This is a genomic window from Belliella filtrata (assembly GCF_022549775.1).
In the GTDB taxonomy this organism is placed as follows: domain Bacteria; phylum Bacteroidota; class Bacteroidia; order Cytophagales; family Cyclobacteriaceae; genus Belliella; species Belliella filtrata.
Window position 1 is genome coordinate 1 of record NZ_JAKZGP010000027.1, and the last position, 57,671, is coordinate 57,671.

Genomic DNA, 57,671 nt, shown 5'->3' on the forward strand with positions numbered 1-57,671 from the left:
TAGATGGAGGGATGGCAGCAAGGATGGCAAATACAGGTTCTGAAACAGGAAGCCTTGCAGGTATACTAAGTAAAAGGGATAGCAATAATGATGCTCCTCCTGCATACTTGAATTACCTTTTCTTTGATACTGAAATGAACTACAAGTATGGTGGGTTTGTCCAGATGTCTCAAGAAGCTCGGGAAGATGGTACAATGAAAAGTCATGAAAGATTATCTCAAGAAGTAGTGGCAGATGAGCCTGGGTATTACTATATTTACTTATCCAACGATTCTAATACTGGATCGGAAGCGTTCTTTGATGATTTCACCATTATGACTTCGGAGTCATATATAGTGCAGCAGATAGATTATTATCCATATGGACTGATTGCCAGAAACAATATAAGAACTGGTGATAAAACAACCAAGGAGTTATTTCAAGGCAAGACTTATGAAGAACTTACAGGTTGGTATGATTTTCATGCACGGCAGTATGATGCGGCACTAGGAAGGTGGTTTGGAGTGGATCCTAAAGCTGAAGTAATGCCTTACAATTCTCCATTGACGGCAATGATGAACAATCCCGTTATGTTTACGGACCCTGATGGAGAATGTCCTATTTGTATAGGGATTTTAGTGGGTGCATTAATTGGGGCAGGAAGCTCAGCAGCAGTCTATACATCTACATATTTTGCATCAGGAATGGGTGGAAGTGGTCAATTTTGGAATGGATTCGGTAAAGCTGTAGGGATGGGAGCTGTTACTGGTGCTATTGGAGGAGGTATAGGTGGCGCTTTTGCGAATAGTGCATTTGCTCAAACAGTTGGATTTAGCATGTTGAACAATACAGCCAGTACAGTTGCAGGTAACTTATTATTGGGGAATGAGATATCAATGGGAACAGTAATAGGAGGGGTCGGAGGTGGACTTGCTGGTATGGGACTGCCTCAATTTTCAGGAGTTAAAGGTGGTGCTTTGGCAAATATTGGAGCTGAAATAGGTTATGGTGCAGTAAGGGGAGCCGCCACAGGGGCTGTAACAGGTGGGATCGCTGCTGGAATTGATGGTAAAAATATAGGTAAAGGAATTGGACAAGGAGCTTTTGCAGGAGCTGTTGGAGGGGCAACATTGGGTGCTTTAAATATTGCAGCTATGGGACCTTCATTATATTCTGGTTCAAATGATAAGAATTCACCAGTTTTTAGAAGTGGAGGATTACTTACCCTTCATTTAAGAAAAGGAGAAGGTATCACGATTGGACGTAATCTTATAGTCAAAGAATCGGGTGACATTGTAGAGGATTCTGGTTTAAGGTTCCATGAATACATTCACTTTATGCAACAAAAAAAACTTGGATCAGCTAATTTTTACCATAGAATTTTAAAGGAATATTATCAATCAGGGAAAGGGTCAGGGAAATGGTATCAAACTTATTTTACTCCAGGACACTTAGAAAATCAAGCAATGCAATTTGAGAATCTGTACAAAAATCTTTTCTTACCATTTAGAACAAAATAAGTATGTTAAAGGGATTAATTCTAATCTTTATTTTGGTAATTTCTTCCTCCTGTTCTGTATTCAGATCGGTTAGGTTAGTAAATAAGGAAATGACATCCAGAACTCAAATATATTTTGCTGATCATGGATCTTATTTGTCAATTAAGGCGGATTTGCTAGACTCAAAAATAATATCAAGGTCAAGTAGAGTGAATTTTAAAATTAAGGTTGTTTCTAAAGTTCCAAACACGAAATTCGAATCTGACGAATTGTTTGTTTATGTATATGAAACAAATTCCAAAGGGTATTCTAAAATTCAAATAATTAATAATAGCTTTAATAGTGATTTAATTCTGAAAAGTAGAAAAAGTAAATTCAAAGTTTCAGCGTTAGTCAATCAATCAAATATCATACAAAAAGGTACAATTAAGAAGATTGGACTAAAGTTACCGTCAATAGTTATTGGTGATGAAAATATTGATTTTGGAATAATTGATTTTGACTTAAAGTGAAAGAACAATAATTTATGGTTGGCTCCTTCTATGGATAGATTTATTGTAAAACGCATAAAAATTATTAAGAATATGCTGTAAGGATGAAGGTAGTCAAACATATTTGCTTAGATATATTGGGGTCCTTAATGTGTTCAGCTTATTTAAAAAAAGACACTTGATGAGGATATTATTTGCAGCTATTTTTGTAGTATTAATCTTCATCACAAATAGTTGTGATATTCAAAGAATATTGACTATAAAAAACAGTACAGATGGGACAATCTATTATTCCTTTCAAATAAAAGATGAAAACGGTGAAAATAAAATTGAATCTATAGAATTACCAATTCAAGAAACTGGACAGAATCAAATAAGTTATTTGTTTGGCTTTGGTGATGTTTGGTCTGATAAAAATATATTAAGTTATATAGCAATGTCGTTTAGTTAAGCAAAATAGTAAAAAAAATGTGTAAATTATAGGGGTATATAGGGGGTAACCCTAATTCTGAAATAAAAGAAGATTACAGGCTAAAACTAACTAAACATATTGACAATGAGCTCGACACCGAAGCATTTATTAGCCGTTCAAAAGACGGCCGTAAGGGGGTGTTCTCAAGGGAAAGAAAATTATCACTCAGGAAATTAATATTTTTTATCATGTCATTCAAAACAGCACTTCAACGGGATCTGGACAGGTTTTATAAAGCACTATCCAATGATGATTTCAATATCAGGGAGGTTACCAAGGGTGCATTGAGCCAAGCAAGGGCCAAGTTAAATCCATGGGCATTCAGGCGTTTGAACGAGGTCGCCGTTGCAGGATTTTATTCGGAGGCTTCCTATTATGTCTGGCATGGTATGCGCGTTTTGGCTGTAGACGGCAGTAGGCTGGTGCTTCCCCGGCATGAAACGGTCATTGAGGAATTCGGGGAGCACAGCTTTGGCCCCAAGGCTGATTCGAAACGGTCGATGGCTATGTGCTCGATGCTCTATGATGTGCTCAACCACCTGACCATAGATTCAGAAATAGCCCCATATACTGCAAGTGAGCGGGACTTGCTGATGCTTCACCTTGGGAAGGTGAATAGTGGAGATCTTTTGCTGCTTGATAGGGGTTATCCCTGCTTTTGGCTGTTGTTCCTGCTCAAAGCAAGAGGGATCGAGTTCTGTGTCAGGCTCAAGGACAATTGGTGGCTTGAGGTGAATGAATTCAGAAAAAGTCCTGAGAGGGAAAAAGTGGTAAAATTCAATCTCCCCAAAAAGGACACGGACAAGCTTTCAGGGCATCGGGAAGTATGGGAAAGAGAATTGGAATGCAGACTGATAAAAGTTGAGCTTGACAATGGAGAGATAGAGATACTGTGCACATCACTGCTTGATAGCCAAAAGTATGACGCAGAGGAGTTTGGTGGCCTATACCACCTGCGATGGAACGAGGAAGAAGCCTATAAGCTACTTAAAAGCAGGGTGGAACTTGAGGCATTTTCAGGCAAGACGGCAAAGGCGGTCAAGCAGGATTTCCATGCAAAGGTTTTCCTGATGACCATGTGCGCTGCATACGCACATCCCATAGAAGAGAAAGTCAAAGCAGAATACAAAGCAGATAGGCAGGAAGGAAAACATGGGCAAAAGATCAACAAAACAAACGCCCTGGCAATGATGATGGACATGGCCATACCCATGTTTATAAAGAAGAAGTTCAGCGAAGCCTTGAACGCATTCGATGATTTAGTCTACAAAACTCGGGAAGTTGAAAGACCAGGAAGAAAGCTGCCCAGGCTCAAAAAGCCAAAAAAACCTCATTATATGAATTATAAACCAATTTAATCCTTAACTAAACGACATTGAGTTATATAGATAAATTAGATTACGTCAAAATCATAACACAGTCAGATACATTATTATATTCTGATAAGGAAGACCTCTATAATTTAATAAGATCGAATCGAAACGGTTTTTTAAAAAGTGAAGTTAAAATTGTTATACAATAACAAATACAACTATTGAAGGAAAGTGTGTCTTTTTTTAAGAGGGTGTCCGAAAAGTCGGAACACCCTCGATTAAGCCAAATCTGATTCTCGTCATAAAAAGGAGTGATTTTTTTAAAGACTTACACCTTTCTGAAATCTATATTTCTCCATCAAAAATCACTTAAATAATTTCCCCTCAATACCACCTGATTTTTCAATCATCGTTGTAAACTCCCTTAAAAAAACAACCCACTTCCAAATTACGGTGGGATAAAATCCTGTGAAAGCAATTCAATTTTGACCCATAAACCAAAATTGAATTGCCATGAATGCAACAAATGTAAACACCGGATATGGTGGCAAAGTACCACCTCTTTTTGACCATGTAAGGGAATACTTCTCCCTCAAAGGAATGTCTACAGACGAAGCTGAAATATTCTACTATCACTATGAATCTATGGATTGGGAAAGTGAAAACGGAACCCCTTTCAGCAACTGGAAAACCCTTGCAGATGATTGGATATGGAACCTTTTGAATTAGTCAATCACAAGCCCGATTGCTGCAATCTTTATCAGATCCTTTCAAGGTCATGGATTGCATTTTGGAGCAATCAGCAAGATGTAGGATTGTCGGACGCCAATCCAATCTTGCCCTCAGCTCCGAAGTCGCAGAGGGGGATAAATCCTCCGAAGTCGGATTTATCTCAAAATTAAGAATGTATGAAAAAAAGAGCCGTAGAATACCCAATAAAAAGAACCATCAGGTTTACTGAAAATGAAGATGCAGAACTTGGAAAGCTACTCCAAAAAAGCACCTATTGTCAGACTTTAAGTGAGCTGATCCGTGATATGCTTTTCAAGAAAGATATCACCGTCAATACGTATGACGCAAGCCTGCATGAGGTCAAGTTACAACTTGCAAGGATTAGAAACGAGCTTCAGGCCATAGGTGTCAACATCAACCAAATCACCCGGTATTTCCATACCGCTGTAGATTCGGAAACCCGGTTGGTTTACGCAGAAAAGGTTCTGCCTCATTACAGGAAAGTTGAAGGTAAGATAGAGGAGCTGTTTACCACTCTCTCCCAATTGTCCAAACGATGGTTGCCAAAATAACCACTGGGAAAAATATACGTGGTGCACTGCATTACAACGAAAACAAACTTGCCAAAGGTAATGCAGATTTACTGTTGGCAAATGGATTTATGGATGATAGTGATACACTAAGTCTCCATGACAAACTTGTTCAATTCCGGGAGTTCACAGACAAAAACAAACGCACCAAAACCAATACAGTACATATATCCCTGAACTTCTCTCCGAAAGATGAATTGGACGACGAGAAGCTGAAAAAAATAGCCATGACCTACATGGAAGGAATCGGTTTTGGTGACCAGCCCTACCTAGTCTACCAGCATTTTGATGCAGCACACCCCCACATTCACATTCTCACTACCAATATCAGGGAGGATGGTAAACGCATTGAAACCCACAACCTCGGGAAGAACCAATCCGAACTTACCCGAAAGTCCATCGAGGAAAGGTTCAGGCTGATAAAGGCCGAAGACCAAAAGAAGGAACAGGCGTATATGCTCAGGACTATATCGATGGGTAAACCTCAGTACGGTCAATCAGAAACCAAAGCGGCCATAGCCAATATAGTGACGGAAGTAATGAGGACGTACAAGTTTACTTCATTGGCTGAATTCAATGCTGCTTTACGCCAATTCAATGTAACAGCTTATCGAGGTGAACCAGAGTCACGAATGTATCAGAAAAAGGGCTTGGTCTATTCCATTTCTGATGGAGATGGAAACAGGTTGGGTGTTCCCATCAAGGCAAGCTCGATTCATTCCAGTCCCACATTCCAAAACCTTGAAAAGCGGTTTGGGCAAAACAAGGAACGTAGAAAACAACACAAATCCAGAGCAGTCAAAACCATAGAGAATATACTGACCAAACCTGAAGCAAAAGACTTGGATGGGCTTAAAGAGGCTCTTTCCAAAAAGGGAATCCATGCGGTTTTCAGAACCAACGACCAAGGACGGCGGCTATACGGGGTGACTTTCGTAGACAATGTTACCCGGAGTGTATTTAACGGCAGTGACCTGGGCAAACATCTAAATGCAAATGCTCTTCATCAAAAGTTCAATATTAGGGAAGAGATACCGGTGGATACTTATCCGAAAAATCAAAGCCAAGAAGAAACCGCAACCGAAGAGCTAGCACAGGGTCGCTCATTGGTTGAAGAGATGATTCAGGGATTGTTTGATGAGGTGCCAGGTGAATTCCTCCCAGAAAACAGACCTCGTCGAAAGAAGAAAAAACGTCGCAAATAATCCAAATCAACGATCATGGGAACAGGTGAAAACGAAGAAGCTTTACGTAAGATCATTGACCTTACACGCAAAGTGAGTTTCGGAATACTTGCACTACACTTTTATGTGTACTGCTACAGTGCTTTTGAGATATGGGGATTTACTCATCCTATCTCAGACAGGGTATTGCTGAATCTTCAAAGTACTGGGATTTTCAATCATATTCTGGTCACGAAAATCATGGCTTTGGTCTTGTTGCTGATTTCCCTGCTTGGAGCTGCCGGGAAGAAGGATGAAAAGATACGATTTGCGCATGCTGCTTTTCCATTTTTTTCTGGACTAGTGGTTTTTCCTTTGAGCCATACTTTGCTAAGACTAGATTACGATCAGGAGACTGTTTGTATCATTTATATGACCATCACTATCATTGGATATATCCTTGTCCTTACCGGTGGAGGGTTGATGTCCAGGTTGGTCAAATTGCGCCTCAAGGACGATGTGTTCAATGCGCTCAACGAGACATTTCCTCAGGAAGAAAGGTTACTCGAAAACGAGTACTCTGTCAACCTTCCTGCCCAATATAACCTGAAAGGAAAAATCAGGAGCTCATGGATCAATATCATCAACCCGTTCAGGTCACTGTTGGTTATTGGTACTCCCGGATCAGGGAAATCTTATTTCGTGATTCGCCATGTCATTACACAGCACATAGCCAAAGGTTTTTCCATGTTCATCTACGATTTCAAATACGATGACCTTTCCATCATTGCCTACAACACCCTTCAAAAGTATAAAGATAGGTACACCAAAGATCCTAACTTTTATGTTATCAACTTTGATAAGCTTTCCCATACCCATCGTTGTAATCCACTTGATCCAGAAACCATGATGGATATCACCGATGCAGCCGAATCATCAAGGACAATTATGCTTGGCCTCAATCGAACATGGATAAGGAAGCAAGGAGATTTCTTTGTGGAATCCCCTATTAATTTTCTGACAGCAATAATTTGGTTTTTGAAGAAATTCAAAGGTGGGCAGTATTGTACCCTGCCTCATGTGATTGAATTGATGCAGATTGAATATGATTTGCTTTTTCCTGTATTACGCACAGAGCCTGAAATAGAGGTGCTGATCAACCCATTTGTTATCGCCTATCTAAATGGTGCAACCGATCAACTGGAAGGACAGATTGCTAGTGCCAAGATCGCAATGGCAAGACTGGCATCTCCCCAGATATACTATGTGCTTTCGGGCAACGATTTCACGCTTGATCTTAACAACCCTGATGCGCCCAAGATCATTTGTGTGGGAAATAATCCTCAAAAGCAACAGACTTACGGCGCAGTGCTTTCCCTGTATATTTCAAGAATGATCAAACTGGTAAATCAGAAAGGAAAGCTGAAATCAAGTCTAATCTTTGATGAATATCCCACGATCTATTTCAATGGCATTGACAACCTGATCGCAACTGCCCGAAGCAATAAGGTAGCGACCTGCTTGGGGATACAGGACTTTAGTCAGCTACGGAAAGACTATGGGCGTGAACAGGCGGATGTAGTGACCAACATCGTGGGAAATATTGTTAGTGGGCAGGTAACTGGAGACACGGCCAAGCAGCTTTCGGAACGCTTTGGGAAGATCATGCAGCAAAGAGAAAGCATGTCTATCAATGCCAATGATACCTCCATCAGCCGTTCTTCACAACTGGATTCCGCTATACCTCCTTCAAAAATAGCTGGGTTGAGCTCTGGTGAATTTGTTGGGATGGTGGCTGACAATCCAGACCAAAAGATCCCACATAAAACCTTCCACAATGAAATCATCAATGACCATGAAGCCCTGAAAATGGAGGAACAGGCCTATCAACCTATTCCCCCCGTTGTAGATGTAACAGCTTCTGAAATAGAGTCCAATTACAGGATGGTCAAAAATCAGGTGAAGCACCTAGTTGAAATTGAGATTGAACGGATCTATAATACACCGGAACTGGCTCACCTGATCATCGAAAAAGAAAGCTGATCCCGTCACATTCCGTCAGCTGCATCCATGTACTCTGTGAGTGCGGTTTTCAGGTGATCAAGGAAAACTGTACGGTTCTTCTTCCTTAGCCGTATTTCCTGAAAGGCACGGTAGTATTCTCCCAAATCCTTTTGAAACATTGGCCCAGTGATATTGGCGATATCCTTGATATCCACTTTTCCTTTGTTGAACACCCCCGCAGCCTTCAATGCATAGATAAGTTCAATAAGCCATACTTTTGGCCCCGTCCATACAGGGCCAGTTTTGTTGGATTTCTTTCCCTCTAGGGTATCAAGAGAAATTTGAAGGTATTCCAAAACCTTCTTGAAGGCAATAAATTGACCAACCCTATAACTTCCAGCACAACTGAATTCTGGATCTGCATCGAGGAAGTAAATGTCAGGAAAGGAGAAATCAATCTCTCCATTTCTAAGAAAAAGCTTGTCATCAAGATCAGTTTTTCCGGAAAAATGATACCAATAAAGCTCTTGATGTCGCTCGTAGAAAGCCGATATCTTTTCCATTTCTTTTCTATAACACCCTTTCTTTTGTTTGGGAGGTTTCAGTGGGCAGGAAGACTCTATTCTGAATACCTCAGCGAAATAAATCAATTCCCCCAAAAATTTTGGTTGGACAGACTTGAAGAAAATAATCTCTGACGACTTGTCCTTGAATCCGTGCTCGTTTACATATTCTTTCAGCTTGTATAATGATTCTTGGACTGCTGTAAAAGATTTCCTGCATAGGTCAATTTTCCCTTCTGCTGTCATGCTAATATCCAAAAGCTTTTCATTAGTCCTATTGTATAAATTTTCGCAATATAATTCCATGGCATTTACTTTTTAGGTTAATAATCTACTGATCAATAGCACCTATCTTAAGCCCGGAAAGAAAAGTGCGCAATTTCGATACCTATAAATTAATGATAGAATTTTTAATTAATGACCCTGATTGGAAGCTCTTCAATGATTCGAATGTCCTATTGATTACTTTGTAAAGCTTAATCTTTCTTTTTTCTGAAATTTGCAATAGTAGATTTACTTACTCCCAAGATGTCCATGATTTCCTTGACTTTTAGCGTATTCCCAAGTTCCTGTTCAGGTCCTGAAAGGATGTCATATACTTCTTTGACAGGCTGGGAAAGGAATTCAGCAAACCAGATTACAAGTTTCTCCTGTAAGGCATGATTGACTTTAATGGAGAGATCAAAAAAGGCTGGAGCTTCTTTTATAATCCTAGACTCAAATTGACGGTCAATCTCACAAACCTCTACATCCGAGATTGCTTTCAATATAAAATTTGAAGAAGTGCCAGAGTTAAAGGAGACTGGGTCAAGTGCTACTTCTCCCGGGAAAAATACTAATTTGGTAATTGTTCGACCTTCGGGAAGCTGGATTGAAAATGAAATGTTCCCTTTGAGAATGAAGCGAGCGCAGGTCTCAGCTTGGCCCGCATCCTTAAGAACCGTACCTTTCGGATACTTTTTTAAGTTTAAATAACTTTTTATCTTTTGATATTCATCAATCGATACTTCTGCGAACATGTCCATATTGGACTTAAGTTCTTTTAACCAAGAATCTTCCATTTTTTCATCATCCATGGGTGAAAATACTCACCCTTTTACTATACCCTAACACTTTCAAATACAAACCAAACCGTCTATATATATCAAGAGGTTTGTTCCAATCTCAAAAACCAATTTGATAAAATAAATAAGTTTAAGTACAAAATCAAGAAATTACTTGTTTTAAATAACTTTTGAAGTTAAAAAGTGCAAATTTGTACTTTTTTCACTTGAAATGAAAAAGGTACAAAATGGACTTTGAAAGAAGTGAAGATCCTTCCGAACTTTACTTTATGAAAAGTGAAGAAAAAATTGGAATAAGCTTAGATGGAATTATTACCAGTACATTAGTTCTGCTTTCTAGGGCAATACTTTCATTGATTTTCTTGTACTCGGCATTCTCCAAAGTAATTGATTGGCATGGTACAAGGTCGGCCTTACATAATCAGGTTTTCCCCGGTTGGGTGGCAGAGACACTACTCTTTACTTTACCTGTAGTTGAATTGGCAACAGCAATCCTTTTACTTGGAAGAAGGACTTTCAAACTTGGCTTAGTTGCTTCTGCATCGCTGATGGTTTGCTTTACAATTTACGTGGGTTGGGTGATGTCAGGAGCATTCGGAAGGATTCCGTGCAGCTGTGGAGGGCTTATTTCTACGCTTGGATGGCCGGAACACCTTTTACTGAATTTGGCACTGGTTTTCATCTCTCTCCTTGGGCTTGTGCTAAGCAAGAGGACATCAGTATAAATTAAAATAACCATTGCGGAAGGCGAAGCTAAAAACAGCTGCCCGGCGCCTGAAGCCTAACTATAAAATAGAGAACGGAAATAAAAAAGACGATTCTGTCAGTGTAGTCACCAGGTGGCGACCTGACACCAGCAGGGGGTAAAACCAGCCGTCCCTCTCAAAAGGTCAAAGACTTTGACTGAAACGACCGGAATTACTTTAACAAAACAATCAAAATTATGAAGAATTACATTAAAAATCTATTAAAAGCAAGCTTAGTAATGCTTGCAGTGGTGGCGGCGTTTGCGTTTACAACGCCATTTAATCCACAGGACAGAATCTTTGCATTCGACAGAGATGCAGAGGAATGGGTTGAAATTACAGGATTACAAGTCGGGGTACACTATGATTGTGACCCTGATCCAGAAATTTGTAGTGCCCAATTGGTAAATAATGATCCTTTAATGGGCGAACCAATTCCTGATACAGAGTCCTTTGGTGTCTATTCTCCTTTAGTTCCATAGACTACTAGGATTCAATTAATTTGTAAATATGCTGCCTTGTCCTAAAAGGCAGCATATTTTTTTTATCTTTCATTTTGAATTAGATTATTCACTTCAATTTCAATATCAGGAATTGGAAAAGTAAACCGAGAACTCCCCGCTTCAAGCATGTATTCTTGCCCATTTACGATTCTTTTTAAATCTAATGGTTGATCTGAAATTCTATTCAGTCGTCTAATATCTTGCCATCTCAAGCCTCTCAAAACCAGTCCTTTTCTTCTCTCTTCCAAAATTGTTTTTAAAGCTTCTTGTGAATCCAATGAAACAGTGGGTTCAAAAGTACCCTCTTTCCACCTTGTTAACAACAAGTTGTTCAGGTACTCTAAACCTTCAGCAGTTTTACCATTTCTAACTTTGGATTCAGCCACAATGAAATAGACTTCATCAGTTGCTATTCCACCAAACAACCTATTTTGTCCAGTGTACCAGCCCTTAAATATTCTTTCCCCTGCTGCATTTGTAGTAAAAAACAATTGTCTTCTTAAATCATTCTCTTCATACGAGTTATACAACTCAATATTAATCTTTGCTGTCCTATAAAAACCATAACTCGGCATTGAGCTATGAAAAATAACTTCATCATTGAACCTAGGAAATGGGATTGCTAAACTTGAATTCACATCATTGTAATCCAAAAGGTTATTATAAAGGTCTATACACCTAAGTGCATACTCTTCAGACTTTGCAAAATCCTCCATATTTAAATACAAGCGAGCCAAGAGTGCTAAAACAGCTGGTTGAGAGGGTCTTGATTTATATACAATTTCTTGAGGCAACAAATTAAGCGCTTCCATTAAATCCGCTATTAACATTTCATAAGATGCTTTAAGTGATATTTGGAATGCCTTATCTTCAATATTTGGAGTTGGCTTGATAACTAGACCAATAAGTTCATCAGCATTTAAAGGATCATATTCAGGGGCAAATAATTGGATAAGATTTGTGTATGCCATGGTTCTGTAAAACAAAGCACTCCCTCTAACTGCGTCATGAAGCAACCTATTTGTTTCATTTCTCTCAATGTTCTCTAGTTGGTCTAATACCACATTACTATAAAAAATTTGTTCATACGGATTTTCCCAATCTGGAATCAAAAACCCTTCATATACTTCACTCGCCCATATATAGGCATTTCTTTCTGCGGCATTGTTTAAGCTGTTAAACTCGCCATCAGAAATCCACAATTCATCAGAAGCTATTACTTGAATCCCTGGATTGAGGTTCATGGTTGTAAGTTCATCATCTAATAATGCTTGTAAATCTTCTAATTTATCAGGAATCAAAAGTGACTTCTGTGGCTTCTCATTTAAGAACTCTTCACACCCCTGCATCATTATCAGAGATATTGAAAAGATGAATATTTTAATTTTATTTATTTTCATGACATTTTCATCAATAAGTGATAAATTATTTCTTTTCGAATGATTAAAAATCAACCCTTAATCCAAATGCAATACTCCTCAAAGGTTTCATGGTTCTAAAATCTGGATCTAAAGGGTCGTCTGATGCTTTCCAAAGTATTCCGATATTATTAACATAGCTATAAACTTCAGCACGTTGAAATGGCAGCCGTGGGAATGATTTCTTTTCAAATAAATAAGACAATCTTATGTCCTGTAACCTGATATGATCACCTCTTTCAATCAAGGCTGAAGAGAAATTATACAGATCATCCCGAAGATTATTTGTAGCACTTGGCAAGGAAGGAACATTCGTTACCAATTCATCGCCTGGAGAAAGCCATCTATAGGCGTAGTCTCCATGACCTCCTAATCCAAAATTATTGCCGTACCTGATAGATTCACGTCTATAATAATAGCCTAACCTATAGCTGATATTAAATGAAAGTGAAAAATTGAGCCAATTCAAGTTGTTACGGATAGCCCCAAAGACATTAGGCCTGGCTGTTCCATGGAAAATCAAATCCCCAAATACCGTCTCTCTGTTTATAGCAGCGTAGTCTTGACTGACTTCTCCATCCAAATAACCCATTGGATCTCCTGTGTCAGGGTTCAAACCAGCCCATTGGTAACTAAAAACTGGGAACATTCCATACCCCTCTAAAGGATATACACTTGAGGCTCCAAATTGAAGCATTGTCCGTACAGTATGTTCATCTCCATAGTTTACTATTTTATCTTCGTAATAATTGAAGAGCCAATTGGTCGTCCAAACGACTCTCCTATTCAGGTTGACTGTCTTGATTTCAACATCAACACCGCTTCCCTCAGAGCTTGCTGTATTACCCTTAAAATTTCTCATTCCAGATGATGGAGCCACTGGTGCAAACCCAACCAAATCATATCCGTTCCTTTGGTAGTACTCAATGCTTCCTTCTATACGTCCATCTTTGGTTGAAAAATCAATCCCATAGTTCACCATCTTAGACTTTTCCCACCTTAAATTTGGGTTTGGTGGATTCGTTATATTGGCATAAGGAAGACCCGTAAAGAAGTTGCTTGAAAAAAAAGTAGCTGTAGTTAGGGCTGTCAAAGTCCTATCAGTATTTCCATTGAATCCGTAACTTGTCCGTAATTTTAAGTATGGCAGATTATCTAAATTAAAAAAACTTTCCTCGCTTATGATCCAGCCTAGGCCTGAAGACCACAAAGGCACACCTTTTTGATTAGATTCTACGCCATATAGATTAGACATGTCTTTTCTTGCACTTGCAGTAACTATATATCTATCTTTATAGAAATATGATGCATTAAAAAAATAAGAAACAAACCTGTCTGTAATTCCTGTCTGATTGTCAATATAAGGTATTCTACCTACTGTTGATGGGTTTTGGAATTGCGGAAAGGTATTGATGTAGTCTACAGGTTGTACCGTAGCCAGTTCTTGATTGTATCCATATTGCCTGGTCTGTAAAGTTTTTAATTTGTAATCTTTAGCTTCAAACCCTCCCAATGCAACGACCTGATGGTCTTGACCCCATGATTTATTATAATTTAACTGTGATCTAAAGGTATGGCTACTCGCTAATGAATGTCTAAAATCATAAACTCCACCTACAGGAATCGGACGGTTTATTGATCCATTGTCCAATACTCTTGAAAATCTATTGATCAAGTCCCTACTGAAATAGCTGTCTTGACTATGATGAACAGTTCTTTCTTCTCGATTATCCCAATATTGATATTTGACATCAAACTTTAGCCCTGGTAATAGGCTGTAGCCAGCATCAAGAATGAATCTTTTGTCAGATTGTTCTGCCCTACTATTGATCAGACCACGCTCACCTAATGGAGAGTAAGTCCAATCCAACAATCCAGTCCCTTCAAGCCCTGAAATAAAAGAAGTCCGGTAATCAATAGGTAATGATACAGGTAAACCATCCTCACCTACCAGTTTGGCATAAGGATATAAGGCGTCGAGTGCAGAAAGCCTAATTCTTGTAGGATCTACAGCATCTTCTACATTTGCCCCTTGCGTTAGGTAAAACCCTACGCCAATTGTCAGCTTATCATTCAACATGCTAAAGTTATAATTACCTCCAAGGGTAAACCTATCATCACTATTTCCGATAAGTTGGTTGAGGTTGTTATCATAACTTGCCGAAAGATTGTATCTCATTCCTGCCCCACCACCACTTACATTCGCTGAATGTTGCTGATGTATTGGACTCCTGTAAAAATATTTGTAATCATCACGTATGTCATGACTTTTGAGCCTTTCTAACCCCTCGCTGAGTCCGCTTTCGGTCAACAGACCATCTCTGTTTAAAATCATTAACTCAACAGCTGGGCTTAGAGCATAATTGGCTTGAGATATTTCTCTACTCCTGAAAAACCCATTGTCAAACAACCGTTGCTCTGTATCAATATAGTCGGAGACAGACATCCGGGGTCTATAATAAAAATCAGGTGATTCTCTAAAAATCACATTATTGTTTATAGAAACTTTCATAGGCTGATCAGCACTCCCCTTTTTCATAGAAATGACAATCACGCCATTGCCAGCTCTTGCACCCCAAATAGACGCCGCAGCAGCATCTTTCAATACTGTTATGCTCTCCACATTATTTGGGTTTATGTTTTCCAACGGTCCATCATAAGGGAATCCATCGATTACTACCAATGGATTAGCATTTGCAAATAATGTACTTCTTCCCCTAATACTTATTGGGTCACTTCCTGATCCTGATTGATTGAAAACCAGTCCCGAAGTGACATCTGCCAACCTATCCAAAATATTTGGCCCAACACTTCTTGTGATTAAAGTTTCATCCAAATGGACAAATGATCCTGTAGCCCTTTCCTTTGGAAGTTGCTGATAACCGGTAGACAAAATAGTGACTTCATCCATTCCAAATCCATCTCCTTCCAAATAAACCAATAAAGGTTCTGAAATTGGAACCTGAATGTCAAAACTTGCTTTTTCAAAACCCAAGTAAGTCACTTCTACGTTATACCTTCCATGGGCTAAATTTAATTCAAAACCACCTTTATCATCAGTAATTGCTCCAATTTCTGCTTCAACAATCCAGACAGATGCACCAATTAAGGGTTGATTTTCGGTATTTTCATACACTGAACCAACCAACTTTGCTTGCAAATTTTGACAATAAGCATGCAAGGGTAATAGAAAGATTGCTACTAAGAGCATCATGTATAATTTTATTTTCATATTCATTTAAATTCTGGGTTAAACATTTATTCTATTAAAGTGACGAGGATATTACTCCCGATCTCTTATCACAAGAACTTCTATTTTTGACTCCACTTCTTGGAGATCCAGTCCTTGCTTGTTTAAGGCATCTCTGATTGACTCAACACTACCCAAAGATGCTTCAATAGTCATATCAACTGGGTAATCGGTCTTTGTCAAGTCTATTATTGGAGTATCTAAATGTTGGAGGTATTTACTGTTTAGGTGCCCAACCAGCCAACTTAAATGACTATTCTTAAGCGATGCCCCAAAAAAATCTACTTTAACAGAAGGATCTCCTTCTAATGACTTTGTAAGCATACTTTCATCAATGACCGTAAGTGCAAGACACTTTTGGTTACGAAATTCAAGTTGAGCTTCATATTGAGGGAATAGTGCTTCTAATTGGGCTTTAAAAATACCCCAAACATCATCTTTAATAGTTATCGGTACTTTAAGTTCAAAAGAATATCCATTACCGGATTTTAGCCATGCTAAGTATTCTCTTGAAGTCCCTTCCCACCTCGACAATAATGGTTCTGGATTCGAAGTTTCCAAAATTATTCTATTAGGCATCAAATTCAGCCTGCCTTCGCTGTAAGCAGATTTAAACAGCTTGATTAAAGGAACATTTGAAAAATATATTCGCAAATGATCCTTATTTGGGTCTGGATTTACAGCTTCTTTAATAGAAAGCATGCTTGGCCATCCCTCAACATAACCTGATAATGCAGCATGAAATTGAGTGAATTGACCTTCTGGAAATTGTTCAGAGAAAAACAATGATTCGTTATTGTCAAAAGCTACTATCTTTTCTTGTTTCTGAACTCCCAAATAGGATACACCATCTAAGGCATTGTTAATATTTTCTTCATTCAAATCTTCAATTCCAGTGATGGCCAATACAGTCCCATTTTTATCTATCCATACATAGTGTGGAAGTGTTTGGTGTGGAAAAAGTTCTCTCAGCATATTATCCCCATACACCATAGGCTTCTTGATCTCCTTTAGCTTAGCCATCCGTGAAAAGAGCTTTTCTACTTCTTCCTTGTCTTGATAAGTCACCGGAAGGATCGCTAGTTCATCGCCAAAGGCTTTGTCCAAACTATCGAGCTTCGGAAAACTAGCCACACAGGGAGCACACCATGTCGCCCAAAAGTCAAGGATTAAAAGCTTGCCTTTATAGTCAGAGATTAAGATTTCTCCAGTAGGATGGTTCAAAACATTCTTAAATTTGAGATTGGGAATTTTATCCCCTACTTCAAGAGGTTCAAGTTTCTGCTGTCCGAAAGCATAAACAGACAGCAGCATGGTAATTAGCAATATTATTTGTTTCTTCATTATTTCAGTTGATTAGTCATTAGTTAATTCATTATTAGGTCATGTCCTTTTATGATCAGGATATGTATAAAAGGTCTTGGGTCAGGATTTGGCTCTGTTGTCATTTCTGTCTTCATAGTTACTTTGGGTTATTGGTTGATTTAGTTTTTAGGTGTTTGAATAGCTTGTCCCGAGCATCGGGATTGGAAGGTTGGGGTCATAGATTGGAAGATTTGGAAGTTGTTGTTTTATGGTTATTAGTGCTTAGTTATTAAGTTGTGGTTTGGTGAATACCTTCGAGGTTTTGGAAACCCTCAACTGGAGAGGTAGACTCAAAGGACTCCTCAAGAAGAAAAGGAGGTCGGTGGATTGGTTTGTAAGTGAGTGGAATCGCCACCGACCTGGGAGCTATGGAGAAACTCCCCACTCCACCGTCTTGTAGAATAGTCACCTTATGTGAATCCCATCCTACATGGGTTTATATTCATCGATTAACCTTATGAGGAAAGTTTGACGGGGAGGCCTTATGGGTTGGAAAGTTCAGAGGTTTTAATAGCTTGTCCGCCGTGGCGGATTTGAAAGTTGGGGGTCTGGTAAGATTCATGGGGTTATGAAAATTGAAAGATTAGACAATTGGTTAAAGACGTTAATAATTGTTTGTTAAATCGTTAATTATCAAGCGATAAGTCTTGTTTCTTAAGTCTTGACTCTTGCATCTTATATAAAACCCTAGCACAGTGCGCAGCAATGTGGACCGCTGCCAACCAGTTTAGCATCACTTGTTTTTAGGGTTAGAAATTGAAGACACTGGCCGGGGTTATAACTTTAGATCTTAGATCTAAAATTTTAAATTTAAGATTTGACATAGAGGTATCCTTTGATCATCTTGAGAATGATTGAGGCTTTACTTTTCACATTGTTCCTTGGTCTATGAATCTTTTCTAGAAAAAAGGCATAGCTGTATTTGGCTAGAAAAACTTCCGTTTTTTCCAGCTGGTACGGGAACAGTGAAAAGTTCCTGATGGCTAAGAAATGGGGATCTTTCCGATGGTGCTTCTGCAGTAGCTATGTGATCGGAAAGAGTTTGTGAACAGGCAAATACTGATTCATCAGAATGCTGTATGGAAAGTATACTGATCACTTCCAATAAGAAAATAAAAGAAGTGTCAATAACTAGATTATTCTCAAACTGGGGACTTTATGATGTTTCTTTGAATCTCCTTTAGATGGAAAATCCTTCTGAGCTGATAGGAAGAAAAGCAAGTCTCACCTTCTACCCTATTCACTAGGGTAAGTTGCGAAAATGCAAAAAGGTCTTTGTTTGAAATGCTCGCTCTCATGGTTTGTAAGAATATAAAAACGAGTCTTGAATTGGTCGAAAAAAGAACACTATAGCGTGGGCTTCTACCAACCACATCACAAGGTTCCGACGCCTTCTAAGAATGGTAACGATAGAGCCCAACAGCTATAGTGCATACAAATGTATACAAAATACCTGTATGGGCATTAATCTACCGTCTCGTCTTAGAATCAAATTGTCGGAATTTGTGATCGAGACTCTTGAATTAATACCAACACTAAATAAGCTTAAGTAGCTAACTAGTATATCTTTTCCAAATATATAAAAGTTAGTAGAATAAAAAAACATTTTGATAAATTTTGTCGCGACAATTTAAAGTCAATTTGTCTATGGGACAGATAGACTTAGTAATTGCCAAGCGTGTAAAAAAGAACATAGAATATCTATTGAAGATATCAGATTTGACTTGGGATGCTTTGGCAGAAGGAGCTAAAGTTTCCTCTCCAACATTACGTAGAGTGTTTGACCTAAATACAAATCTCTCAAAAAGTAATAGAAATAAAATTGAAATTTTTTATGGGATCACATTAAACACCATAGATAAAGTTTCCATAAAGTCGATTCCTGAAGGTTTTGAGGATGCTCCATTTAATGATTTCAAAAACAACAATACAGGAAACCGTAGTTTTTTCAAATCTAAAACCAAGTTATCAAAAGCAGCTCATTTTGTTCGTAAGCAAATTCTTAAAGATGATTATTTTAAAGATCCTCATCAGAAAAAAGATATGATTAATAGACTAAAGGCATCAAAAAATTATAAAACAATATATACTGATTCTGCTATGGCTAAGGAAATAGAAAGGTTACACAAAGAAGACAAAGTACTGTTTATAGAAGACACCTTTTCCAATTCTTCTATTTTTAAATACTTTCGAAAGAATTAATGATTTGGGTAACAAAATAATCTTGGAATTTAACAATCCCCACTCAATTTAAAGTTAAGTTCTTCATTCATTCATTTTTTACTTTTTACCTTGATGCAAAAAGTAACCAAAAAAATAATAATTTCGAACGCTCCCCCACTATCACCATCGCCGGCTCGCTCGAAATTCGTTCCTGTCTGCATAAGGCGGCTAAAGTTGAAAATAAAAAGTTTTTTCAGTGAAAAATACCCTGTAGTTGGTATTTTATGTTAAGATCGGAATGGGTATGTTTGGTGATAATTAAGAAATATCAGTAACACTTATGAGTATAGCATGCCATATGGCATACATAGCGTAAGAGTTGCGGAGAGCAAACGTTAGCTGCAAGCTTGAAAACACAAACTGCAAATGATAAAAATATATTTCGATTGGAACGTAATGTCGCAAATAAAAAATGGTGACCATAAAGAGTTAAGAGAAATAATTTTTGATAATGAAAAATTATTCATTCCTTTTTCTACTTCTCATATTGGAGATATATTTTCTAGCTTTAAAGAAACAGACACACAAAGAGATTATATAGAATCAGATTTAAACTTTATTTCCGAGTTAACTAAAGACAAATGTTTAATGAACACAGGAAAAGATGTTGTGCTTGATTTTTACCCACCTAAAGAACTTTTTGAACAAAGAATTGAGGAAAAAGACCTTTTTAACGATATAAGTCTTGATGGATTAATGAAAATTTTCGAACAGGATGACCTCATTAAAAGTATTGGAAAATCGCTTATTAATCTGCTTAAATCAATACCTCTCGAAGAATCATTCAAGCAAGCATTTGAAAATCCAGAAAGTGCTGAACAAATGGACAAAATGTTTCCAGGACTTAAAGAAAATCCGACAATGGAAGGATTTTTTAAGAGTTTTAGTAAAATGAACTTAAACCTTAACGAATCTGACGGATATCAAGAATTAAGAAAAACTGTTCAAGGAGGAATGGGAATTAATAGAGATAAGATTTTTGACTCAGATGACCCATATAAAATAATTGACGGGAAATATAAAAAAATTGGTACTAGCCCAAATCAATTTATAGATAATTCAAAAAATGCACCCGAGTGGTTTAATGAAATCACAAATGAATATCTTTTACTTGATATGCACGGCTATCAAGAAGATAAAGTAAACATAAAAAAAGGAAGAAAAGAAACATTTAGAAATACAACAGAAGATGCATTTCACGCTGCATTTGCTTCTACTTGTAGTTTTTATGTAATAAACGACAATAAATCATATAAGAAAACTAAATTGATTTATGAAAAACTCGGAATTAATACAATAGTTTTTAAACCGTCTGAATTCATAGAATACTATCAAAAATATCTTGATATAAAAGATGCTATTTTAAATTTCAGAATACCATTCGAAATAATCAAAACGGCTGAATTTTATGAAGAAGTAATGGAATCAGCAACTTTAAGAACTTATTACGTTCCATTCTTTTTCTTTGGGTTTTTTAATAAAATTATGGTTCTAATTCCTAATGATGGTAGTGATACAATTTTTCTTTTAAGTCAAAATGGCCCAAGTAATCATAGAATTTACTCAATGGAAATCCAGCATTTACATAAACAATTATGTGAAATACTTGGAGATGATATTGAGAACTTGGGACAGATTAAAGATGAAGAATTTAAAGAAAAAGAATGGGTTGGAAGAAAATGGATATTAGGTGAAATTACTTTCCGATTGACAAGACCAAACGGTCATTTTCAATTATATTTTGACCAGCAAAATTAAATTTATGGGAATTCAAAATGGCAAATACGATGTAGAGTTAATTCGCAGAACAAAAGAATTAATTAAATCATATAAGGGTAAATACAACCTGACACTTTTAATGAATGGAATTTTGAGTTTAATTGTCTTACCACAACAACACAATGCAAGAGTAAGAAAACTTAATTTTATGAATAAGGATTTAAATGATATTCCAGAAATCCAATTTGTTTTGAACTCACCAAATTTTCATTTTGACAGACGTGGAAATAATAATGACTTGAAGAATCTATTAACCCGAATAAGAAACGGAATCGCTCATCAAAGAATTGAATCGATTAGTGAGGACAATAAATGGAAAGGAGTAATCATACAAGACGGTCAAAATGGAAATATTGGACTAAATCTCGAACTTAAAACCTCTGAATTAAGAAAATTTGCATTCTATATTGCAGATGAATACTTAAAGGAACTGAATAAAAAGCCAGCAGCTAACATTGTGATGAATTAATAAAAAACGAATCTAAATATGACTACTGAACAAATTCTTAGAATTAAAAGCGCAATGATTATTTATTCTCTCGAAACAAGCCTTGGAAACTTCGTGCTTAGTTCTGAATTTCAAGATAGTATTTCTGAAAATAATATATCAGGAATTACAAATAGACTCAAAGAAGGTCAAAATTTCTCTGACAAGGACAATATCACATTACTTATTGAATCAAGTTATTTGGATGAAGTTTTCAACTTTGCAATCGACATAACAAAAGGCACTTCCTATGAAGTTAAAATGAGGTCATTGAAGGATTTTTGTTCTACATTAAATATTTTTGATATAAGAAATGCAATAAGTCATCCAAACAGACCTTTTCCTGACACTTATTGGTTTAGAGCAGCTACTATCGCAAGTGACCCATTAATTTTACAGTTAGGGTTAGGAGAGGTTAGGCAGGCATTAAATGCAGCTCAAGCTGAACAATTATCACCACCACCTGATGATTGGATTAACAATGTAAAGTGGGCTATTCCTAATACTTTGCCTGAGTCATTTGACCATGAAATAACCGGATTACTTGGAAGAGATTCAGAAACTAAAGATCTGGAATCTACTATTTCAAAAGCTAGAAATAATTTGGTTGCAATTGTTGCTCCTGGTGGTGTTGGAAAAACAGCTTTAATCTTGCAGTTTTTAAAGGATATTAGCCTAAACCCTAAATGGTCTACAAAAATCAATGCTATTCTTTTTTGTACATTAAAAAATGAAAGATTAACCCCAGATGGAATTGAAAAAATAGAGGCTATAAATGGAATTGACCAGATAAAGACCTCATTGTTAGATGATTTAAATTCAATTTATCTTGACAAAAAATTTGATTCCTTTGAGGGTGCAACTACACAGCTCGAATCAGAAAAGATACTAATTTGTATTGATAACCTTGAAACATTATTAGTTCATTCCCAAGAGGAATTTTTAAATTTCAATGAGTCATTACCTTTATTATGGAAAGTAATTGTGACAAGTAGAATTTCAATTGATTCTGCCACAACTGTTCCTATACAACCTTTGGGTAAAAGACATGCGGTTAATTTATGTAGAAATTATTTTAAAAGAAGAGGCGTAAGCAGCTTCAAACAAGAGGATTTAGAAAACATTGCCTTTAGAGCAAATAATAACCCACTTGCTATACGACTAACTGTAGACCTATATGTTAAAGGCATCGATATTGCAGAATCAATAAGCAAATCACAAAAAGATATTGCTGCATTTTCATATAACAACCTTATCGAATCGCTAAAGGAATACTCAATTTGGATTTTGGAGGCAATTTACGTTTCGGGTCAAGTCAGTAAATCTCAATTACTTGACCTATTGGAGTTATCAAATGATGAAATTTCAGAATCTATTAACGAACTGTCTAAAACTAGTTTAGTAGTTAGAGATACGAGTGAGACTGGAAATGACCAATTCAAACTAAGTGATTCAATTAAAGACCTTTTGCTTGTTAACCCTATTAATATTGAAGTTCGGAGTAAGATTTCAAATAAGGTAAAGGAGCGAAAAAACAAAATTCAAGAACAATTAAATCGAAATCAAATATTAGGAATTAATGAGTTTGATGTAGAATTCATTTCAGAAAACATATCAGATACAATTAGAGCTTTAGTTGTTGACTTAAATAAGGCATTGGCAAGACCTTTTGCTAAGCGAAATCATTTTGATTTAGTAAATCTCAAAAATAGATTTACTGAACTAATAGCATATAATTCATCTAATCATGAATTGCTATTTCACTATTCAAGAATCTTAAAAGGGATAAGAGATGAAGCAGGAGAAACACAAGTAATTGAGGAAGCATTGAAACATGATAATTCCAATCCTAGATATTTATTTGCGAAAGGTTTAATTCTCTTTCATCAAAAGGATTCTGAAAAGGCTAATGAAATATTTGAGAAGCTCTTAAATAATGGTTATGGGAATCCAGAGAATTCTTCAAAAAAGTATTCGTCTTCTTTGACCAAATTGAATTTTCTATGCCTGTTAAATATTGGACGATATACAGAAATTTTGGAAAGAAGCATTGATTGGAAAAATGAAAGCGACTGGAAAGTTATGATGGGTACATACAGGGCAACAGCTTTGAAACGTACAGTTGAAATAAAAAGGCACAATTATCCAGAAAAAGAGAAAGCTTATTCTAAAATTCTGGATATATATGAATTCATTTTTCAAAAGGAAAGTTATCCCTACCTTGCTTGCAATGAAACGCTTAAATTTTTAAAGGATCTATCAAGTTTTAATATTAATGCCTCATTTTCGAATGATTTCGTTTATAAATTCATCGAATTTGTTGCGAATCATTTTTTCAATATTGTATCCGCAATCAAAGGGCAATCAATAGACAATTCAGATAATAGAACATTTTTAGAAGGCCTACGAAATATAAAATTTGAGTCTGCGGAAAATCCCCTGAAAAATTCAAAATGGTTCACTCCAGTTAAGGTGGAGCAATATGATAAAGAGCATATTGAGGAATTACTTGATGAGGGTTATACTATCGTGCGTGTAAATAATATACCTGAAAATAGCTTTGGGATGTCAAGCTTTATATTTGCAAAAGATGAGGAAGGAAATGATTTCTTTCTCCATGTTGATAATTTTGAACATGGATGGACAAGATGGGGATATATAAAATTACATGATAAATTGGGAATTAAATATGAAAGGCTTTCAAATGATAAAGCAACAGTTCCTTATGAAATCCTTGAAATAGACAAATTTGAAATATAACTCATCACAGTCGAGGTACTGTCTTAAATTCCAAGTAATTTTTAAAGGTTTTTATTAAATTTACAATAGCGAAAAGAGGGCTTCAGGCGATTCGTTGCACGGAAGTTCATCTACCCACAATGCCACCGCCGACCCGGATCTCCGTCTTCCCGCCCGCATCAGGCGGTTTGTAGTAGAAGTGGAAGGAGCAGAAAGTTGTCATTATCACCATGAATTTTTTGAAAGCCTCTTATATGGGGTTTTATTTTTTTTACCTTGAAAAATACCCTTTAGTTGGTATTTTATGTTAAGATCGGAATGGTTATGTTTGGTAATTGGGAAATATCAGCAACACTTGTGCCTATAGCATGCCATATGGCATGCTATAGGCACAAGTTGCGGAGAGTAAAATGTAGTGGCAATTTAAACGAAACAGAAATGAGTAAAAGACTACCAACAGAATTTGCAATAAATATGAACTTGGAGAAAATGATTATTCTTCAACAGCCAGAACTAAAATTGGTATCAGAATTCAACTATTTTGATAAAAATAGCCCTTGTCATATTTATTTCATTTGTAAAAAGCCAAGACTAACTATAATTCCAGAAAAATTTGAAGCAACTGAGGAATATATAAAAATGACTTTTGGAGTTAATAGGAAAGGAAAAATAGAAGAAATAGAATATAAGTTTGCCAACAATTTTGACACAGAAGATATTGAAATCATCTCTGAATATCCATTTAACATATTTCAGTTAAAAAGCAAAGGAGAGCAATTAGTTGACGCAAAAGTTTCTCCATTCTTGCAAACTTTAGTATCAGGAGACTTTTTAAATTTGGAGGTTCTTTATATCGGACAATCTTATGGCGTAGATGGTGCAAGGACTGCACCAGATAGGTTAGTAAGTCATTCTACTTTACAAGGAATTTATGCTGAAGCTATAATCAATAACCCCGATAGTGAGATTTATTTAGCATTAGCATCATTTGCTCAAATAAATTTAATGATGATGGACGGACGGACAAAATTTTCAACAGAGGAGCTACTAGAGGATGATATTAGAAGGAAAAAAGTGTCCGAGAGACTCAATTGGGGAGGCATAAATGAACAACAGAAGATAAACTTTACAGAGGCTGCATTAATTCGATATTTTCAACCAAAGTATAACAAAATCTATAAAGACACTTTTCCTAATCCAGCACATTCGACCTATTCAGAATGTTATGAATTGGACATAAACGCAGTTTGTATAGAATTGCAGACTTATGAAATGATTAATTGTTGTTTTTATTCAGATGAAGTTAAACCAGCACCCTGGAATATGCATCATTTTTTACTAAATTCAGAAGAAGAACGGAAAAGTATGTTTGAAATAATATAAACTGCCACTAACATTTAGCCTACTAGAGAAAAGCCCTCGAAAAAAGGCCCTAATAGGAGAAAAAATCTATCAGGGCTTTTTCTAGTGGCTGTTGACTGACATCCGCAGGGTGAAGGGTTTGCTAGGTGGAATAGCAAGTTGATTGGTGGATTTTAGGAAGTGGTTGTTTTAGTTTTTGGTTGTATTTAAGAGATTCTGCTTTTGTTTGGGGATGGAATCTCCTTACCTAATATTTGGGTATTTGATATTCTTGCATGTCTTGATACCAATTATTGATTTTTAGATCATGTAATTGGATCAAGAAGATGCGTGATTGAATAAGATTGGTCTTAGGAAAGAAAGTTGGGATTAGTTGAGAGAATTAAAAAAGAAATGGATAAATTCAGACTGACAAACAAAAGCAAGAAATCAGAATAAATCGAAGTGGTTGGTTAGAGTTAGGTAAAAGCTTAAAAAAAACCAGTTTTAATGGAATGAAAAAATATAAACTAAAAAAACTAATAAAAAGAATTGATGAATTGCTTGATAAGGTTAACTCTCTTCCAGACACATTGGTAAATAGCTCTGACCTTGGCAGATTTTATGATAAGATTGACGAATCTGAAAAAGAAAAAATTTATTCTAAAACTGCTTCAATATATGAGGAAGCACAAAGTATCAAAAGAGATGTGCGAGCATTTATTGATACTTATTTTGGAGAATGCGAATATAAAGAAGTCGTTTCTCAGTTAACATTCAGACATAAAACCTTAAGAGCAAATTTTGGAAATTATTTAGATGATGAAGCCTTTAATGAAGATAAGCACATACTTACAAATGTATTATTACAAATGAAAGCAGATTTTGAAAACGGTAAAGAAATTAACTCTTCTAAATCAATATTTGAGAACAGTCTATTTTGGATAATAATCGTTCCTATTACTGGGTTAGCATTTTTCATAGGGGGACTTGAAAACAAATATTCAAACAACTATCAGACGGATAAATATAAAAAACTATATTCTTCTTATCAAGACTCTTTAACGCAGAAAAAAGATTCAATAAACTTATTAATAAATATCAATGACAGCATTTCACTAATCAATAAAGATTTACATTCACAAGTTGAAAATATTGAGTTAAACAGTAAAATTTCATCAGAATTAAGTACCCAACTTTCGGACATAAGGCTTAGTAGTTTTTATACCGAAGACGAATTTGGTGAATGGGAAGAACGAACAATAATTATCCTTGAAAAATGGAAAGATAATCAGCTAAAAGAATATTACATTAAAAAATTGGAAGCAACCAAAAAATATTATTATATAAAAGAAGACTATAAGAAAAACGCTGAGAATACGTTGGAAAAAATTTTATTGATGATAAAATAAAAAAACCATGTCTAGTCGAAACAAAGGGTAATCCTAGCCTTTTGAGACAGACTTTAGATGAACCTGGCTTATTATTCTGCAGTGGTATAGTCCATTTTGTTAGACTAATTGATATCCCAATTTCTGGTAACTTAGTTTTTATTTTTTGGGAGTAGCTTTTTTCCTGCCAGATAATTTTCAAAAACTGTGTATTATGCGGTTTTATAATAACCATCCCCATTATACACTGGAATTTTAGTAAAGAGTATTTTAGGTGGAATTTGGAACAAATAATTCGTAATTAAAAAATTTGGTATTTGATTGGGCTCAATTGGAATTAAATTTGTTATTGATTGATTATATTTATATATTTATCTGTAATTGTAAATTCAAATCGTAATGGGGTTAATAAAAGCAATATCAAGTTGGAAAGAACGGAAAAAAAATTCTGATCTTAAAAAGATAAAAGTAACATCAAATGGTGCCTTTTACATGAATTCTGTTGACTTGTTCAATAACAAAGAAGAAGCATTGATCCTATTAGAAAAATTAAACAATTCCATAAAGAAACGTAATGAGTATTCTAAAGAATCTCTACTTTCATCTGAATAAAAAATGCCTCGGTTAGATTTAATTCTACTTCCTTTGTTAGGGGGATATATTTTTTTAGTAACCTTTAATCTGACGAAATATTATCACTTACGACTTGAGAGACAAAAGCTTATTTATAATTCTTTAGTCTCTGCTGTAATACTATCAATGGTTGTTTATTTGATTGATTATTTTTTATTACAGTCTGATAAATTCATAGTTATTTGTAATTTCAAAGTTGGTGATATTAGTTTTTACAGGTCTTGGATTAATGAATATGTAAGTGATATTTTTAAATTTAAACCAACAAATGGACTGAAACATGCTATTCTAGTTTTTGTTATTTCGTGGCCATTAGCACGGTTTTTAAATTTATTTTTTTCAAGAGAATTTGCCTTCGATTACACAATTGAAAGGTGGGGAAATCAGTTAGATAGGTTGATTTGGTTTTCTTTAGCGGAAAAGAAAGATGAAGATAAGCTTTTAATGATTACAACTAAAAGTCGCAAAGTGTATATCGGTTATATTAATCGAATATCTGAGCCATTGGGAGAAAACCATATAAACCTTATACCGAGTTTTAGTGGCTATAGAGACAATGAAAGTTTAGATTTAAGAATTACAATTTCTTATACCGACGTAATTAAGAAATATGTAGAAGAAGATAGAGCTGATAAAATCGACAAACTTGGTATCGTATTCCCTGTCAATGAGATATTATTTGTGTCAAAGTTTGACCTAGAGATTTTCGGACGATTTAATAAATTAGGAGATTCAGCAAAAAAATCTCCGAAAAATGGTATAATTAAAAGCTTTTTATCTTGTTCCTTTGATTTTTTGCAAAAATTGATTTTGAAAGAAAAGTAATAAATGATCTAAAAAAGAGATTCTTTCTAATCTTTATGTGGTTAATGTAAGAACTAAGGAATGCAATAAGAATATTAATCAACAGTTTTATATTGGATCAGTTCCTCCCTTAACAAATAGGCAGCCGTAGAACCTTCTTCAACTAGATAATCTAGTATAAATAAGAAATTATTTATAATAAGCCTTTGATTTTTAATAATATTAGCAAAATTGTAAAATGCCTTGATCGCAAACTCTTCCAGGAGTTTAAAATCGACTTCTTTTGAGGGGGAATCAGACAATTCATTGTGAATCAGCACTTTTCTTATCCAGGAAATTGAATCAGGCATAAAGTTCCTGAAAGCGATACCTTTGAGAAGTTTAATTACTGAATTGACTTGATTATGGCCATAATTAAGTATGAATTCCTCATAAAAAATGTTTTTTCCTTCAAGAATCCCCCAAGTTTCTACAGACTTTTCCCAATCAATATCCAAAAAGAAAAGATTAATTAAATATCCTCGCTTATTCTCGATAATCCATTCATGAAGACTTTTCCAAAGGTTCCAAAAATTTGATGCTGGGCTTCCCTGAGCTGCAGCCAAGATGAATTCTTCAACTAAACTATAAACGAACTTAGCTTTACTTAGTTGAGTCATTTGAACTGATCTATAAAATTTGTCATCAGTATTATTTTCAATTAGAGTATTACTGATCAGTTCAATGAAAAGCTTTCTTGCAGTTTGCTGAGGTTGTAACAAAACATACCTTGCATAAAAGAATTGGATTGCTTGCCTACTTTTCCCATACTCAAATTCGCTATATTCATCCCCTTTGGAAAGTGTATCCAAATGAAACTGCAAAACCTTTTGGATAAATTCAGCATGTAACTTAATCTTTGAATCTTTAGGAATTATCCTAATTGTATCAGCTACAAAGGAATCTATTGACTTGTGAAAATGGAGGTTTAAGCAATTACTAGGTTGAAAGGTTCCTTCCACAACAGATTTTATAAGTTTGTCAATCCAGTCTTTGTTTTCTGTTTTTTTGACAGGATAAATATTATATGGGTCAATTTTTTTAGCATTCTCAAATTCTTTTTGTTTGTTTTCAATATAATTAAGAAGACCGAACCAACATTGCAATACAAAATTCGGATGTGTTTTATTTAAATATTCTGTTAGCCCAAGCTCAAGGTATATTTTAGATTGTTCATCTATATTTGAAATCAAAAGTCTAAAAATCAATTTTTTAAACTTCTTTAACTCGGAATCTTTTTCCAAAATGCCAAAAATTAAAGAAAGCCCCAAAAATCCGGGTTTGTCAAAACTACTTATGGAAGGAATTGAATAAGGATCTGTAGGGCAGAGTAGCCTCTCTCCAAAACTGTAAATTTCATTTTTGCACCATAGTTTTTCTTTTTTGGTTAGTTCAGCAAGAAAGTCCCTTATTCCAACTGCTGCTATTGCGCTTGAATGATTAAGGAATTCTAATCCTTTTATTTCCCTAGCACAATTCTGATACCTGACTTTCCATGATTCATAATCATTATCGAACACTTTTTCACCATCAAAAACCTGTTTTGCCCAAAAGCTGTCTAATGCTGGAAAAAACAATTTGGAATCGCCTGTTTTCGTTACCATTTCCTGTATTTGATCATCATACCCAGGTGAAATTTGAACCATATTTCCCAATCCTTGCTGGTCTAAGGATCTATAGTTATATTTTCTAGCATCCATATCGAAAAGGAATTTCCTCATTAGATTATCCCCTTCATCTAATGATTCCCACATTCGATCGACTTCCTTAAATAAAAGAGTATTATAGGTCTGGTGGTAAAACATATAGTCTGCCACAAATCCGACCAATCCCAAAAAATACTTCTTCCGATGTGGCCTTTTGTTTTCTAATATCCTCTCTTCTCGCAAATAAAGATTATTGTGATAATAATTAGATGTGAATGATTCACTACTATATCGTGAACTATCCCATTTGTAAAATTCCTTAACTCCTAGAAGGCTGACAGACGTTTCATCCAATAATTCAGGGTAGGCTTGGATTATGCTCGAAACAACTGCCAAAACCGAAACACTATTCGACTCTTTTATTAATCTTTCTAAAATCTTTCTTAGAGTAGAAAAATTATCTTCTCCTGAATCTGCAAGATCAAGCCCGCCTTTCTCAAGAGCCATAAGCAATGAAGAGACTAAATGATTTATCGCATTTGTTCCTCGATACATAATCCAATAATCCGAACTGCCATAATATTCCTTTGTTGATCCATCAGAAAATGAAATCGAAACAATTAAAGCTTCACTTTGTCTCAACAAACGAGCTTCGTAATTATTTTTAAATGCTTGGTTTAAGAATGGAATCCAAAAATCTAGTGCTAATTCAGGATGATGAAGAAAATGCCAGTAGAAAAAGCTTTGGAATCCACTTGGAGAATCATACATGTAGTTGAGATTGCTATTAAGACCGAAATCTTTTAGATCAGGGACTGTTTGTATTTGAGATAATAATCCCCCAAGTCCAAATGACTTTTCTTTTTTACTCCATACATCAATGGCTATTTTAATAACTTTATCAGGATAATATTTGCATATTTGGTCAGACAATACTCCTCGGATTAAATAATGTCTGATGTTTTTCAAGAGTCCTTTTGCTTTCCATTTACTGTGTTCAACATCAATGTTTTCTGCAGCATCTATTAGACCTTTGATTGTTTCCGGTAAGGCTGAAGTAAGACTAAATAGAATGGAAAGTAATGGCATTAGAATAGTATCATTCAACTTTTTAAAAAGGTCATCATTGTATTCAAATTGATGCCTAAAAATGTAATCTACAATTAGCTCACCAACTTCTTTGGCAGATTGAGGTAATTGTGAAACATTGAATTCTGGAAGTTGTTTGCTCCATGACTTCAAGAATGAAATATAGATATTTTCAAATCCTGGAAATGATAACACAGTTTTAAGGTTCTCTCTAATGAATTTAGGAACAAAGTCCCATCCAGATCCAATGGGTAAAAATTCATTGAGGCTTGTTGAATTAAAATTCTGGATCATGCATCCTGTTTCTAGCAACAGAATTATCTTTTTTAGAAACTCACCTCTATTTTTCAAAAATTTCTCAGTTAATGTCTCTAATAAAACATGGGATCTTTCCGATCTTAGGGTGGCAATTAAAATTACATCCACTTTATTATTATCATTACTTGGGTCAGCCAAAATCGAATTAGCCATCTTAATTGCTGACTTTGGATTATTCTTATAAAAATCCTCTAACCAAATTCGAAATGCCCTAATAATGCCGGGATTATTTTCAATAGACTTTAGGAATTCGATAGGGGAAGTTGATGAAATCAACTTCTGTTGAATATATCTGGTTAAAGCCCAATCCTCAAGGATATCATGTGATGGAGAATAGCGTTCTATTTCTTCGGGACTCGTTTGGAGAAGGCCGTCTTTGATCAAATTGCCAATGACTTTATGCGATTTATTCGAAGTTGTAAATAGATCCAATTCACGGGCCCTTTTCACACATATTGATTTAAAAATTTCTCCTCTTTTTGACTCTCCCTTTTCTACAATGTGTAGCCACATCAATTTTTTGAACCCAATCTCATCCAATTGATCATGTACAAGTAATTCCGGCAAAACCCTGATAGCCTTGTCCAAATAGTATGGTGTCCGAAGTATATTTTTAATTTTATGATTTTTTAGGAGAGGCTTGATTTCCGGAAATTCCTTTTTTACCAACTCCATTTCAGCATCATTGAATTCCTTCAATTGATAAAAAATCTCTCCCGAAGAAAGTTCAAACCGTAAATTGATTCTAAAACTTTGCAAAGAGTAATCTCTAATGGTGATCAAAAGATGAACATTAGAATATTGGTTGCAAGCTTTAATCAACTCTTTAAAGGCACCCAATCGATTGGACTCAATTACTTTTTCAAAACTTTCGATCCATATGACTACATGACTGGAAATGGCCGGACTTCTTAAGATTGATTGAAATTCGGTTTTGAATCCAGTTTTTGAATTTGTTTCCTCTAAAGAATCACAGGCAATTTGCTCACTTGAGAATGAAATTACTGTTACGTTATTATTTTGCTTTAAAGTAGAAATGAGAGATTTGGCAATTGCGGATTTGCCAACTCCCGGTTTTCCAAAAATTACAGCTGTTTTATTGCGAAGAAGAATTTTTTCAATTTCTTTGGTATTTCTGGTAATATTTAAAGTTCCAATTGTTTCTGAAATGCCTGATTTAAGTTGAATTTCATTTCTCTCAATGTGCTTAATAGTTTCGAATACAAGTGTACTTGTTTCCGGTTTAGAGATCAAAATCTCTTCAAGATTAGCCTTAATTAGCAGATTATTTAAAACAGTAATCTTTTTACCATGAAAAAGGTTTTTTTCCTCGAAGTTTTGGACAATTCCAACGAGGTAATAATTTTCAAATACTTTTGAAAAAATCCCGGCACCAGAAAGCCCTTTCATGTTGACACCTGCCTGCTGGTAGTAGGTATCAAGAACTTCTTTGGATTTAAAAATGACTTTTGAATCGTTATCTTTAGTTTGCTCGTAGAAAAAAAGTGGAAAGAATCGATCTTCGTTCTGTTCATTCATGTAAGCAAATCCTCTTACAATGAAGTCCCTTGTTTCTTCATTTGGTTCAATAATCTGGTAGGAAAACTCCAACCCCGTTAATTCAAGAATTTTTTGTTTTGACAAAACTAAAACAGCCAAATCATTTGTATCATCTGAAGCAATTACTCGATCAGTTTCCTTAAGCTGATATGAATAAAATTTTTTATTTGTGGAATTGAAAATCTTTTCAAGCTTAATATCAGTATTTGAAAATTTGAACTTAAAATCATCCCCTGCTAGACAATGCTTCGCTGTGAATACATATACATACTCAACTTGCTGCCCTGGAAAAAAAAGCAAAGCAGTACCAGTTACACCATTACAATGAACTCTGAGTGTTGCCAATTGAAGTATATTTTCTTTCAAATCAATTTAGGTTTGGGTTAAAGATAAAAAAAGAAATTCAACAAAGCCTTGATTATTAGGTGGGAAAGTACATTTGAACCGCCACCTCAAAAAGGGATTATTATCTACCGAAAATAAGTTTTTGAGTGCATCAGTTTCAGATGGAAATACAAATTCAATATCATTTTCCCTTTGGTCTTTTGTTAGAATCCTTGTCAAAGTCTCTTTGTCAGGATGGTGATTGTTTATACCATTTCCTGTGATTACAAATCTCGATGTCTTCATTAGATCTAATAGACTTGGGCTATTGTTAGCTTTGCTACCGTGATGAGACAATTGAACCAAATCAAATTTTACCTGGAAATCAGGGCCATAACCTAGATTTTTTAATGATGTTTCGACAGAACTAGGATGACTATCAGACAAAAACAAGCATTGTACACTATCAAATTGAATCATGAAAGCTATCGCTCCTCCATTCCATGGGTCTGTGTCTTCAATAAATCTTTTAAGGTTTAGTCCTTCAATTGTATTTTTATAGTCACTTTGTTTTAAAGTCCTACCTAACTTTATTACCTTCTGCTCCGAATGCTTCCAGTGTTCTTTTGATTTCTTTAGTTTTTTTAGATCAGGTGATAATATCTTAATTTTTAAACCAAATAAATCTTGATTTGGTAGATTATTATCTATTGATTGCATAACAACGAATCCATGATTTTCGAGAAAGGACCTCAAAGTAACTCCTTGATTAACACCTAACTTACCTGTTGTTGTATCTACTATTGAAGGGGAATAATTAAACCAAATTTGCTTAAGAACCTTTATTTTATCTTTAATCTGTGAGTCATTGATGAATCCAAGAATGGCACCTATATGATCAATATCAGGGTGTGTAACAATCCATAAATCAATTGCTTCATCTTTAGTGATTTTGGAAATCAAAGGCCCAAAAACTGCCTTATATGTATTCCCATACCCCCCGTCAACTAATATGTTATGCCATTTTTTGTCATTCCCAAAAAATCTAATCCAAATGGCATCTCCTCCTTTAACATCAAAAAACGTAATTTTAATTTTATGAGATTTTGAAAGTAAATTATAGTCCACTATTTGAGTGTTTTTTATTTACTAAGTTAAGAATTTTGAATGTTTTTTATTTTGATGAATGCTTATTTTTTTTGTTTTCTTCATCTTTTCATACAACTTGCCTTTATTAGGCTTTATCAATCAGATAAAAGTAATTTAATCACCGAATTTAGAAGCCTGAGCATACTTATTCCGATATATCTTATACTTTTTTATTCTAACACACCAGATTATCTATTTTAGTTAAAGTAACTCCAATTGTTTTTAAATGAATAGACCAGAAGCTTCTTGGCTGATTTAGTTTTTTAACCCATCAATTTGACCCACTTCCAAATCGCAGTGTGAATAAAAGTAATCCCGGCAGGTGAATTTTGTACTTCTCGATTGTATCCGAAAAGTTCAACTTCAAACCAATCACTATGCTCAATGAAATTACATGGGAACAGTTTTTCCTCGCTCTGGGAATCCTATTCACGGCTTACTATCTCTATGTGGCAGTACGCTACTTTGGTAAAGATATAGCCTCAAAAATGGAATTGAAAATCCCTTCCAAGAAAAAAGGACAGAAGCCTGAGACAAGTATCCTTCTTTCCGAATCGCAGTTTGCCAAGGCATTTGGTGAGCTGGAAATGATCAACGCCGATTTGCGGGATAATGTGATTCCAGCCTTTGCACGGTCTAAGGATAAAAAAGTGCTCTTGTTCCAAATCACCCAAAAGCTGGAAACCTTCGAGGGCTTGAATGTCCCTGCTTTCAGGCACGCCATCAACAACTGTATCCATGCCTAAGCAAAGAAGATCGGTCTGGAAATTACCCACGAGGAACTGGAAAACCGCTGGAAAGCCCTCATTGAAAATATGCCTACCCATAAAAATTAAAAACCATGAATGTAAACATTGCTACCTGCCCCAACAGAAATAGGAAATTCCTAATCCTGCTACTTATCGCATTTGTCCTTTGCTACTACAATGCCTACTCCCAAAGCGGAACGGCAGGGATAGTGGATGCAACCAATCACATCATAACCTATTACCAGACTGCCATCAACCTGATGTATGCCATCGGGGCATTGGTAGGGCTGATCGGTGCCATCAAAGTATACAACAAATGGAACAGCGGTGACCATGATACTGGAAAAGTGGCCACAGCATGGTTCGGCTCCTGTATCTTTCTGGTCTTGGTGGCTACTGTCCTTTCCAGCTTCTTTGGTCTGTAGCATGCTCAATTTTTTCAAATTCCCAATTTGTAAAGTGTAAAATTATGAGCTATACGATCAATAAGGGCATCAACAAACCCATCGAACTAAAAGGATTCAAAGCCCAGTACATCGCCTATTTGGGTGTCGGACTGGTGGTGTTGCTGATCGCATTCGCTGTGCTTTACCTAATTGGGTTTCCACTATTGCTGCTGTTTCCGCTTATCATTGGTGGAGGAGTCCTGCTTTTCACAAAAATCTTTGCCATGAGCAAGAAGTATGGCAGGCATGGTCTACTCAAAGAAATGGCTTACAGAAGTGTGCCGGGAGCCGTGCTGTCATCCAGCAGAAAATCTTTTTATCGCATGACAAAAACAAAATGATAAGTACAGACCACAGTAAATCAATCGATCTGGAGAAAGCTTTACCTATCTGGAAAATTGAGAATGACCTTCTCGTTTCCAGACAGGGAGATATTACTGCTGCATTTTGTGTGCAGCTACCGGAAATATTCACGCTTTCCGAGAAAGACTATGCCACCCTACATCAGGCATGGGTAAAGGCCATCAAAGTCCTGCCCAAACATACCATTCTGCACAAGCAAGACTGGTTTGTACAGAGCCGTTTCCAAGCGGATTTCACGGATACGGAGAAAACCTTTCTTTCATCTTCCAGCGATAGATTCTTCCATGAACGTCCCTTTCTGGAGCATGAGTGTTACCTCTTTGTCACCCAGCGCCATCCCAGCCATAAACTTTCTACCTCGGCGGTATCCAACCTTTTTGGAAGGGGCATCGTGCCTGAGGAGACCCTTGATGAACAGGTATTGCAGGAGCTTGAAAACTCCATCGGTCAATTTAAGCGGATTCTTTCCGACAGTGGGATGGTACGCTTGGAATCGCTTTCATCCGTAAGTTTGGCTGGAACAGAGTCAGAGACTGGACTATTGGAAAGGTATTGCTACCTGTTGGAGAAAGGACAAGCGCCACAAATAAGAGACATTGTCTTCAAACCCGAATGGCAGATTGGCTTCAACCATTGTTTGATGTATTCTATGGCAGATGTGGAAGACCTGCCTTCCACTTGCAGCCCTTCCATAGGTTACGAAAGCTACTCCACCGACCGTAGCCGATTCTCCATATCCTTTGCCTCGCCGCTTGGCTATCTCTTGCCATGCAGTCACATCTACAACCAGTACATTGTCGTGGATGATGCTGCAATCACGCTCAAAAAGCTTGAAAGCAAGCAGCTTCGATTGCAGTCCCTTTCTGCCTACAGCAGGGAAAATGCCATATCCAAAGAGGCTGTATCGGATTTTCTCAATGAAGCCATCAGCGAGCAACGGCTGCCCGTCAAAGCCCATTTCAATGTGTTGGTTTGGACGGATGAAAGGGAAGGATTGAAAGACCTCAGAAACATGGTATCCTCATCCCTTGCCAAAATGGATGCAACCCCAAAACTGGAAACCCGAGGTGCACCCCAACTGTTTTGGGCGGGCATACCGGGAAATGCGGGTGACATTCCCGTAAATGACACCTTCGACACTTTTATTGATCAAGCTGCCTGTTTTTTCAATGTGGAAACTGCCTACCGTTCTTCCATAAGTCCAGTTGGGATAAGGCTGGGTGAAAGGTTGAATGGTACACCCGTGCATGTGGACATTTCCGATGAACCCATGAAAAGAGGCTTTATCACCAACCGAAACAAATTCATTCTGGGACCATCAGGTAGCGGGAAATCTTTTTTTACCAACCACATGGTACGCAGCTATTATGAGCAGGGAACCCATGTGGTTCTGGTAGATGTAGGACATTCCTACCGTGGCTTATGCGATTTGGTCAAGGGATATTACTTCACCTACGAAGAAAGCAACCCCATTCGCTTCAACCCATTTCATCTTGAAGGTGGAGCTGTACTTGATACCGAAAAAAAAGAAAGCCTGAAAACGCTGCTGCTGGCACTGTGGAAGAAGGATGACGAGGTATTCAAAAGATCAGAATATGTTGCCCTTTCCAATGCATTGACAGGCTATTATCAAAAGCTCGATAAACACCCAGACATTTTTCCCTGCTTTGACAGTTTCTTTGAATACCTGCAAAACGACTTTACCGAAACCCTTAAAAAAGACCGGGTAAAGGACAAGGATTTCGACGTGGAGAATTTCCTGTATGTCCTGCGGCCTTACTATAAGGGTGGTGAGTTCGATTACCTGCTCAATGCCCGCAAAAATCTTGATTTGTTGGGACAGCGGTTTATCGTCTTTGAACTCGACAACATCAAGGATCACCCGATACTTTTTCCCGTTGTCACCATCATCATCATGGAGATTTTTATTTCCAAGATGAGGAAGCTCAAAGGCATCCGCAAGATGATCCTGATAGAGGAAGCTTGGAAGGCAATTGCCAAAGAGGGAATGGCAGAATACATCAAATACCTGTTCAAGACGGTCAGGAAGTTCTTCGGTGAGGCCATTGTGGTCACGCAGGAAGTGGAAGACATTATCTCCTCCCCCGTGGTCAAGCAGGCCATCATCAACAACTCGGACTGCAAAATCCTGCTTGATCAGAGCAAATACCAAAACAAGTTCGATCAAATTCAGGAATTGCTTGGACTGACCGAAAAGGAAAAGTCCCTCATTCTTTCCATCAACAAAGCCAATGACCCCGACAAGGTGTACAAAGAAGTATTTATCGGTCTGGGTGGGCAGATGTCCAAAGTGTACCGCACGGAGGTGTCTCTGGAAGAATATCTTGCCTACACCACCGAGGAAAGTGAAAAGGTGAAACTTCAGGAATATACCCAGAAACTTGGAGGAGATATGAAAGCCGCCATCAGGGCATTGGCAACAGATTTACGCAAAACCAAACCATAAACAGATGAAAAGAACAATAAGAGCAATCGTGCTTGCTGTGGTTATGGCATTCACCATAGTTCCCCAACCGGCAAAAGCCGACCCGATCATTGGTGAGATCATCCGCAGGGGTGTTGTACGCGCCATAAAAGCCGTTGATCTGCAAATCCAAAGATTGCAGCTTGAAACCGTATGGATTCAAAATGCCCAAAAAACGCTGGAAAATGTCCTGTCTCAGCTAAAGCTGGATGAAATCTCCGATTGGGCACAAAGGCAGGGTGATTTGTTTGGCGATTACTACAATGAACTCTGGCGGGTGAAAAACACGATCACCCAATACCAACGCATCCGTGACATTGCCCAGAATCAGGCATTGTTGGTACGGGAGTATCAGGCTGTTTGGAGCCTCTTGCGAAACAGCGGCAATTTTTCGGTGGCTGAAATCACCTATATGGAACGGGTCTATTCCAAAATCCTCGAAACGAGCATCAACAACATGCAACAGATCCATGTGGTGGTCAATGCTTTCAGAACGCAGATGAGCGATGCAGAAAGGCTTGAACTCGTGCATCGGGTTGACCAGGATGTAAGGAACAATCTTGCCGACTTAAGGAGGTTCAACCGTCAGAATATAGGACTTGATGTACAAAGGGGCGGCAATCTGCTAGATCTTGACCTGATACAACAGATTCATGGGCTGTAAAAGAACCATATATATCACCGTAATTCTGCTGTTCATTTCCGTGGCATCCCACGCCCAGAATTTCAATGAATGGTTCAGGCAAAACAGAACGCAGATCAGATACCTGACCGAGCAGATCATTGCCTACCGGATGCTTAATTCCCAAACAAATGGTGGTTACAACATCATGCAACATGGCTTGGGCATGATCCACGGCTTTACCTCGGGAGAGCTTGGCGAGCACCGGGCCTACATGCTCAGTCTGGAAGCGGTAAGCCCTGAGGTAAGCAACCACAAGCGGGTCTCCGGCTTCATGGAACTGCAAGCCCTCTATGTGGAGGAGTGGCAGGCACTGAGTCTTTTCATGTCCAGTCAATCGGGACTTACTCCTCCCGAAAACAACTATGTCTCGGAGATGCGGAGTAAAATCTATGATCAGGCAAGCAAGCTTTCCGCTGAATTTCAGGATGTGGTAACCAACAGCAATCTTCAAATGACCGATGCGGAAAGGATTGAACGCATAGACTTTCTCTACCGGGATTACCTGAAAAATTACCTTGTCCTCAAACGTCTGGGAAAGGATATCCGCTCACTTTCCCAAGCAAGACAACGGGAAAGAAACGATATGCTGATGTTGGAAGAAATCTACTAACCTTAAATAATAATTGATGAAAAAAACACTTGTGATATGCCTTTTGGCAATAGCCTTTCATGTTCCCGTTAAGGCACAGGAGCAGGAGATTGCCCAGCTTCTTCTGAACGTGGAAAAACTATCCCAGCTACGCAGTATCCTTGACAATATGTACACCGGATACACCATCATCACCAACGGATACAATGCGGTAAGGGACATCAGTCAGGGTAATTTCAGTCTGCACCAAACATTTCTGGATGGTTTGATGGCAGTGAACCCGACCGTTCGCCAGTACCGAAGAGTGGCTGAGATCATCGGCCAGCAACAGACCATCCTCTCCGAATACAGCAGGTCATATAATCTATTTGTATCGAGTGGACAGTTTACTGCTTCAGAGATTGACTATATCTCTCGGATATACAGTCAGCTTTTCACGCAGAGCCTGCAAAACCTACAGGAACTTACCATGGTCGTTACCGCAGGTCAGGTAAGGATGAATGATGCCGAACGACTCAAATCCATCGACCGAATTTATGAGGACATGACAGTAAAACTCATGTTTCTCCGGGGATTCAACAAGCAAACGACAAGCCTCCAGAACCTTCGAATCCATGAAAAGGAAAACCAGGAAATGCTCAAAACTATATATGGCCTTTAACTTAAAATTCAACCAATGAAAAATAAAACAACACTGCTTGTAATGGCTCTTGTCCTTTTGGTGATGCTTCCAGAACAGACGGTTGCTCAAGGTTTGACTGGCAACGTCAGACAATTTCATGGGATACTCCAAAGGCTGTATGACGACATGATCCCTTTGGCAAGCCAGCTTATCGGAGTGGGCAGGGCAATAGCGGGTTTTGCTTCCCTGCTATTTATCTCCCAAAGGGTATGGCGCCACCTTGCCAACGCAGAGCCGATAGACATGTACCCGCTATTGAGGCCGTTCGCCATCGGTATGGCCATCCTGCTCTTTCCGTCCCTGATGGGATTGATGAATGGGGTGCTCTCTCCGCTGGTCAGGGGCACGGAAAACATGGTAGACAGCAGTAACGATGCCATCATTTGGCACATTGACAAACAGAAAGAGGATACCCGCTGGGCGATTGAGAACCAACCCCCTGCCAACCAATCAGAGCTTGACCAATACGAAGAACAGGAGGCCAACGAAAACCTGTCCGGTGGTACTTGGGGAGGACGAATTCTGTATGCAGGAATGAAAAACATGGCGCTTTCAGCTATGCGGTGGCTGTTGGAACTGCTCTATGTTTCAGCCGCACTCTGTATCAACACCATTCGCACATTCCACCTGATCGTGCTGACCATCCTGGGACCGGTTGTGTTGGGACTTTCTGTGTTCGAAGGTTTTCAGCACATACTTTCCAACTGGATTGCCAAATATGTCAATGTCTATCTGTGGCTGCCCATCGCCAATATATTCGGAGCCATCACTGCCAAGATCTTGGAAAACATGGCGCTTACATCCCCAGAATTCTTCGGTGGACTGGCATATTCGGTATTCATGCTTCTTGCCATTATCGGATACTTCACCATACCCAACATTGCCAACTACATCATTTCAGGAGGGAGTAGAGACGGTATTCTGCACAAGGCAACCAAAATGGCAGGAGGTGCAGTTGGAGCAGGTGCCACAGCAACAGTAGGAATGATGAAATAAGATAACCAACCCAAAAAAATGTTCAGACAACTCAAAAATATAGACACTGCATTCCAGCACATCAAAACCTTTACCATCATGGTGGTTGTCGGTTCCTCATTGCTTTGCTGCTTTACCGTGTATCAGGCTTTCAACATGGTACTCACCGCACAGGAAAGGATTTACCTTCTGGCCAATGATAAGGCATTGGAGGCTTTTTCAGCTGAACGGAAAGACAACATTCCAGTGGAGGCACGGGATCATGTAAAGATGTTCCACCACTATTTCTTCACCCTTGATCCAGATGAAAAGGTAATCGAAAGCAACATCAACAAAGCACTTGGATTGGCAGACAACTCCGCCGCAAATCAATTCAGTGATCTCAAAGAGGCTGGATATTATACAGGTATCATTTCAGGCAGCGTCAGCCAGACCATCTACATGGATAGCGCTGTGATTGATACATCAATTTATCCCTTTTCCTTCCGCTATCACGGCACACAGAAGGTCATCCGCTCAACCAGCGTAGTGACAAGGAAGCTGATAACCGAAGGACGGCTCAGAAATGTCAACCGATCTGACCTCAATCCGCATGGCTTTCTAATCGAAAGATGGAAAGTTATCGAAAACCGGGATATCGACATCAATAAACGGTAATGTGATATGAACAACAAAAAGATTATTCCCTGGCATCAATTAAGGCGAAGTCTCAGCTTATACCTCAAGAAAAAGGAAGCCAAACTAAGTAAAAGACAAAAGCAACTACTGCTGCTTTTGTATATCATGCTGTTTGCCGGATGTCTGCTCTACATCCTGTTACAAACATTCTCAGGCAGTCCCATCAGGGTTTTGTTACCCATCCTCCCCACAGAAATCTTATAGGAAACCCCTTCAACAAATAATCAATCAAATCTCAAATATCATGAAAACACAACCCCATAGCGAGAAATTCAAACGGCACCGCAAGTTCCTGCTGGTACTCCCATTGTTTGTCCTTCCCTTCCTTGTTACCACTTTCTGGGCATTGGGAGGAGGTAATCCCACCGTGGAGATTGCAGACGATAATGCCAAGCTGATCGGAACACTTCCTTCCCCTGAAATTGAAGAAAAGCCCATGGACAAGCTTTCCCTTTTTGAGAAGGCGAAGAAAGATTCTTCCAACAGGCAAAAGCAATATACCCAAGATCCCTATGCCGATTTTTTCCAGATTAAGGAAGCCGAACTGGAAAGCCAGGATATAGAAAAAGCCAATCACCTGTCTCCAATCATCGAATCAACACCGATGAAAGCACAGGAAGAAAAGATACGACAACAGTTGGATCAGCTTCAGGCTGTACTTGATCAGCCAGATGTTCAGCCTGCTTCGCAAAAAGCCTTGGCCAGCCAAAAGGAATTCCCTATAGCATTGACTGGGGACATCGATAGGTTAGAAGCCATGATGCAAAGGATGTCACAAAGAGACGAAGATGATCCCGAAATGAGACAGGTGGAGGACATGTTGGAAAAGATCCTTGACATCCAGCATCCCCAAAGGGTACAGGACAGGCTCAGGGAAAAATCACGGGAGGAAAAAGGCAAAGTGTTCCCCATCCATACTGAGAGTAAACCATTGTCTAACAAAAACCAACCTAAGCCCAGCTCTTTGGAGCTAGCTGATGATGAGCTCGATTATACTCCTGCTTTTACCCAATCCAAGCAAATCAACGGCTTCTATGGATTGGAGGAAGAGTCAGTTTCTAGCGATGACAATATTTTTGCCGTCCCTGCGGTCATCCATGGTGAACAGACCCTAACTGCCGGGGCTACGGTAAAAATGCGTTTGACCCGGGATATTTATGTCAATGGCATGCGGATTCCTTCCGGAAGCTTTGTGTTTGGAACCTGTGGCATCCAGGGGGAAAGACTGGAGATAGCCGTAGATGGCATCCGTCACGGGGAGGTTATTTTCCCCATAAGCCTGACTGTTTATGATATGGACGCCATTTCAGGCATACGCATCCCAGGAGCCATTACCCGTGAATCAGTCAAGGAAGGAACAGCAAGTGCCATACAGGGCACGCAGTTTATGGGCTTTAACCCCTCAATTGAAGCGCAGGCTGCCAATGCAGGTATTGAAGCAGCCAAAGGACTGTTTAGCAAAAAAGCCAAGCTTATCAGGGTAACTGTAAAAGATACCCATCCCATACTGCTGGTTGACCAAAACCAACGTCATCAATAATTTCCAAAAAACTTAATCCTTATACCATGAATAATAGAAACATTCTCACCGTAATGCTGATAGCGATGATTTTCACATATGCTGTATCGGCACAAAGCCAGTCCTTTTTCCATCAGGCATTGATCACGCCTTACCAGCTCAATATTGCTTGGGAAAAGACGACGGTATTGATATTCCCTTCCCCAGTGGAAAGTGCGGACAGGGGAAGTCGCCATATACTTACCCAAAAAGACGACAAAGCCCAAAATGTGCTGAAGGTAAAAGCAGCGGCAAAGGGTTTTCCTGAAAGCAACCTCAATGTGATTACTGCCGATGGGAAATTATACCATTTCACGGTCAACTACAGCGATCATATTCCAAACCCTGTTATTGACATGGGTTTGCAGAACCACTTTGAGACTACAGCGATGCTGTTTGACCGCATCTCCCTCAATGAAGAACAGGTTCAGCTAATGGCGAAAAAGGTGGTGGACAAAAAGCCGTTTTTGAGAAAAAGCGAGAAAAGCAACCGCATAAAACTCACCCTTCAAGGGATTTATATCCACGAGGATGTGATGTTTTTCCAGCTTTCCCTTGCCAACAGGTCAGGGATAGACTTTAACACTGAACAGTGGCGCTTCTTCGTCCAGGATGCTAAACAAGCCAAACGGACGGCAGTAAGGGAATTGGAGATGGAGCCTGTATTTGCTTACCCTGGCCTTACAAAAGGTGTTTCGGGTAAGGACAACAATACCATTGTGCTTGCATTTGAAAAGTTCACGATCGCAGACACCAAAAGATTTATCATGCAGGTATTTGAACGGAGTGGGGATAGGAATCTGGATCTTTCCGTCAAAGGCAGGCACCTGTTGAAAGCCCTGCCAGTAAGTGAGTCTCAACCCTTAAATCAGTAATCATGGAACAGCAAAATCTCGAATTTCTCAAAGAAAAACTCAAATATTCCGGTTTCGATCCCGAACTAATCCAGCAAATGGAAAAGCAGATGGAAAAAGGATTGAAGGAGTTCCAGCTGCAGCGAACGATGGAAATCGAAGGCAATAAAGTGGACTTCAACCTCCATTTTAACAAATCCGACACCTCTGAAAAGTACTTCTTCAACAAAACAGATGTGACGCTTCATCCTTCAATGGAAAATGGGGCTGCCGTAAGCCATACGTTCTACCAAAACCAGAACATATCTGCCAAGGAAGCTTTTAACCTATTGCAAGGCAGGGCTGTTGACAAGACCCTTTTCAACAAAGAGGGGCAGTCCTATAAAGCATGGTTGCAGCTTGATTTGAAGGATAAGGATGTAGGGAACAATTACAAGGTCAACCAATACCATGAGAATTATGGTTACAATCTCAAAGACCTCATTGGACAGCTCCCAGTCAAATTTGATGATAGACAGGCCGAGTGGCTCGAAAAATCCCTTCAAAAAGGCAATAGGCATGGCGTAACAATGGAGTTGGAGGGTAAGACGGAAAAGATTTATGTTGAGGCCAATCCACAGTTTAAAACTTTTAATTTCTATGACGAGTCAGGCAAAAGGATTTCCAAAGATGAGCTCAACATCAAAATGGAGCATCAAGGGACGAAGAAGACCGAAAGTCAGAAGCAGAATCCCACAGGACAGAGCAGTAAAAGCGAGGATGACTCAAAAAAAAAGTCCGCTCCCAAGGTTAACCAACAGCCCTCAGTCAAGAAAAGGCCTACAAGGAAAAAGGGAGTCGGAGTGTAAGATTGATCCTGATGCAAATCCACTGCTTTCACCAACAAGCAGGCAGGAAGAATTTGCGGATGCCTTGTTTGAGGGGATCAGTAACAAAAGACCTGCTCAGAGAAAGAGAGCAGCCAAAAGGCGAGGCTTTAAAATGTAAATGTCAATTGGATACATGCTTGGTGAAAAGTCCCTTCGGGGGCTTTTTTTATTTGGCCGTTACCTACCTTGGTGGGGCTGTTTTTTCGTTTCATTCTTCTCAATAAGGGAAGATTTTTTGTTGGTCAAAGCAGTAGAAATTCTTGAAATTAAAAAGGATAACCTCAAGTTCTCTCACAGTTGTTATAGAAAATATCCAACCCAGACTATAGGCTGGGTAGTATTTTCTCTGACAGCCTTGCCCGCTTTATCCATCACACCGCATGTTGACTGCCCAACGGTTAAAAGTAGATGAAGCTGTGTTGCAGTGTTGATTGACCCTAAATAATTTTACCTTGAAACCTGTCTGTTCTTTGTTGATCAGGAAGGGGATATCTAGCAAGTTTGGAGTTATTTTTTTTCTTTCAGTTCTTGGTAGCATTTGGTGGGTTCGCAGAATCAAGCAATCGAGTTGGTCGAAATTATAAATAGACTTTTTTCTTGTCATCGATTAGAAAGGTTCAGCATCAGTATAATTGATAGAGCTTTGAAAAAGTGAGATGAATAGGGGAGAGGTAAGTAAAAATCAGCCGCAGATCAGCTTTTCAACATAGAACGAAACTCCTGAGATCATTTTTAATTAGGTTATTCGAGAGTGCGGGAAGTTGTCGATGCTTGCAAAATGACTTTCTTATTTTCTTCTCATTAATTCCAGTACAAATATCGGCTTAGGGCTGCTGAAGCGCTCCATAAGACTACGGCATAATGTCCTGTTTCGTCCCTCAACATGCCACCCTTCGGGACTTATTCCGTTTCCTTTTGGGCTTGATTCCCCTAAGCCAGAGGAAGTACCATAATTAATTTCTAATCCTTTAAACGAATTTGTTATGGAAACTTCAAAAAACATCATTGCTCCAAAAGTTGCTGAAATTGAGTTGGTCTACAAGACTAAAGTAAAAGCAACTGACAGACCAAAAATCACTCACTCGGATGATGCCAAAACCATCCTTATGGAGAATTGGGACACCGATAAAATTGAATTTATAGAACAGTTCAAAGTGATGTATCTCAACCGCAATAGCAAAGTGACTGGAATTGTTGAAATCTCCACCGGTGGGACTTCTGCAACGATTGTGGATGTCAAACTGATTTATGCAGGAGCTTTGAAAGCCAATGTTTCATCTATTATTATAGCTCATTATGCAAAGTATTTATTTATGTAAAGTAACATGCGATTACCATGCTTAGAATGACGTAGACCAACAAATACCCACATGCCACTTTACATAATACTATACTGCCGATAGCCTTTTGAATTCATAAAGTAGCGAACCCGCCGCCAGATCTTCTGGTACTGTTCAATAGCAGGAGGTAAAAATTCTGTTGTGAATCAAGATAGCCAGCCACCTTTCCGGTCAGGATGTTGAGATCCCTAATTTGTTCTTACATATTGCAATGAGTTTAAGTGAATATTGCAATACTATCCAAGAATATTATGTAAAGTAAATAGTGAGCAGTATTCTGAAAATGAGGCAATTATCTACATCGTTTTACATAAGTATTTACTTTACATAATGGGCTTTATGTAAAGCTTTACATAAAGCCCATAACCATCCTTCTGGAAATCTTCAACCAAGTCACCAAGATATCAGGCTAACCCAAAAGCTAAAAAAAGCAGGAGAAATCCTTGATATTTCTATTATAGATCAAATAATCATTACAAAGGATAACGGATACTTTTCATTTGCAGATGAAGGGCTTATATAGCCCTTTTTTTGGTCGAAGAAATAAACTAACTGAAATGGTAAAGCATGCATTTGAATAGATTAAAAAAAAAGAAGTTTCGTTTTCTCCTCAAATTAGCCAAATAATTGTCATCAAAAAATGACTGATAGAAGAAAGAGAGAAGTTTTTTGCACCAAATTTGATGGCTTTTCTGCAATTGGAGAAATACTCACTTACTCTTTGAAAGTGTTAGGATTGTAATTGTGTTACTGCATAATAATCCCGCAGGATTTGCAGTCCTCTGGCTTTACTTATACATCTACTGTTTTTTCAGTGTGAACCAAAAAACTGAGCCCTTTCCTTCTTCACTCTGCACACCTATTTGGCCATCCATTGCTGTTATGAATTCCTTGCTAATAGCTAATCCAAGCCCTGATCCATTGTTTTTATTGCCAGGAACTCTATAGTATTTTTCAAAAAGCTTTTCTTTAAATTCTGAGGGAATACCTTTTCCTTGATCTACTACTTCAAATTTTAAATTGTCTCCAAAGTATTCTTTACAAATCAGCCTGATCGTTGAGTTTTCATTGGAATATCTAATTGCATTTGACAGTAGGTTTACAAGTACCCAAGTCACTTTATTGGAGTCTCCCAATACAAGAGAATTATCTTCTACACTTGTTAGAATTTCAATGGATTTTTCTTTGGCCTGCAAAAAGAGTGCATTTACTGCATCAGAAATAACTTCGGAAGGATCAAATGCTTCTTTTTCCAGGGTTATGTTCCCAGTTTCTGCCTGAGTGATATCCAAAAGCTCACTCGTTATCGATAGCAACCTGTTTTTATCTTCCTTCAATCCATCAATTAACTTTTTTTGTTCAACATTAAGATCTCCAGTTCTATTGTCTGATAGTAGTTTTATTCCAAGACCAATTGAAGATATCGGCGTCTTCAATTCATGGGAAATAGTGGCAATAAACTGTGTTTTTGCCTTGTCTTTATCACTGAAATCGGTAATATCAGATACTACCACTACATAACCGATATTTACAGGTTGTTGGTTTTCAAATTTGGGTGAATTAATTGGAATAATTTCTCTTGAAAAAGTCAGCTCTTTCCCATTATGGATTATCTTAACGGTTTTAGGCTTCAGGCTTTCATCTCCACCAAGTGCGAAGTCTACCGCAAATGATGCGAAAAAATCAATTTTCTGCGCCAAATTTTGAATATGCTCTCCTTTTTTAATATTGTCTCCCAAATTAAACAGTGATTTGGCATAGTCATTTACAAACAGCAGTCTTTGGTTTTCATCTATTCCAATGATGCCTTCATGCATTTGATTGATGATTGCATCAATACGCTTTTTTTCTGAAAATAACATGACATAATTTGAAGCCTCGTACTCCTTGAGCTTGACAGCCATATCGTTGAAAGATTTTGCAATTTCTCCTAATTCATTTCCCCCATTGTCAGGAAGTTGATGATCGTATTTCTTCGCCGATATTGCCTTTATTCCAGCATTTAACTTTTGTAGTGGATCAAAAATTACTTCTGGAAAGCCTATGATAAAAATTAAACTTAATATAGAGCCAGTCACTCCTGTTATTGACATGTACAGTATAACCCGTTCTGCCGTTTCATTCGCAATATCATTTTTCTTTAGCAGCGTCTGAATATTCAATTCATAAATCTTACTAGCCAGGTCTTGGAGGTTACTTGCTTGTGAAATTATTCCTCTCGGGTTAGAGTTTTCATTATTGATACTTTCTTCAAGGAGTTCTTGTAAAAGCACAAAGCCTCTTTCAAATTCTTTACTTAGTTTATCTTCACCAGGTTCGGTTACATTTTCCATTTGTTTTGAAAGACTTTCCTGAATAGTTTCCATAGAGGTATTCACTTTGTTTTTACCAATGATATCTTGGTTATCAGAATTGGCAATTAATACATCCAAAGAAGATTTGATCTGTTGCATATAATCCAAGGTTCTAAAATTATCTTGAATGATAGACTTAGAGTCATCTGCAAGTTGTCTGACGAAAATCGACCCCAATCCTGAAAGCAGAACTATAAGAAGAAATAGAAAGCCGAATGCAAAATATAATCTGGTTTTAAGTTTCATGTCATTTTACTTTTATGTCACTACGATCAGGTCAATATCTGTTGGTGCGATCAATTTTACCAATTCTCGAAAGTGGTTTTTACTTGTGAAAGTTCTGCAAAAACTCTGATTTGGCCTTCCGATCACAATATTGGTTGCTAGATTTTCAATTGAAGCCTCAAATAGTATCTCAGCAACATTTTTTTTGATGGTAGGAACTGTAGTTGCCCCTTCTTGAACAAGTTGCAATTTATCAGGGATCACTTCTTTAGAATTTTTTTCACCTGCAGCGTAAATAAATACTTTTGCACCCAAAGTATTTGCAAGCTTAAAATTAGCAAGTAATTTGGTTTGTTTTCTACTATCAATTTTTTCAAGAGACTCACTTGGCATTTTTACATATACCACATACCATTCAGCATTGTAATTATTTGCCAAACGGGCAGTTTTTCTGATGACTTTCCGTGCGATGACATCATTGGTACTGATGCATGCCATAAAGCGCTCTACTACACTGGCTTTCTTCTGTTGGACGAAACTAATTTTCTGCTCCAAGTTTTTGGCTACTTGAAGCAATGCCAACTCCCTGAGTTGAAGTATTTTTTCAGACTGGAAAAAGTTATCCAATGCTTGTTGAATTTTCGGGCCTTTATATATTTTCCCATCTTTTAACCTTTTGATCAAATCTTCTGCCGGTAGGTCTATGCTTACCACTTCATCAGCTTTCTTCAAAAAAACATCTGGAATTCGTTCCGAAACCTCGATTCCACTAAGCTGAAACACTTTGTCATTTAAACTTTCCAGGTGCTGTACATTAAATGCAGTGATGACATGGATGCCAGCATCGATCAAATCCTGTACATCTTCCCACCTTTTCTGATTCGTGCATCCCGGGATATTGGTGTGTGCCAGTTCATCGACAATCACTATAGAAGGCTTTTTCTCCAAAATGGACTCAAGGTCCATTTCCTTTAGGTTTTTACCTTTATAAAACACCTCTTTCAATGGAATCTGTGGTAATCCATGAACCAAGGCTTCTGTTTCAGGTCTTCCATGTGTTTCTATAAATCCTATTTGCACATCAACTCCCGCACTCAGTAATTCATGAGCCTCTTGGAGCATTCTGTAAGATTTTCCAACCCCAGCGATCATGCCTATATAGACTTTCAATCTGCCTTTTTTAGACTTCTTGATCAGTTGAAGAAAATAGTCTGGGTTACTTCCCATGGGTTAGGATGATTTGTAAAGCCCATCCCAGTTAAGGGATGGGTCTTGTTGATTTATGGAATTGTAATGGCTAAAGAACCAATCAAAAGGGTATTTCCTCTGACTAGTTCACTGTCTTTTTCGAAATTAGGACTGGCATTTTGTAAATGCCTTCCTTCAATTCGGAATAGTATATTGTCTGTTATTTTTCTGTCTATATTGATCGAAAAACCTGTAGTCTTAAATCCTGCGGGAGAAAATGAAGATATGATCACCCCTTTTTCATCTTGGTAATATTCACTTCTCAAAGCCATTCCCCAATTTTCATTGAAGTCAACTCTTAAAATCCCTACTGGAGAAAACCATTGTTCGAATGCTCTTTCATCTCCTACAGCTACTATTGAAGATGATTCTTCTTGGATTCCATAATCAAAACCCAATATCAACCCAACTTTTTGAGACACTTGAAGCTGTGCATACAGGTTATTGAAATAACGCATTCTTTTGTCTTCTTGAGGAAAATCATTGCCAATAAATGTACTCCAGTTAAACGTGAGTTTATCATTTGGTGTATGGGTTACCCTGGTGCCAAAAGCTGGTGAAGTATTTCCAGGCAATCTTTGTATTCGCTGCCAGCCATTGAAAATACCTCCTTCAAACTCCCATTTTTCATTGGGAGTATATGTCAGTTTGGCCCCGGAAAGGAAATATGGTGAATTTTCGGCGAGCAAGCTTCTTGTCAAGGTATAGTTCTGGGCTGAAATTGCAGACTCAAAACCTATATGGGAAGCAAATATACCTGCATCTATCCATAGTTTTCTTTCTTTGTCCAAGGCCAAACCAATGTTTGCCTCAAATACATTTTTCAGCAAATCCTGCTCCGCAGCAAGATTGTACTGAGCGTATGTTCCTACCATGAGACCTATATTTCCACGATAAAAACCACCATCAATTTCCATGTTTACCAGTCCCAAATTCAAATTCACTTCATTGTGTCGGGTGTGATTGAAGAGAAAATCGGGTCGCTCATTTGAAAACGGTTGATTAAAATCAAAACCATAATAAACATCCACAAAACCGCTGAACTTAATATCTGGTTTTTTGGGATCTTGCGCCATTGCTTGGACGGTTCCCATCAATGCGACAGCAAATAGAATAATTTTTTTCATTTCTACAGTTGGTTTAATTATTTGTCAAGGATGGGCTGATATTGTCCAATGCCATATTCAATTTCAATACATTAACAAGGTCTTTTGGACCAAAAAGCCCTAATAATGCTGCTTCTTTATGATCAAGGATTAATTGCTTGAGTTGGTCATTGTCCATACTTCTAGCATTGGAAATTCTTTCTGACTGAAAAAGAGCAGATTCAAGTGAGATATAAGGGTCTAATCCGCTTCCCGAGGCTGTGACCATATCGATTGGTATTTCAGCTTTTGTTTTTTCAGGATGGCTTTGAAGAATGGATTCTATTCGATCAGAAACCTCTTGCAAAAATACTTCATTGGAAGGTCCATAATTGGATCCCCCTGTGCTAGAGGCATCATATTCTACTGCAGAAGGTCTGCTCCAGAAGTAATTTTCGCTGCTGAATTCTTGTGCGATATTTTCAAAACCCTTAAGCTTGCCCTCAATAATGATTGGTTTGCCATTTGATACATTTGGCATCAATTTTCCAACTCCCCAAATAGTCATGGGATATAATACCCCGAAAATCACAAGAGATATAATAATGAATGTTATACTTTGACGTATCATAGAAATTTTGCTATTAAATAAATAATGAAACTACTAGGTCAATGGCCTTTATACCTATAAATGGAAGAATGACACCACCTAATCCATAGATCAATAAGTTTCTGCTCAGCAAAGCCGAAGCACCAATCGGTCTGTATTTTGATCCTTTGAGTGCCAATGGAATCAAGGCTGGTATAATCAATGCATTGAAAATCACTGCTGAAAGGATGGCCGACTCTGGACTGGAAAGCCCCATCAAATCCAGTGCTGCCAATCCAGGGATAGAAGCTGCAAATAGTGCAGGCACAATTGCGAAGTATTTTGCTACATCATTTGCAATGGAGAATGTGGTAATGTTTCCACGCGTAATCAAAAGTTGTTTTCCAATTTCAACTACTTCCAGAAGTTTTGTCGGATCTGAATCCAAATCAACCATGTTTGCCGCTTCTTTTGCCGCCTGAGTTCCTGAATTCATTGCCACACCGACATCTGCCTGAGCCAATGCAGGGGCATCATTTGTACCATCGCCCATCATTGCCACCAACTTGCCTTCCTTTTGCTCATTTTTGATATAATTCATTTTGTCTTCCGGCTTAGCTTCGGCGATGAAATCATCTACTCCAGCCAATTCAGCAATGAATTTTGCGGTTAATGGGTTATCACCAGTTACCATCACTGTTTTGACACCCATTTTGCGAAGCCTTGCAAACCGCTGCTGGATTCCGGGCTTGATAATATCTTCCAATTGAATGACGCCAATGGCATGTTCATTCACAGATACTGCTAGAGGTGTTCCTCCTTTTTCAGCTATTTTGGTTACTTCATTTTCCAGGAAATCCAAATCAGAAGTACTTGATTTTACAGACCATTTTTTGATGGTGTCCCATGCACCTTTTCGGATCCTGGTACCATCCGGTAGATCAATCCCACTCATGCGAGTCTCAGCAGAAAAGTCTATGAACCTAGATGATCTGGGTGCCTCATAAGTAGCATTTTCTTTTTTGCGAGCCAATTCTACCACGGACTTTCCTTCTGGTGTGGTATCGGCAAGGGAACCTAGTACTGAAGCTTTCACCAAGTCTTCCATTGGCACCTCTGGCGCATTGATGAAGGCAGTAGCTTTTCTGTTTCCAATAGTAATTGTACCTGTTTTATCAAGAAGCAAGACATCTATATCTCCCGCAGTTTCCACTGCTTTTCCAGATTTGGCTATAATATTTGCTTTCAATGCCCTGTCCATCCCCGCTATTCCTATAGCGGAAAGTAATCCACCAATAGTGGTAGGGATCAAGCAGACGAATAGAGAAACCAAAGCAGCAAGAGACAAGCTTACATTGAGAAAATCCGCAAAAGGTTTTAAAGTAACTGTCACGATCAAAAAGACCAGTGTAAATGCCGCCAAAAGAATCGTCAAAGCGATTTCGTTTGGTGTCTTTTGTCTATTTGCTCCTTCTACCAAAGCAATCATTTTATCCAAAAAACTCTCCCCTGGGTTTGAGCTGACGCTGATCACAATCCTATCGCTCAATACTCTGGTGCCACCTATGACCGTATTTTGGTCAGATCCAGCTTCCCTTATAACAGGGGCAGACTCTCCAGTAATGGCTGATTCATCAATAGATGCCAATCCTTCGACGATTTCACCATCGGCAGGAATGATATCATTTGCTTCACAGACAAACAAATCGCCTTTTTTTAGGGATGCCGAACTTACTACCTCTTCTTTTCCATTTGTCAAAAGTCTGGCTGGAGTATCCTGTCTTGTTTTTCGCAGAGTGTCAGCTTGTGCTTTTCCCCTTGCCTCAGCTATAGCTTCAGCAAAATTCCCCAGCAAGACTGTCAAGAACAATAGCAAGGTGATCGTAAGATTGTACCCAAAGTTTCCCAAGAAATCATTTTGTGAAACCAAAGAGACAACGGTGACAACAAGCATGATCAAAGTTCCAAGTTCTACGGTAAACATTACCGGGTTTTTGATCATGTAACTCGGATTGAGTTTTATAAAAGCTTCCTTAAAAGCTTGTGAAGTATTGACTTGATTATTTTTATTTTTCATATCGTGAATAGTTAAAAGGAGAAGAACTCAGCAATTGGTCCCAATGCCATCACAGGGAAAAAAGCAAGAGCTGCCACAATCAGGATTACTGAAATCAATACTGCTGCAAATGCTGGTGTTTCCAGTTGAAGGCTACCCGCAGATTCAGGTACACTTTTCTTGATTGCCAGGGATCCAACAATCGCCAAAGGCCCGATGATTGGTAAAAACCTTCCCAATAGCATTACAATCCCGTTCATGATGTTCCAAAATGGTGTATCATCTCCCAATCCCTCGAATCCAGAACCGTTATTTGCTGATGAAGAAGTGAATTCATAAAGCATTTCTGAAAGGCCGTGATAGCCTGGGTTATGAATCCATTCACTAGCAAGGGACTGGTCAGTGGCTGACAAATAACTCGAAATGGCCGTACCTACAAGAATTAAAAATGGATGTAATATGATGATTAATGCAGCTATTTTCACCTCTCTGGCTTCGATCTTTTTGCCCATAAATTCAGGTGTACGACCAATCATCAATCCAGCTATGAAAACGGCTACGATGACGAATACAAAGAAATTGATAAAACCTACACCTACACCTCCATATATTGCATTGATAAACATGTCCAAAAAGAAAATCCCACCTGATAATGGCGTGTGGCTATCATGCATGGAGTTTACCGAGCCGTTGGAAGTAGCTGTGGTAGATACACCCCAGAGAGATGATGCCGCTGGGCCAAATCTGAGCTCTTTCCCTTCAAGATTTGTAGGATCGGATAATCCAAGTTTTGTGAATTCAGGGTTGCCATTCATTTCTTGGCTGATACTTACGGCAACGAAAGCAATAAATAGAGCTGACATCACACCGATAAACAGCAAGGCAAGTTTTTTTCTTCCTGTATAAAAACCGAATGCAAATACCAATGCCATCGGTATCAATAGAATTGCAACGTTCTCAGCGATATTGGTCAGGTAGTTGGGATTTTCAAAAGGATGTGTGGAATTTGGTCCAAAAAACCCACCTCCATTGGTGCCCAGTTGTTTGATGGCTACCATTGGAGCAGCAGGGCCAGCAGCTACCAATTGGATATCTCCCTCCAGGGTTTCTACCTCCTGTAATCCTTCAAAATTTGTAGGTGTGCCGTTTACCATCAAAATAATAGCTAAGATGATTGATAATGGCAATAAGATCCGTGTGCAACTTTTGACAAGAAGGTTAAAGAAATTCCCCAAACCTTCGCTTGCCTTATTTTTAAGTCCTTGAAAAAGCAATGCACAGGCAGCTATACCTGTTCCAGCACTTACAAATTGCAGCCAGCAAAAAACCAATAACTGCGTATAATAAGAAGCTCCAGATTCTCCACTATAGTGTTGGAGGTTGGTGTTCGTAGTAAAACTAACAGCTGTATTGAATGCCAAAGTAGGTTCCCAATTGCCAAATCCATTTGGATTCCAGAATGGATGCAAAGATTGTAAGGCAAGAAAGAGAAAAGCCAATATGAAGAAGCCTATATTGATAACAAGCAAAGCTTTCATATTTTCTTTCCAATTAAGACTTTGATCTGGATTTGCACCTGCTATTTTGAAAATCAATTTTTCAAGCGGACTCATAAAGTCAGTCCAGACCTTTTCTCCTTTAAATACTTTTACCATATATTTTCCCAATGGCCATGCCAGTAGCAGGGAAAGGAGGAAAATGAAAATTACGCCTAATATTTCTGTGTTCATGATTTAAAACTTTTCGGGTTTCATAATGGCATAGGTGAGGTATCCAGCAGCCAAAAGGGATGTGATTAGAATAAGTATCATTTTTCGATTCGATTATGTTCGTACAATAAGTAGTATGATTGAAGTAGACAAAATGGAAGCATTGATTTAGCTTCTTTGTACATTCTGTGGTTTTGCTGAAGATGAAGGTGAGGTAAGAAAATATGTTCAAGACCTATTTTGATCATATCATCACCCTCCTTGTAAAGCTTTTCTGCCAATTCAAAAGATTTCTTTACGGTAGTCATGTTGCCAGAAAGAATGGCTCTTTCTGTAAATTCTGCAAAAAGGGATATATGTGAGAGGATCAGTAATCTCTCTTTTTCCTTTTGTCTGCAATTGACCTCATTGGAAAATTCAGGTAATTGCTTTTCGATTTCAAGGCACATCGATTTGAAGTTATTCATGTTCATAAGTCATCAAATAGTTTTATGGATTTGAAAATTGCAGCTAGGATAGCTATACCAAGGAGCAGCATCCCAATGATTAATATTCCGTTCATGATATTTTAAGATGATTCGGAATTCCATTGGCAAGAGGCGATCCTGATATAAAAAATATCGAACAAAAAATTATAACCTATTAATAATCAGTATTATAAAAATATTTGTAATTAAATTTAAATGATTTCTAATGAAAACACCCTTCGGATTCCGAAGGGTGTTTTTCCAAAATGGAAGGGTTCAAAAATTTAGATAGATCAATTATTCAATTTGAAATAGAGGGGATTTCCATGTCCTTGTTTCCCCATCTTCGATAAAGACCAAAAACCCTTCAAGCTCAGAATTATTTAAAATCAGCTCAATTGCACGATCTTTTCCCATAATCATGCATGTAGTGGCCATTACATCTGCTCTAATCGCATTTTTGGTTTTGATACTTGCACTCAACAGTTGGTGATCAACAGGATAACCCGATCTTGGATCAATGATATGTGGTTTTTTTAATCCATTTTCATCAATAAAAAATTTCCTATAGCTTCCAGAAGTGCTAAGGGATTCATCATTAAGCTGTACTATTGCCACTAGCGAATTAACCGTTGAATTTGGGTTTTCAATACCAATTCTCCATAATTTTCCATCTGGATTAAAGCCTTTACATTTCATTTCCCCTCCAATCTCCACCTTGAAATCTTCTACACCATGTGATATTAAAATTTCAGAAATCTTTTCTATGGCAAAGCCTTCTCCCATGGCACTAAAATCTAGCATTACGCCATCCTTATTTGCTTTGATGAAAGCATCAGTAAATTCTAGGTTTTCAAAGCCAATTAAACTTTTGATGGAGTCAATTTTTTCTTCATTTAGACTTTCTCTATTGCTAAAACCAAAACCCCAGGCATTAATCAGTGGCATCATGGTAGGGTCAAACAGGCTATCAGTATTGACTACAAATTTT

General features: G+C 37.8%; 48 protein-coding genes and 1 pseudogene (1 of these 49 running past the window's edge). 32 read left to right on the forward strand and 17 right to left on the reverse strand.

The window, feature by feature from the left end; genetic code table 11:
- The 8 genes from MM239_RS11255 to mobC all read left to right on the forward strand — a co-directional run.
- Positions 1–1,499, forward strand: a 1,499-nt coding sequence (locus MM239_RS11255) for an RHS repeat-associated core domain-containing protein (RefSeq protein ID WP_241348340.1), incomplete at its 5' end; no start/stop codon positions are given.
- Between the two features lie 2 nt (positions 1,500–1,501).
- A complete protein-coding gene (locus tag MM239_RS11260) occupies positions 1,502–1,990 on the forward strand; it encodes a hypothetical protein (protein WP_241348341.1) in 489 nt (162 codons plus the stop codon).
- A gap of 160 nt (positions 1,991–2,150) precedes the next feature.
- The gene (locus tag MM239_RS11265) at positions 2,151–2,420 is read left to right on the forward strand and encodes a hypothetical protein (protein ID WP_241348342.1); all 270 of its coding nucleotides are present in this window, start codon (positions 2,151–2,153) and stop codon (positions 2,418–2,420) included.
- A gap of 158 nt (positions 2,421–2,578) precedes the next feature.
- Positions 2,579–3,799, forward strand: coding sequence for an IS4 family transposase (locus tag MM239_RS11270; RefSeq protein ID WP_317235634.1), 1,221 nt, complete (start codon positions 2,579–2,581; stop codon positions 3,797–3,799).
- Between the two features lie 468 nt (positions 3,800–4,267).
- The gene (locus MM239_RS11275) at positions 4,268–4,483 is read left to right on the forward strand and encodes a hypothetical protein (protein ID WP_241348344.1); all 216 of its coding nucleotides are present in this window, start codon (positions 4,268–4,270) and stop codon (positions 4,481–4,483) included.
- A gap of 179 nt (positions 4,484–4,662) precedes the next feature.
- Positions 4,663–5,058: a plasmid mobilization protein gene (locus tag MM239_RS11280; RefSeq protein WP_241348345.1), complete on the forward strand. Its 396-nt coding sequence runs from the start codon at positions 4,663–4,665 to the stop codon at positions 5,056–5,058.
- A complete protein-coding gene (locus MM239_RS11285) occupies positions 5,043–6,281 on the forward strand; it encodes a relaxase/mobilization nuclease domain-containing protein (protein ID WP_241348346.1) in 1,239 nt (412 codons plus the stop codon). Before MM239_RS11280 ends, MM239_RS11285 begins: the two co-directional genes overlap by 16 nt.
- A 15-nt stretch (positions 6,282–6,296) precedes the next feature.
- Complete coding sequence (gene mobC / locus MM239_RS11290; protein ID WP_241348347.1) at positions 6,297–8,282, forward strand: conjugal transfer protein MobC; 1,986 nt, start codon at positions 6,297–6,299, stop codon at positions 8,280–8,282.
- A 5-nt stretch (positions 8,283–8,287) separates the two neighbouring features.
- On the opposite strand, the gene MM239_RS11295 is transcribed toward mobC, so the two are convergent.
- Positions 8,288–9,112 carry an RteC domain-containing protein gene (locus MM239_RS11295; RefSeq protein WP_241348348.1) on the reverse strand — a complete coding sequence of 275 codons (825 nt, stop codon included), beginning with the start codon at positions 9,110–9,112 and terminating at the stop codon, positions 8,288–8,290.
- Between the two features lie 170 nt (positions 9,113–9,282).
- A complete protein-coding gene (locus MM239_RS11300; RefSeq protein WP_241348349.1) occupies positions 9,283–9,882 on the reverse strand; it encodes a Crp/Fnr family transcriptional regulator in 600 nt (199 codons plus the stop codon).
- A 215-nt stretch (positions 9,883–10,097) separates the two neighbouring features.
- On the opposite strand from MM239_RS11300, the gene MM239_RS11305 reads away from it, so the two are divergent.
- Together MM239_RS11305 and MM239_RS11310 are read left to right on the forward strand one after the other, a co-directional pair.
- On the forward strand, positions 10,098–10,595 hold the full coding sequence (locus tag MM239_RS11305) for a MauE/DoxX family redox-associated membrane protein (protein WP_241348350.1): 498 nt from the start codon (positions 10,098–10,100) through the stop codon (positions 10,593–10,595).
- A gap of 218 nt (positions 10,596–10,813) precedes the next feature.
- On the forward strand, positions 10,814–11,098 hold the full coding sequence (locus MM239_RS11310) for a DUF6520 family protein (protein ID WP_241348351.1): 285 nt from the start codon (positions 10,814–10,816) through the stop codon (positions 11,096–11,098).
- 62 nt (positions 11,099–11,160) lie between these two features.
- On the opposite strand, the gene MM239_RS11315 is transcribed toward MM239_RS11310, so the two are convergent.
- From MM239_RS11315 to MM239_RS11325, 3 genes are all read right to left on the reverse strand, one after another.
- Positions 11,161–12,471, reverse strand: coding sequence for a RagB/SusD family nutrient uptake outer membrane protein (locus MM239_RS11315; protein ID WP_241348352.1), 1,311 nt, complete (start codon positions 12,469–12,471; stop codon positions 11,161–11,163).
- Positions 12,472–12,562: 91 nt separating this feature from the next.
- Positions 12,563–15,769, reverse strand: a complete 3,207-nt coding sequence (locus MM239_RS11320) for a SusC/RagA family TonB-linked outer membrane protein (protein ID WP_241348353.1) — start codon at positions 15,767–15,769, stop codon at positions 12,563–12,565.
- Positions 15,770–15,820: 51 nt separating this feature from the next.
- Positions 15,821–17,131, reverse strand: coding sequence for a TlpA family protein disulfide reductase (locus MM239_RS11325; RefSeq protein ID WP_241348354.1), 1,311 nt, complete (start codon positions 17,129–17,131; stop codon positions 15,821–15,823).
- Positions 17,132–17,396: 265 nt separating this feature from the next.
- On the opposite strand from MM239_RS11325, the gene MM239_RS11330 reads away from it, so the two are divergent.
- Entirely contained in the window at positions 17,397–17,552 is a 156-nt protein-coding gene (locus tag MM239_RS11330) for a hypothetical protein (protein WP_241348355.1), read from the forward strand.
- 742 nt (positions 17,553–18,294) lie between these two features.
- On the opposite strand, the gene MM239_RS11335 is transcribed toward MM239_RS11330, so the two are convergent.
- A complete protein-coding gene (locus MM239_RS11335; RefSeq protein ID WP_241348356.1) occupies positions 18,295–18,450 on the reverse strand; it encodes a hypothetical protein in 156 nt (51 codons plus the stop codon).
- 349 nt (positions 18,451–18,799) lie between these two features.
- Between MM239_RS11335 and MM239_RS11340 the strand changes: the two genes are divergently transcribed.
- The 7 genes from MM239_RS11340 to MM239_RS11370 all read left to right on the forward strand — a co-directional run bounded on the left by MM239_RS11340 (position 18,800) and on the right by MM239_RS11370 (position 28,570).
- Complete coding sequence (locus MM239_RS11340) at positions 18,800–19,354, forward strand: hypothetical protein (protein ID WP_241348357.1); 555 nt, start codon at positions 18,800–18,802, stop codon at positions 19,352–19,354.
- Positions 19,355–19,741: 387 nt separating this feature from the next.
- Positions 19,742–21,133, forward strand: coding sequence for a hypothetical protein (locus MM239_RS11345; RefSeq protein ID WP_241348358.1), 1,392 nt, complete (start codon positions 19,742–19,744; stop codon positions 21,131–21,133).
- A gap of 4 nt (positions 21,134–21,137) precedes the next feature.
- On the forward strand, positions 21,138–21,623 hold the full coding sequence (locus MM239_RS11350) for a HEPN family nuclease (RefSeq protein WP_241348359.1): 486 nt from the start codon (positions 21,138–21,140) through the stop codon (positions 21,621–21,623).
- A gap of 18 nt (positions 21,624–21,641) precedes the next feature.
- Complete coding sequence (locus tag MM239_RS11355) at positions 21,642–24,401, forward strand: ATP-binding protein (RefSeq protein WP_241348360.1); 2,760 nt, start codon at positions 21,642–21,644, stop codon at positions 24,399–24,401.
- Positions 24,402–24,818: 417 nt separating this feature from the next.
- The gene (locus tag MM239_RS11360; RefSeq protein WP_241348361.1) at positions 24,819–25,763 is read left to right on the forward strand and encodes a hypothetical protein; all 945 of its coding nucleotides are present in this window, start codon (positions 24,819–24,821) and stop codon (positions 25,761–25,763) included.
- A 473-nt stretch (positions 25,764–26,236) separates the two neighbouring features.
- Positions 26,237–27,133: a hypothetical protein gene (locus tag MM239_RS11365; protein ID WP_241348362.1), complete on the forward strand. Its 897-nt coding sequence runs from the start codon at positions 26,237–26,239 to the stop codon at positions 27,131–27,133.
- 594 nt (positions 27,134–27,727) lie between these two features.
- On the forward strand, positions 27,728–28,570 hold the full coding sequence (locus tag MM239_RS11370; protein WP_241348363.1) for a hypothetical protein: 843 nt from the start codon (positions 27,728–27,730) through the stop codon (positions 28,568–28,570).
- Between the two features lie 74 nt (positions 28,571–28,644).
- Here MM239_RS11370 and MM239_RS11375 read toward each other — a convergent pair whose 3' ends face one another.
- Positions 28,645–33,567, reverse strand: a complete 4,923-nt coding sequence (locus MM239_RS11375) for an nSTAND3 domain-containing NTPase (protein ID WP_241348364.1) — start codon at positions 33,565–33,567, stop codon at positions 28,645–28,647.
- Between the two features lie 6 nt (positions 33,568–33,573).
- A complete protein-coding gene (locus MM239_RS11380) occupies positions 33,574–34,653 on the reverse strand; it encodes a ComEC/Rec2 family competence protein (protein WP_241348365.1) in 1,080 nt (359 codons plus the stop codon).
- Between the two features lie 398 nt (positions 34,654–35,051).
- Between MM239_RS11380 and MM239_RS11385 the strand changes: the two genes are divergently transcribed.
- The 14 genes and pseudogenes from MM239_RS11385 to MM239_RS11450 all read left to right on the forward strand — a co-directional run.
- Complete coding sequence (locus tag MM239_RS11385; RefSeq protein WP_241348366.1) at positions 35,052–35,420, forward strand: hypothetical protein; 369 nt, start codon at positions 35,052–35,054, stop codon at positions 35,418–35,420.
- Between the two features lie 95 nt (positions 35,421–35,515).
- A complete protein-coding gene (locus tag MM239_RS11390) occupies positions 35,516–35,848 on the forward strand; it encodes a DUF4134 domain-containing protein (RefSeq protein WP_241348367.1) in 333 nt (110 codons plus the stop codon).
- Positions 35,849–35,892: 44 nt separating this feature from the next.
- Positions 35,893–36,210, forward strand: coding sequence for a DUF4133 domain-containing protein (locus MM239_RS11395; protein WP_241348368.1), 318 nt, complete (start codon positions 35,893–35,895; stop codon positions 36,208–36,210).
- On the forward strand, positions 36,207–38,699 hold the full coding sequence (locus tag MM239_RS11400) for a TraG family conjugative transposon ATPase (RefSeq protein WP_241348369.1): 2,493 nt from the start codon (positions 36,207–36,209) through the stop codon (positions 38,697–38,699). The genes MM239_RS11395 and MM239_RS11400 overlap by 4 nt, the downstream gene beginning before the upstream one ends.
- A 4-nt stretch (positions 38,700–38,703) precedes the next feature.
- Positions 38,704–39,381, forward strand: coding sequence for a conjugal transfer protein TraI (locus MM239_RS11405; RefSeq protein ID WP_241348370.1), 678 nt, complete (start codon positions 38,704–38,706; stop codon positions 39,379–39,381).
- Complete coding sequence (locus tag MM239_RS11410; RefSeq protein WP_241348371.1) at positions 39,371–40,012, forward strand: hypothetical protein; 642 nt, start codon at positions 39,371–39,373, stop codon at positions 40,010–40,012. Before MM239_RS11405 ends, MM239_RS11410 begins: the two co-directional genes overlap by 11 nt.
- Positions 40,013–40,160: 148 nt before the next feature.
- Complete coding sequence (locus MM239_RS11415) at positions 40,161–40,652, forward strand: TerB family tellurite resistance protein (RefSeq protein WP_241348372.1); 492 nt, start codon at positions 40,161–40,163, stop codon at positions 40,650–40,652.
- A 15-nt stretch (positions 40,653–40,667) separates the two neighbouring features.
- A complete protein-coding gene (locus MM239_RS11420) occupies positions 40,668–41,669 on the forward strand; it encodes a type IV secretion system protein (RefSeq protein ID WP_241348373.1) in 1,002 nt (333 codons plus the stop codon).
- An 18-nt stretch (positions 41,670–41,687) separates the two neighbouring features.
- Complete coding sequence (traK, locus tag MM239_RS11425) at positions 41,688–42,305, forward strand: conjugative transposon protein TraK (protein WP_241348374.1); 618 nt, start codon at positions 41,688–41,690, stop codon at positions 42,303–42,305.
- Between the two features lie 265 nt (positions 42,306–42,570).
- Entirely contained in the window at positions 42,571–43,866 is a 1,296-nt protein-coding gene (gene traM / locus MM239_RS11430) for a conjugative transposon protein TraM (RefSeq protein WP_241348375.1), read from the forward strand.
- A 26-nt stretch (positions 43,867–43,892) separates the two neighbouring features.
- Positions 43,893–44,759 (forward strand): conjugative transposon protein TraN, encoded by an 867-nt coding sequence (gene traN, locus MM239_RS11435; protein ID WP_262918631.1) that lies wholly within the window; start codon positions 43,893–43,895, stop codon positions 44,757–44,759.
- A 2-nt stretch (positions 44,760–44,761) separates the two neighbouring features.
- Entirely contained in the window at positions 44,762–45,586 is an 825-nt protein-coding gene (locus MM239_RS11440) for a hypothetical protein (RefSeq protein ID WP_241348376.1), read from the forward strand.
- 1,004 nt (positions 45,587–46,590) lie between these two features.
- Positions 46,591–46,926 carry a JAB domain-containing protein gene (locus tag MM239_RS11445; protein ID WP_241348377.1) on the forward strand — a complete coding sequence of 112 codons (336 nt, stop codon included), beginning with the start codon at positions 46,591–46,593 and terminating at the stop codon, positions 46,924–46,926.
- Positions 46,927–47,305: 379 nt separating this feature from the next.
- Positions 47,306–47,470: pseudogene (locus MM239_RS11450) on the forward strand (JAB domain-containing protein); the annotation flags it as partial.
- A gap of 277 nt (positions 47,471–47,747) precedes the next feature.
- Here MM239_RS11450 and MM239_RS11455 read toward each other — a convergent pair.
- The 9 genes from MM239_RS11455 to MM239_RS11490 all read right to left on the reverse strand — a co-directional run.
- The gene (locus tag MM239_RS11455) at positions 47,748–49,547 is read right to left on the reverse strand and encodes an ATP-binding protein (RefSeq protein WP_241348378.1); all 1,800 of its coding nucleotides are present in this window, start codon (positions 49,545–49,547) and stop codon (positions 47,748–47,750) included.
- A 12-nt stretch (positions 49,548–49,559) separates the two neighbouring features.
- Positions 49,560–50,753 carry a sensor protein KdpD gene (locus MM239_RS11460; protein ID WP_241348379.1) on the reverse strand — a complete coding sequence of 398 codons (1,194 nt, stop codon included), beginning with the start codon at positions 50,751–50,753 and terminating at the stop codon, positions 49,560–49,562.
- 53 nt (positions 50,754–50,806) lie between these two features.
- Positions 50,807–51,901 (reverse strand): porin, encoded by a 1,095-nt coding sequence (locus MM239_RS11465; RefSeq protein WP_241348380.1) that lies wholly within the window; start codon positions 51,899–51,901, stop codon positions 50,807–50,809.
- A 13-nt stretch (positions 51,902–51,914) separates the two neighbouring features.
- Positions 51,915–52,490 carry a potassium-transporting ATPase subunit KdpC gene (gene kdpC, locus MM239_RS11470; RefSeq protein WP_241348381.1) on the reverse strand — a complete coding sequence of 192 codons (576 nt, stop codon included), beginning with the start codon at positions 52,488–52,490 and terminating at the stop codon, positions 51,915–51,917.
- 13 nt (positions 52,491–52,503) lie between these two features.
- Positions 52,504–54,525 (reverse strand): potassium-transporting ATPase subunit KdpB, encoded by a 2,022-nt coding sequence (gene kdpB, locus MM239_RS11475; RefSeq protein ID WP_241348382.1) that lies wholly within the window; start codon positions 54,523–54,525, stop codon positions 52,504–52,506.
- 11 nt (positions 54,526–54,536) lie between these two features.
- A complete protein-coding gene (gene kdpA / locus MM239_RS11480) occupies positions 54,537–56,234 on the reverse strand; it encodes a potassium-transporting ATPase subunit KdpA (RefSeq protein WP_241348383.1) in 1,698 nt (565 codons plus the stop codon).
- A gap of 3 nt (positions 56,235–56,237) precedes the next feature.
- Positions 56,238–56,315 carry a potassium-transporting ATPase subunit F gene (locus MM239_RS21210; protein WP_369413898.1) on the reverse strand — a complete coding sequence of 26 codons (78 nt, stop codon included), beginning with the start codon at positions 56,313–56,315 and terminating at the stop codon, positions 56,238–56,240.
- Entirely contained in the window at positions 56,312–56,680 is a 369-nt protein-coding gene (locus MM239_RS11485) for a DUF7674 family protein (protein ID WP_241348384.1), read from the reverse strand. The genes MM239_RS21210 and MM239_RS11485 overlap by 4 nt, the downstream gene beginning before the upstream one ends.
- A 297-nt stretch (positions 56,681–56,977) precedes the next feature.
- Positions 56,978–57,671, reverse strand: partial view of an FAD:protein FMN transferase gene (locus MM239_RS11490; protein WP_241348385.1) — the 3' portion only. Its footprint extends 293 nt past the window's final position; the window shows 694 of its 987 coding nt (coding positions 294–987); its start codon lies beyond the right edge, outside the window; it ends in the stop codon at positions 56,978–56,980.

Coding starts and splice junctions, on each gene's coding strand:
- MM239_RS21210 (WP_369413898.1), bottom strand. CDS start 56,315: ATGATACTTATTCTAATCACATCCCTTTTGGCTGCTGGATACCTCACC.
- MM239_RS11395 (WP_241348368.1), top strand. CDS start 35,893: ATGAGCTATACGATCAATAAGGGCATCAACAAACCCATCGAACTAAAA.
- MM239_RS11285 (WP_241348346.1), top strand. CDS start 5,043: ATGGTTGCCAAAATAACCACTGGGAAAAATATACGTGGTGCACTGCAT.
- MM239_RS11315 (WP_241348352.1), bottom strand. CDS start 12,471: ATGATGCAGGGGTGTGAAGAGTTCTTAAATGAGAAGCCACAGAAGTCA.
- MM239_RS11405 (WP_241348370.1), top strand. CDS start 38,704: ATGAAAAGAACAATAAGAGCAATCGTGCTTGCTGTGGTTATGGCATTC.
- kdpB (WP_241348382.1), bottom strand. CDS start 54,525: ATGAAAAATAAAAATAATCAAGTCAATACTTCACAAGCTTTTAAGGAA.
- MM239_RS11305 (WP_241348350.1), top strand. CDS start 10,098: ATGGACTTTGAAAGAAGTGAAGATCCTTCCGAACTTTACTTTATGAAA.
- MM239_RS11350 (WP_241348359.1), top strand. CDS start 21,138: ATGGGAATTCAAAATGGCAAATACGATGTAGAGTTAATTCGCAGAACA.
- MM239_RS11385 (WP_241348366.1), top strand. CDS start 35,052: ATGCTCAATGAAATTACATGGGAACAGTTTTTCCTCGCTCTGGGAATC.
- kdpA (WP_241348383.1), bottom strand. CDS start 56,234: ATGAACACAGAAATATTAGGCGTAATTTTCATTTTCCTCCTTTCCCTG.
- MM239_RS11335 (WP_241348356.1), bottom strand. CDS start 18,450: ATGAGAGCGAGCATTTCAAACAAAGACCTTTTTGCATTTTCGCAACTT.
- MM239_RS11370 (WP_241348363.1), top strand. CDS start 27,728: ATGCCTCGGTTAGATTTAATTCTACTTCCTTTGTTAGGGGGATATATT.
- MM239_RS11485 (WP_241348384.1), bottom strand. CDS start 56,680: ATGAATAACTTCAAATCGATGTGCCTTGAAATCGAAAAGCAATTACCT.
- MM239_RS11455 (WP_241348378.1), bottom strand. CDS start 49,547: ATGAAACTTAAAACCAGATTATATTTTGCATTCGGCTTTCTATTTCTT.
- MM239_RS11310 (WP_241348351.1), top strand. CDS start 10,814: ATGAAGAATTACATTAAAAATCTATTAAAAGCAAGCTTAGTAATGCTT.
- MM239_RS11300 (WP_241348349.1), bottom strand. CDS start 9,882: ATGGATGATGAAAAAATGGAAGATTCTTGGTTAAAAGAACTTAAGTCC.
- MM239_RS11420 (WP_241348373.1), top strand. CDS start 40,668: ATGAAAAATAAAACAACACTGCTTGTAATGGCTCTTGTCCTTTTGGTG.
- MM239_RS11410 (WP_241348371.1), top strand. CDS start 39,371: ATGGGCTGTAAAAGAACCATATATATCACCGTAATTCTGCTGTTCATT.
- MM239_RS11465 (WP_241348380.1), bottom strand. CDS start 51,901: ATGAAAAAAATTATTCTATTTGCTGTCGCATTGATGGGAACCGTCCAA.
- MM239_RS11265 (WP_241348342.1), top strand. CDS start 2,151: ATGAGGATATTATTTGCAGCTATTTTTGTAGTATTAATCTTCATCACA.
- MM239_RS11260 (WP_241348341.1), top strand. CDS start 1,502: ATGTTAAAGGGATTAATTCTAATCTTTATTTTGGTAATTTCTTCCTCC.
- MM239_RS11275 (WP_241348344.1), top strand. CDS start 4,268: ATGAATGCAACAAATGTAAACACCGGATATGGTGGCAAAGTACCACCT.
- MM239_RS11415 (WP_241348372.1), top strand. CDS start 40,161: ATGTACACCGGATACACCATCATCACCAACGGATACAATGCGGTAAGG.
- MM239_RS11365 (WP_241348362.1), top strand. CDS start 26,237: ATGAAAAAATATAAACTAAAAAAACTAATAAAAAGAATTGATGAATTG.
- MM239_RS11295 (WP_241348348.1), bottom strand. CDS start 9,112: ATGGAATTATATTGCGAAAATTTATACAATAGGACTAATGAAAAGCTT.
- mobC (WP_241348347.1), top strand. CDS start 6,297: ATGGGAACAGGTGAAAACGAAGAAGCTTTACGTAAGATCATTGACCTT.
- MM239_RS11340 (WP_241348357.1), top strand. CDS start 18,800: ATGGGACAGATAGACTTAGTAATTGCCAAGCGTGTAAAAAAGAACATA.
- MM239_RS11460 (WP_241348379.1), bottom strand. CDS start 50,753: ATGGGAAGTAACCCAGACTATTTTCTTCAACTGATCAAGAAGTCTAAA.
- MM239_RS11345 (WP_241348358.1), top strand. CDS start 19,742: ATGATAAAAATATATTTCGATTGGAACGTAATGTCGCAAATAAAAAAT.
- MM239_RS11440 (WP_241348376.1), top strand. CDS start 44,762: ATGGAACAGCAAAATCTCGAATTTCTCAAAGAAAAACTCAAATATTCC.
- MM239_RS11320 (WP_241348353.1), bottom strand. CDS start 15,769: ATGAAAATAAAATTATACATGATGCTCTTAGTAGCAATCTTTCTATTA.
- traK (WP_241348374.1), top strand. CDS start 41,688: ATGTTCAGACAACTCAAAAATATAGACACTGCATTCCAGCACATCAAA.
- traN (WP_262918631.1), top strand. CDS start 43,893: ATGAATAATAGAAACATTCTCACCGTAATGCTGATAGCGATGATTTTC.
- MM239_RS11355 (WP_241348360.1), top strand. CDS start 21,642: ATGACTACTGAACAAATTCTTAGAATTAAAAGCGCAATGATTATTTAT.
- MM239_RS11400 (WP_241348369.1), top strand. CDS start 36,207: ATGATAAGTACAGACCACAGTAAATCAATCGATCTGGAGAAAGCTTTA.
- traM (WP_241348375.1), top strand. CDS start 42,571: ATGAAAACACAACCCCATAGCGAGAAATTCAAACGGCACCGCAAGTTC.
- MM239_RS11445 (WP_241348377.1), top strand. CDS start 46,591: ATGGAAACTTCAAAAAACATCATTGCTCCAAAAGTTGCTGAAATTGAG.
- MM239_RS11360 (WP_241348361.1), top strand. CDS start 24,819: ATGAGTAAAAGACTACCAACAGAATTTGCAATAAATATGAACTTGGAG.
- MM239_RS11390 (WP_241348367.1), top strand. CDS start 35,516: ATGAATGTAAACATTGCTACCTGCCCCAACAGAAATAGGAAATTCCTA.
- kdpC (WP_241348381.1), bottom strand. CDS start 52,490: ATGATACGTCAAAGTATAACATTCATTATTATATCTCTTGTGATTTTC.
- MM239_RS11325 (WP_241348354.1), bottom strand. CDS start 17,131: ATGAAGAAACAAATAATATTGCTAATTACCATGCTGCTGTCTGTTTAT.
- MM239_RS11280 (WP_241348345.1), top strand. CDS start 4,663: ATGAAAAAAAGAGCCGTAGAATACCCAATAAAAAGAACCATCAGGTTT.